This window comes from Janthinobacterium woesei, from assembly GCF_051380875.1.
Lineage (GTDB): Bacteria > Pseudomonadota > Gammaproteobacteria > Burkholderiales > Burkholderiaceae_D > Janthinobacterium.
In genome coordinates, this window is record NZ_JBNYXW010000007.1 from 227,802 (window position 1) to 283,530 (window position 55,729).

Below are 55,729 nucleotides of genomic sequence, written 5' to 3' on the forward strand. Positions count from 1 at the left end.
TGGATGCCTTCGGAGACGGCAATCACGCAGCGGCCGTATTTTTCATAGGTGGCTTTCACGTCGGCCAGGAAACTGTCAAGGACGAAGGCGCGTTCGGGCAGGTAGATCAGGTGCGGGCCGTCGTCCGGAAACTTCTTGCCCAGCGCCGAGGCGGCCGTCAGGAATCCCGCATGGCGCCCCATCACCACGCCCACATACACGCCGGGCAGGGCAGCGTTGTCGAGGTTGGCGCCGGCAAACGCTTGCGCGACGAAACGGGCGGCGGACGGAAAGCCGGGTGTGTGGTCGCTGCCCACCAGGTCGTTGTCGATGGTTTTCGGGATGTGGATGCAGCGCAGCGGATAGCCGGCCTTGTGCGCTTCCTCGCTGACGATGCGCACCGTGTCGGACGAGTCATTGCCGCCGATGTAAAAGAAGTGCTCGATTTCGTGCGCGCGCAGCACTTCGTAGATTTTCTGGCAATACGCAATATCTGGCTTGTCGCGCGTGGAACCCAGGGCGGAAGAGGGCGTGGCGGCCACCAGTTCCAGGTTGTGGCTGGTTTCTTGCGTCAGATCAACAAACTCTTCATTGACGATGCCGCGCACGCCATGTAGCGCGCCATACACGCGCGTGACGTGCTGGAAACGCCGCGATTCGAGCACTACGCCCACCAGCGACTGGTTGATGACGGCAGTGGGGCCGCCCCCTTGGGCGACAAGAATTTTTCCAGACGGCATGGGATTTCCTCGTAAGTGGAACGGCCCTCCAGCCTACTCCTTTTTGGCGGACGCGCTGTCTTTCCCGATATTTCTGTCGAGAAATTTCTCTACCCGCCCCCAGAAATCGATGCGGTTCTGCGGCAAGGTCCAGCCGTGTCCCTCTTCGTCGTACACTACCCATTCGACATCGCCGTTGTGCTGCTTGACGGCCGCATAGAACTGCTTGCCGTGGTACAGCGGCACCCGCATGTCGGCCGCGCCATACGCCAGCAGCAGGGGCTGGGTGATGCGCGCCGCCTGGGCGATGGGCGAGGTGGCCTGGAACTGGGCGGTGTTGGCTGCCCGGTCGCCGATCAGCTCCGGCATGCCGTACTGTTTCCAGTCATCACCCAGGTCCGACTTGAAACTCCAGTGGCCGCTGTACAGCAAGTTGATGTCGGTCACGCCCACCCAGTCGATGGCGCAGCGGTACAGGTCGGGATCGTTGACCAGGCCCATCAGGGCGGCATAGCCACCATAGCTGGCGCCGGCGATGCAGATGCGGCGCGGATCGGCGACCCCTTCGGCAATGGCCCAGCGCGCGCCGTCGGCGATGTCGTCCTGCATCTTCAAGCCCCATTGTTTCCAGCCGGCACGAAAATGCTTGCTGCCGAAGCCCGTGCTGCCGCGAAATTCCGGCTGCAGCACGGCATAGCCGCGCGAGGCGAGAAATTGCACCTGGGCATCCCATTGCCAGGAACTGCCTCGCACATACGGGCCGCCATGCACCAGCACCACCATCGGCAACTGCTTGCCAGTGCCATTCTTCGGTACGGTGAGCCAGGCTGGAATATTGAGGCCGTCGCGCGCCTTGTAGCGCAGCAGTTGTTGTTCGCTCATCTGCGCTGGCTGGATGTGCGGCTGCGTCTCGCCGATGATGCTCAACTGCCCCGTGTCGCTGTTAAACAGCAAGAATTTGCCCGGTTGCCGGTCGGAGTACGACGTCACCAGCATGAAGGGTGTGGCGGGGCGGGCCGCCAGCGAGACCAGGTTGATGGTGGATGGCAACAAGGCATCGATGCGTGCCTGGGTGGCTACCATGGCGGGGTCAAACCAGCGCGTGGCGAGCGCATCGCTCAGGTGGCGCACGCCCAGCAGCTTGTCTTGCCGCACAATCAGATTGCCGCTGAAGTCATAGCCGTCGAGCGAGATGATGGGCGTTGGCGCGATGCGCTTGCTGGCCAGGTCGTAGGCGTGCACGGACAGCGTATCGTTGCCAAGGCGGGCGCTCACGTACAAGGTGCCGTCCGGGCCGAAGGACAGGGGCGTGAAGGCGTCGGGGCCGCCAAAGTAGGCGTCGAACTGCGCCAGCTGGCGCCAGGCGCCGCCCTCTGGCTCCCGGTACAGCACGCTTTCGATATTGCGCTCACGGGTGACAGCCAGGCGCGGCTCGCCATGCTGGTCCAGCAGCCAGCGCTGCACCTTGCCCGGTGGCTTGACGCTCGTGCTGCGGCCGGTGAGCGTGTCAAGCTGGCGCAGGCTCTGGTACTCGGCCTCGCCCGTCGAGGCATACACGGTGCTGCGTACGTACACAGCATTGGAATTTTGCGCGCCGCGCTGGCCCGTCAGGTAGGTATGCCAGGGCAGCAGTCTGTAGATTGAGGTGGACAGGATGGGTTCGGCGCTGCGCGCAGCGAGCTGGCGAAAGGCGCTGCCGTCGCGGTTGACGGCAAACAGGCCAGGCCCGTAGCGCAGGTCGCCGGGCGCCGTCTGGCGGTCGCGCGTATTGAGTATCAGGCGCTCTTCGTTGACCCATTCGATGTCGCCCACGTCGACATCGCTGAATTGCGCCACGATCTTGATGCTGTTGTCGAGCAGGTTGACGACGGCCAGCCGCTCGCGCTTGTTCGCGCCGGCGACTTTCACGGCCAGGTAGCGCGCCTCAGGCGAGAGCAGGGCGCCGCTGAATTCAGGGTTGGCAAAGAAAGCGGCCAGCGGCGGGGGCGCCGGCTGGGCGTGCGCCAAGAGGGGCGCAAGGCAGGCGGCCACCAGGGCGGCGCGCAGGAGGCGAAAGCAGGTCATCAGGGGGTGCCGATATTTTTCAGTAAAAATTGCTCCACCCTGCTCCAGAAATCGTAGCGGGTGGACGGCAAGGCCCAGCCGTGGCCTTCCGTGGCGTATTCCACCCATTCCACCTGCGAGTTGGTCTTGCGGACGGCATCGTAGAACTTGCGGCCATGGGGCAGGGGCACGCGCTGGTCGGCGCTGCCGTAGGCCAGCAGCAGAGGCTGGGTGATGCGCGCGGCCTGCTGCAATGGTGAAGTGGCCTTGAACTGGGCCGCATCCTTGACAGGGTCGCCAATCAGCACGGGCATGCCGTATTGGCGGTAGTGCTCGGAGACGTCCGAGTAGCCGCCCCAGCTGCCGTTGCGCAGCAGTTCGATGTCGGTGACGCCGGCCCAATCGATGCCGCAGCGGTACAGGTCCGGGTCGTTGATCAGGCCCATCAAAGTGGCATAGCCGCCATAGCTGGCGCCGGCGATGCAGATGCGGCGCGGGTCGGCGATGCCTTCGGCAATCGCCCAGCGCGCGCCATCAGCGATATCGTCCTGCATTTTCAAGCCCCATTGCTTCCATCCGGCCTGGAAGTGATGCTGGCCGAAGCCCGTGCTGCCCCGGTATTCCGGTTCCAGCACCACATAGCCGCGCGAGGCCAGGAATTGGCTTTCGGCATTCCAGTTCCAGCTGCCGCGCACCCATGGGCCGCCATGCACGAGCACCACCATGGGGCGCATTTTTGCCCCTCCCTTGGGGATTGTCAGCCAGGCGGGAATGCTGAGGCCATCGCGGGCCTTGTAGTGGCGCAAGTCCTTATTTGCCATCTGTGATGACACGATGGCGGGGTGGGCGCTACCGAGCACGCTCAAACTGCCCGTCTCGCTATTGAACAGCTGATACATGACCGGCATGGTGTCAGAAACGCTGCGCACCAGGATGAAGGGCGTGGCCGAACGCCAGCCGGTGGACAGGCTGTTGATGCTCATGGGCAGCAAGGCATTCACCTGCTTTTGCATGGCTTGCATCTTTTCATCGAGCCATTGCGTGGTTTGTGCATCGGTTTCATAGCGCAGGCCCAGCAGGTGGCCGCTGCTGCTCAGCATTTCCGCTTGCACATCGAAGTCGGGCGAGGCGGCCAGGGGCGTGTCAGCGAGGCGGTTCTTTTCCAGGTCGTAGCGGTACAGCGCCAGCTTGTCGCGGCCATGCTGGGCATGCACGTACAGGCTGCCGTCGGGAGCGAAGAAGGCGGGCGTGAACGCGTCCTTGCCGCCGCTGTAGGCGTCGAAGCGGGCCAGCGTGCGCCACGGCGCATCGCTACTGTCGCGGTAATGGATTTCTTCCTGGGCGCCGTTGCGCACCTGCGCGATGCGCAATTGTCCCTGTTTGTCGAACAGCCAGTTGCGCGTGCCGGGCGGCTGCGCGATGGTCTTGGCGATGCCAGTACTGGTATTGAGGCGCAACAGGGCCAGGTCGTTGATCTCGCCGGGGCGGGTGAATTCCGGTTGGGCGACAAACACGTCGTCCGATTGCTGGTCGCCGATGCTTTGCAGCAGGAAGGTGTTCCACGGCAGCATCAATATGGCGCGCTTGTTTTGCCGGAAATCGGTGCGCGTGACCAGTTGCCGGTAATTGCTGCCGTCGGCGTTGACGGCGTACAGGCCGGGTCCGTAGCGTAATGCGCCCTGCGCCAGTTGCCGGTCAGCCAGGTCGAATACGACACGCTGGTCGTTGACCCAGCGGAAGTTATTCACATCGGCGTCGCTGAAGAACGCCACCACCTTGACTTGCATGCTCGCCAGTTCCAGCACGGCAAGGCGCACGCGCTGCCCGGCAGGCGCCACGCGCACGGCCAGACGGCGGCCATCGGGCGAGAGAATGGCGCCGCTGAAGGAGCTGCTTTCAAAAAAATTCTCGATGGGAATCAGCGCGCCTGGCCCGCTCACTACAGTGGCCGCCGCAGGTGCCGCGTCGAGCGCCCATGCGCCTGATGCGCTGGTCAATGTGCACAGGGACGCGAACAGCGCTGCGTAAAACTGTTTGCCAAACATGTTTTCCTTTTGATGGTAGCAATAATGAAACACAAGGGTGTTAGTGAAAATCAAGGTGGCCCGTTATAGCGTCGGAGGAACGTTTCCACGCGTTGCCAGAAGTCGATGCGGTTCTTCGGCAAGCGCCAGTCGTGGCCTTCGTCGTCATAGCGCAGCCACTGCGCATGCGGATTATTCTGCCGGATAGCCTGATACACATTTTCGGCATCGGACGACGGCAGTTGCTGATCGGCATCGCCATGCGCCATCAGCAGCGGCTGCGTGATGCGCGCGGCCAGGTAGCGGGGCGAGGTGGTGCGCCATTGCGCGGCATCGTGTTCCGCGTCGCCGATCAGGCTGCTGGCCGGATAGCGGTCATGGCGCGCATCGAGATTGGCGCCCACGCGTCAGCGGCCATCGGCCAGCGCCGCCAGGTCGGTGACGGCCGACCAGGCCACGCCGCAGCGGTATAGCTCGCCGTCCTTGGCCAGTCCCATCAGCGCCGCATAGCCCCCATAACCGCCGCCGACGATGCACACGCGTTGCGGATCGGCGATGCCCTGGGCGATGGCCCAGCGCGCGCCATCGCCCAAGTCGTCCTGCATGGCCTTATGGCGCGGTGGCGGTGGCTGGAGCCGGTGTTGCGCCCGCTGGTCCGATGCTGCGTGCCAGCAGCTTTTCGGCGCGGCTCCAGAAGTCGACATTGTTTTTCTGCAGCGCCCAGCCATGGCCTTCCTCGTTGTATAGCACCCACTCGACATTCGGGTTGGTCTTGCTGACGGCCTGGTAGAACAGGCGGCCCTGGTTGGCCGGTACGCGCTGATCCGCGCCGCCATAGCCGAGCAACAAAGGCTGCTTGATGCGGGCCGCCTGTTGCAGCGGCGACGTGGCCTTCAGTTGCGCTGCATCAAGAACGGCGTCGCCGACCATATCTTTCATGCCGCTTTTTTTATAGGAATCGGCCAGGTCGGAATCGCCGGTCCAGTGTCCATCGCGCATCATGTTGATGTCGGTGACGCCGACCCAGTTGATGCCGCATTTGAACAGGTCGGGATCGTTGAGCAAGCCCATCAGTGTGGAATAGCCGCCATAGCTGGCGCCGGCTATGCAGATGCGCTGCGGATCTGCATAGCCCTGGGCGATGGCCCAGCGGGCGCCGTCGGCGATATCGTCCTGCATCTTCAAGCCCCATTGCTTCCAGCCCGCCTTGTAGTGCGCCGCGCCATAGCCGGTGCTGCCGCGGTAGTCCGGTTCCAGCACGGCATAGCCGCGCGACGCCAGGAACTGGGTTTCGCGATTCCAGCTCCAGTGGCCGCCGCGTACCCAGGGGCCGCCATGCACCATCACCACCATGGGCAGGTTCTTGCCGCTGTGGCCCTTGGGCAGCGTCAGGTAGGCTGGAATGCTGAGGCCATCGCGCGCCGGGTAGCGCACCAGCGTCTTGTGCGACATTTTCAAGGGATCGATGGCCGGGTGGCTGCTGCCTACGGGCATGAGTTGACCCGTGTCGGTATTGAAGATGAGTACAGTTGCCGGCTGCACATCGGAACTGGCCGTGACCAGCACGAACGGCGTTGCCGGCCGTTTCGCCACGGAAATGGTATTCACGGTGGCGGGCAGCAGGGCATCGACCTTGGACTGGACGGCGTCGAGCGGCTTGTCGAACCAGATCGTGCCGGCGGCATCCGTTTCAAAGCGCATGCCCAGTAATTTATCGGCGCCCTGGATGGGGATGCCGGAAAAATCGTAGCCGGGCGTGTTGGCCAGCGGCGCACCCTCGATGGCGTCCTTCGCCAGGTCATAGCGGTAAACCGCCTGCGTACCCTTATATGGCGCATGCACATAGAAATTACCTTTGGCATCAAAGAAGGCCGGCGAAAAATCGCCGTCCTTGGCTTGATACACATCGCTTTCGCGCAGCTTGCGCCACGGCGATTGCGCATCGTCGCGGTAAAAAATGGAGCGCTTGTTTTCCTTGACCACCAGGGCGATGCGCACCTGGCCTTCCTGGTCCAGCAGCCAGCCCTGGGCATCGGCCAGCGTGGCGGCGACCTTGCTGATGCCCGTCACCGTATTCAAGCGCAGCAGTGCTTCCGAGGGAACGCCGGTGGTGCTGAAGCTCGTTTTCGTGACGTAGACGTCATCCGTGCTGTGATCGCCGCTGGCGCTGAGCAGCCGCGTATTCCAGCTTAGCATCTCACGCGTGCTGCTGGTTGTGGTCTTCGTGGAATAGGTGTTGCTGGCCAGCTGGCGGTAGCCGCTGCCGTCGATGTTGATGGCATACAAGCCCGGTCCGTACTGCACATCCCCTTGGGCAATATTGCGGTCAATCACGCTATACACGATGCGTTGCTCATTGACCCAGGCGATGCTGCTGATATCGGCATCTTCGAACGAGGTCAGGCCCGCGACCTTCATGCTGGGCAAATCGACAGTATATAGCTGGACCCGTCCCCCCTTGGCGCTGACCAGCACGGCGACATGGCGGCCATCGGGCGACAGCACGGCGCCGCTGAGCGCGGCATTGGCAAAGAAGTCGGCAATGGAGACCGCCGCGGCGGGCGCGCTCGCTGTGGCGGCATTCGCTGGCAGGCAGGCGATACTGGATAACACGGCACTCAGGGTGAGACAGGCAAGGCTGGACCGCATGGTTACTCCGGATTGAATTGCTAGATAGGGTATTCATTTGAATATTGTTTCCCCAAGGCTATCATTTACGGAGGGTTTTAGCGAGTCCAGCTCAGTGTTTTCCTGTAATTATTCCGGTGCCCGGATATGTTCGACCAGCCCCGTGCTGCGGCGTCCCGGCGCCGGCGTCAGCCAGCTGACCAGCACGGCGGCGGCCAGGCCAGCCGGTACGCCAAAGATGCCGGCGGAAATCGGTGCGATGTGAAACCATTGTCCAGCGGCATTGCCGCCCAGCATGGTGCTCGTGTGCAGCATGTAATACAGGCACACGCCAAACCCTGCGACCATGCCGGCCAGCGCCCCCTGGTGGTTGGCGCGCTTCCAGAATACGCCCAGCACCAGAGGCGGGAACAGGGTTGAGGCGGCCAGCGAAAAGGCGATACCGACCAGTGACAGGATATCGGCCGGCTTTTGCGAGGCAGCATAGGCGGCGATGAAGGCCACGGCCAGCAGCAGCAATTTCGAAATCGTCACGCGCTTCTGCGTCGAGGCGGTGGGATCGACCACCTTGTAATAAATGTCGTGCGAGAGGGCATTCGAAATGGCCAGCAACAAGCCGTCCGCCGTCGACAGGGCGGCGGCCAGGCCACCGGCCGCCACCAGGCCGGAAATGACATACGGCAAGCCGGCGATCTCGGGCGTGGCCAGCACCAGCACGTCGGCATCGATGGAAATTTCCGCCAGCTGCACGATGCCGTCGCGGTTGACGTCGACGATGCTGATCAAGGGACTGAGCTTGTCTACATTGGCCCAGTACGACACCCAGGTGGGCAGGTTGGCGTATTGCGTACCTACCAGGGAGGAATAAATATCGTATTTGACCAGCACGGCCAGCGCGGGAATCGTGAGATAGATCAACAGGATGAAGAATAAGGTCCAGAACACGGAGACGCGCGTGTCGTGCACGGAAGGCGTGGTGTAGGATCGCATGAGGATGTGCGGCAGGGCTGCCGTGCCCAGCATCATGCAAAACACCAGCGCCAGGAAATTGTTGCGCTTGATGTCGGACTGTTCCCGGTCGGCTGCGGGAAAGGGCAGCGCATGGGGTGTGAGCGGTTCGGCGCGTTTCTGGTTGGTCGCCTGCGCCGTCTGCCACAGCACGCGCGCTTCATCGGGACTCTTCGGATAAGCGATCAGGGTGCGCTCCGCATTGCGGATGTCGAACAACGAGGCATTGCGCTGGCGTAAGTTGTCGAGCTGGCGCTGGGCCGCCAGGTGGCCCTGTTCCCACGAGCCGGGCAAGCCGTCGATGCGCGCCTGGTAGCTTTGCGCGCGCTGGCGGAAGATGGCGCGCACCTCGTTTTCCTTCGGGTCGGCCTCCAGCACATGTTCGCGCGCGCTCAGTTGCGGCAGCACCTTGCCATACGCGATCTGCGGCACGGGATTGTCCGCATGCTTGACGGACAGCCACATGGCTGGGATCAGGAAGGCGATCAGGATGATGATGTATTGCGCCACCTGCGTCCAGGTGATGGCGCGCATGCCGCCAAGAAAGGAGCAGACCAGGATGCTGGCCAGTCCCAGGAAGATGCCGACAGAAAAATCCACGCCCGTGAAGCGCGAAGCGATCAGGCCGACGGCATAGATTTGCGCCACCACGTAGGTAAACGAGACGATGATGGTGGCGGCCACGGCCACCACGCGCACGGCCGCGCCGCGCCCGTCGGCGCCGCTGCCGTAGCGGGCGGCGAGAAAATCGGGGATCGTGTACTGGCCGAACTTGCGCAGGTAGGGCGCGATCAGGAGCGCCACCAGGCAATAGCCGCCTGTCCAGCCCATGATGAAGGCCAGGCCATCGAAGCCGTTCAGGTACAGGCCGCCAGCGAGGCTGATGAAGCTGGCGGCCGAGATCCAGTCGGCAGCCGTGGCCATGCCGTTGAACATGGCCGGCACGCGCCGCCCCGCCACATAGTATTCGGTGACGTTCGAGGTACGGCTGATGACGCCGATGGTGGCGTACAGGCTGATGGTGGCAAACATGAACAAGTAGCCGATCCACGCGCGCGGCATGCCTTCCTGCTCCAGCACCGCCAGGGCCAGCAGGAAAGCGGCAAAGCCGGCCGTAAACAGCAGATAGTAGTGGCACAGCCGGGCAAAAAAGGTGCGCTGGGGGGTCATGTGTTGTCTCCGGCATGGAAGGCGCGGTCGAGGCGCCGCATGCGCCAGGCGTAAAACGCGATGATGGCCAGGTACACCAGCGAGGCGCCCTGCGCCGCCATATAAAAGGGCAATGGCCAGCCGAATAGGTTCAAATGCAGCAGTTCGCGCGCATAAAACACGGTCAGGAAGCCCGTCAGCAGCCAGATCACCAGCAGGATGGCCGTCAGGCGCCGCGTCTTGTGCCAGTGGGCATCGAGGCGCTGCTGCAATTCGGGGTTGGGCGTGCGCGCTGGGCGCGCCGGCGCCGGGGGAGGGCTCGGCTTATCCATACGTGATGTCATCCTCTTGCGGGGCGTCCGGCAGCAGCAAGGCTATGCTCAGGCGCAACAGCGTGCCGGGCAATTTTGGCGAGGTAGTGTGCGGATTATTAAAAATATCGACTTCCGCGCCATGCTGCTGAGCAATTTCGCGCACGATGGCCAGCCCCAGGCCGCTGCCGTCGGCATTGCTGCCAAGAATGCGGTAAAAGCGTTCGAACACGTGCGCCCGCTCCGCCTGCGGGATGCCGGGGCCCGTATCTTCCACTTCCAGGATGGCTAGCTCCAGGGTGCTGCGCACGCGCACCGTGACGCTGCCGCCGGACGGCGTGTAGCGCAAGGCATTGTCGATCAGGTTACTCAGCAGTTCACGCAACATGATGGCATTGCCGGAAATCATGGTCGAATAGGCGGCTTGCTCGAAGCCCAAGTCGATGTGCTGGGCAAACGAGGCTTGCACCCAGTCCTGCACCACGCCGCGTGCCAGCTCGTTGAGCTCGATAGGCTCAAAGGCTGTGCCCGCCTGTGGCTGGTTTTCCGCACGCGCCAGGGCCAGCAACTGGTTCACCAGGCGCGTGGCCGCCTCCGAGCTTTTCGCCAGTTGCAACAGCGAGCGGTGAATCTCGTCGTGGTCGGTCTGGCGCAAGGCCAGTTCGGACTGCATGCGCATGCCCGCCAGCGGCGTCTTCATCTGGTGCGCCGCATCGGCGATGAAGCGCTTTTGCATGTCGATCGACAGCGACAGGCGCGACAGCATCTCGTTCAGCGAGCCCACCAGTGGTGTGATTTCCTCGGGTACCTGGCCCGAGTCGATGGGTGAGAGATCGTCAGGCGGCCGGGCGCGTATGCGTTCCTGCAATTGCGCCAGCGGCGACAGGCCACGCGCCAGGGCAAACCAGACCAGGGCCAGGATCACGGGCAAGATGATGAACTGCGGCAAAATCACGCCCTTGATGATTTCATTGGCCAATTGCGCGCGCTTTTCCAGGGTTTCGGCCACTTGCACCAGCGCGCGGCGCGCTTCGTCGTCGTTGCCGGAAGGGATGTCGAGATAGGTAAAGGCCACGCGCACGGGCGTGCCGTGGATGGTGTCGTTGCGGAACAGCACCGTGCCGCTGCTGTATTTGTCGGGGTCCTGCGGTGGCGGCAAGTCGCGGTCACCTTCCAGATATTCGCCGCGCGCGCCCACCACCAGGTAATACAGGGTGTCGACATCGTCGCCGCGCAGGAAGTCGCGGCGCTTGTTGTTGGCAGCTTTTTCCGCCACGCGGCGCAGCATCTCGCCGTCGGCCTGTTTGACCTGCTGCGCCAGCACGGTGACGCTGTCTTCCAGCGCATGGTCGAACGGCTGATTGGCAATGCCTTTTGCCACCAGGTAGGTGATGGCAATGCTCATCGGCCACAGCAGCAGCAAGGGCGCCAGCATCCAGTCGAGGATTTCGCCAAACAGCGAGTGCTGGATGGTGTCATCCTGCTCCGTGGTGGGCGGCTCGAACCAGTCGTCGTCGACGCTGTCGTCAGGCGGCGCCTCGCGCACCTTCACTTGCTGGTGGGAGCAGTGGGATCGGCTGCTTCGGCGTGCAGGCGCGCTTCCGAATATTTTTCCAGGCAGTAACCGAGGCCGCGTACGGTGGCGATGCGCACGCCGCCCACTTCGATTTTCTTGCGCAGGCGGTGCACATACACTTCGATGGCATTGTTCGACACTTCCTCGCCCCATTCGCACAGGTGGTCGACCAGTTGCTCTTTTGAAACGAGGCGGCCGATGCGGCCCAGCAGGATTTCCAGCAGGCCCAGTTCGCGCGCCGACAGGTCGAGCATCTGGTCGTTGATGTAGGCGCTGCGGCCCACCTGGTCATAGCTGAGCGGGCCGTGCTTGATGACGGTAGCGCCGCCGCCCGCGCCGCGCCGCGTCAGGGCGCGCACTCTTGCCTCCAGTTCCGACAGGGCGAACGGCTTGGCCATATAATCATCGGCGCCCAGGTCGAGGCCATTGACGCGTTGTTCGATGGAGTCGGCCGCCGTCAGTATCAGCACCGGCAGCAGGGAGGCGCGCGCGCGCAGGCGGCGCAGCACTTCCAGCCCGGACATCTTCGGCAAGCCCAGGTCGAGGATCAGCAAGTCGAATTCCTGGGTGGACAGGGCCGTATCGGCTTCTTGCCCGGTCTTGACGTAATCGATGGCATAACCGGATTGGCGCAGTGAGCGGGTCAGGCCATCGGCCAGTACGCTGTCATCTTCGGCAAGTAAAATACGCATGGTGGGAATTCCTGTGCTCGCGGCAATAGAAGCTTGTATTGTGTTTCATTTTCCGCAAGGTGGCGAGTTTTTGTGCAAAACAAGGTTTGTATTGATCTGTTTCAAAACAAATCCACGTTCCGCTTGCATTGATCACTGTTTTTTTATACAGTAGTGTCTGTAACGAATTTAACCCCGCGCTAATTTCAGGCTGAAAGAACATATGGACGATAAAAAAGCTGTAGTACCCGCATCGGAAAAAGCCAAGGCGCTCGCCGCCGCACTGGCGCAGATCGAGAAGCAGTTTGGCAAAGGTTCGGTCATGCGCATGGATGCCAGCGCCGTGATCGAAGAAGTGCAAGTCGTGTCGACCGGTTCGCTCGGCCTGGATATCGCGCTGGGCGTCGGCGGCTTGCCGCGCGGCCGCGTGGTGGAAATCTACGGTCCTGAATCGTCGGGTAAAACCACCTTGACCCTGCAAACCATTGCTGAAATGCAAAAATTGGGCGGTACGTGCGCCTTTATCGATGCCGAGCACGCGCTCGACGTCGGCTACGCGCAAAAGCTGGGCGTGAACCTGCATGAATTGCTGATCTCGCAACCGGATACGGGCGAACAGGCGCTGGAAATCTGCGACGCCCTCGTGCGTTCGGGCAGCGTCGACCTGGTCGTCATCGACTCCGTGGCCGCGCTCACGCCCCGCGCCGAGATCGAAGGCGACATGGGTGATTCCCTGCCAGGCCTGCAAGCGCGTTTGATGTCGCAAGCCCTGCGCAAGCTGACCGGCTCCATCAACCGCACGAATACCCTGGTCATCTTCATCAACCAGATCCGCATGAAGATCGGCGTGATGTTCGGTAGCCCTGAAACGACCACGGGTGGTAATGCGCTGAAATTCTACGCTTCCGTGCGCCTGGATATCCGCCGCACCGGCTCGATCAAATCGGGCGACGAAGTGATCGGTAACGAAACCAAGGTCAAGGTCGTCAAGAACAAGATCGCGCCGCCATTCAAGGAAGCGCATTTCGACATCCTGTACGGCGCCGGCACCTCGCGCGAAGGCGAAATCCTGGACCTGGGTTCGGATGCCAAGATCGTGGAGAAATCCGGTTCGTGGTACAGCTACAACGGCGAACGCATCGGCCAGGGCAAGGACAATGCCCGCGCCTTCCTGCAAGAGCGTCCGGCGCTGGCCCGCGAGATCGAAAACAAGGTTCGCGTCTCGCTGGGCGTGCGCGAACTGCCGCCGCTGGCTGCTGAAAAGCCAGACAAGGTGGATAATAAGGCCGACAAGGCTGACAAAGCCGCCAAGGCTGTGGAAGCGAAAGCAGCCGAGTAAGCTGTGCCAGGGCCAGCTGCGGCTGGCCGCCAGCGGAAGGCTGCGCTAGCTGGCCGGTAACGTCCTACAATTGATTGCCGCCTCGCGCCTGTGCGCCAGGCGGCAATTGTGTTTTTGACGGTGTGTGTTTTGTTGAAGTGATGACGATAGGGTGGAATGATGGCAGCGGTACAGTTGAGCCTGAAGGGCAGGGCGCTACGTTTTTTGTCGATGCGCGAACATAGCCGCATGGAATTGCGGCGCAAGCTGCAACGGCATGCGCAGGAAGGCGACGACGTGGAAGCCTTGCTCGACAGCCTGGAGCAGGCCAACTGGCTGTCGCAGGAACGTTTTTCCGAAGCGCTGATCCACCGCCGTTCGGCCCGCTTCGGCAACAGCCGCATCATGGCCGAGCTGCAAAGCCATGGCATCGGCAGCGAAGCGCTGAAGGAGCTCAAGGCGGGTCTGGCCGAAGGAGAAACGGAGCGTGCCTGTGAAGTGTGGCGCCGCAAGTTTGGCCAGGTGGCGCAGGATGCCGAGCAACGCAACAAGCAGATGCGTTTCTTGATGCAGCGTGGCTTTTCCCAGCGTGCCGTGCAGGTCGCCTTGAAAGGTTTGGAGCTTGACGAGGATTAGCCTGGCCGACGCGGCCCCGTTTGCCGCGCCTCGCGCTTATTTTCCCCCTGCCAGCTTGCTGGCTCAGGATGCACTGTGTTCCTTCTGCAACAGTCCCTGCCATGCCCCTGCCTTGCCGGCAAGGCGGCCTCGCCGCATAGCATTATCTTCTTTGTAATGTCATTTCCCGTGCCATCGCCTGGTTAAGCAGGGAACGTATTGTTGCGCTGTGCGTGGCCAGGCGTGGCAGCGCTACCGTGTTCCGTGGCAGACGTGAAAATTTGACGCGGCAGGTGGCAACAGCTGCACATATCAGTCATCAATTATCGTGATAACGGCGTAAATTTACATGCGTTTTCCGTATACTTTGAAATGCTTTTGCCAAAGCAATGAAAAATTATGTTGCGGCGCAACCTGCGTCCAATGTGCTACACTTTTAGGGTTTTTGCGGCGCCGCAGGTGCGGTTGCTGTTCGTAGAAGCTGCGAACAGCGTGCTTTATGCACATGGCTGCTTACTAAATTTTGGCCGCGCAAGCGGCATCGGTCTTATGCCCCTGTCAACTCCCGTATCCCGGCGCGCCTTACGGCACTCCCGCGTTATCGACGTCCAAGCGTATGTGCGCGAGGACGGCCTGTGGGATATTGACGCCCGTATTACCGATATCAAAAGCTACGACGCGATGCTGGCCTCCGGCCCCCGTCCCGCCGGTACCCCTCTGCATGACCTCCATTTACGCATTACCGTCGATCGCGAGCTGACCATCGTCGAGGCTGAAGCTGCCTCCGATTCCGTACCGTATCCCGGTTTTTGTAATACCATCGGTCCCGCCTACAAGCTGCTCATCGGCTTGAACCTGTTGAAAAATTTCCGTAGGGAATTGAAACAGCGCCTGGGCGGTATCGATGGCTGTACCCATTTGACTGAACTGGCCCAAGTCTTGCCGACCGCCACCGTCCAGGCGTTCGCCGGCGATGTGTGGTCGACGCGCGACGGCGCAAACGCCGACGTCTCGCAAGATAAGCCGTTCCAACTCGACAAATGCCACGCCTTGCGTACCGACGGTGCGGCAGTTGCACAGTATTACCCGCGCTGGGTAGCCAAAGCGCCAGCCTAGCGGTGGTTTTCGCTGTTTTTTTGCACCACTAACCGTATTTTTACACATCAGTATCAGAAGGGAAGCCAGCATGAAAATCCATGAGTATCAAGCCAAAGAAATCCTCCGGCAGTACGGAGTGACGGTACCACGCGGCATTCCGTGCATGTCCGTCGACGAAGCCGTCAAGGCTGCGGAAACCCTGGGTGGCCCGGTGTGGGTCGTCAAGGCACAGATCCACGCAGGTGGTCGCGGCAAGGGCGGCGGCGTGAAAGTGGCGAAATCGATTGAACAGGTTAAGCAATACGCCGACCAGATCATGGGCATGCAGCTGATCACGCATCAGACCAGCGCCGAAGGCCAGAAAGTCAACCGCCTGCTGGTGGAAGAAGGCGCCGACATCAAGCAAGAACTGTACGTGTCGCTGGTCACCGACCGCGTCACCCAGAAAATCGTCCTGATGGCATCGTCCGAAGGCGGCATGGACATCGAAGAAGTGGCAGAAAGCCATCCTGAAAAAATCCACCACGTCACCATCGATCCGAGCACCGGCCTGACCGATGCCGACGCCGATGCCATCGCCGCCAAGATCGGCGTGCCTGCCGGTTCGATCGCCGACGCCCGCGTCAACCTGCAAGGCCTGTACAAAGCGTACTGGGAAACCGATTGCTCGCTGGCCGAAATCAACCCGCTGATCGTCACCGGCAGCGGCAAGATCATCGCCCTGGACGCCAAGTTCAACTTTGACCCGAACGCGCTGTTCCGTCATCCAGAGATCGTCGCCCTGCGCGACCTGGACGAAGAAGATCCAGCTGAAGTCGAAGCGTCGAAATTCGACCTGGCCTACATCTCGCTCGATGGCAACATCGGCTGCCTGGTGAACGGCGCCGGCCTGGCCATGGCCACCATGGACACCATCAAGCTGTTCGGCGGCGAGCCTGCCAACTTCCTGGACGTCGGCGGCGGCGCCACGGCTGAGAAAGTGACCGAAGCCTTCAAGATTATGTTGAAAAACCCAGGCCTGAAAGCCATCCTGGTCAACATTTTCGGCGGCATCATGCGTTGCGACGTCATCGCCGAAGGCGTCATCGCCGCGGTGAAAGCCGTTTCGCTGAACGTACCGCTGGTGGTGCGCATGAAGGGCACCAACGAAGACCTGGGCAAAAAGATGCTGGCCGATTCCGGTCTGCCTATCATCGCAGCCGACACCATGGAAGATGCAGCCAAGAGCGTCGTTGCCGCTGCTGCCGGTCAAGCTTAATTAAGGAATCAACATGTCCATTCTGATCAATAAAGATACCAAAGTCGTTACCCAAGGGATTACCGGCAAGACCGGCCAATTCCACACCCGCGGTTGCCGCGACTACGCGAACGGCAAAGCTGCCTTCGTCGCAGGCGTGAACCCAAAGAAAGCCGGCGAAGACTTCGAAGGCATTCCTATTTTCGCTAGCGTTGCAGAAGCGAAAAAAGAAACCGGCGCCAACGTGTCGGTGATCTATGTGCCGCCAGCAGGCGCGGCCGCTGCGATCTGGGAAGCTGTCGAAGCTGAACTGGATCTGGCCATTTGCATCACCGAAGGCATTCCAGTACGTGACATGATGGCCTTGAAAGACCGCATGGCGAAATCGGGCAGCAAAACGCTGCTGCTGGGCCCTAACTGCCCAGGTCTGATCACCCCGGACGAAATCAAGATCGGCATCATGCCAGGCCATATCCACAAGCGCGGCCGTATCGGCGTAGTATCGCGTTCGGGCACCTTGACCTATGAAGCAGTGGGTCAATTGACCGCACTGGGCCTGGGCCAATCGTCGGCAGTCGGCATCGGCGGCGACCCGATCAACGGTCTGAAGCACATCGACATCATGAAGATGTTCAATGATGATCCAGATACCGACGCGGTCATCATGATCGGCGAAATCGGTGGTCCAGACGAAGCCAACGCGGCTTATTGGATCAAAGACAACATGAAAAAACCGGTCGTTGGCTTCATCGCTGGCGTGACCGCTCCTCCAGGCAAGCGCATGGGCCACGCCGGCGCGCTGATCTCGGGCGGCGCTGATACGGCACAAGCCAAGCTGGAAATCATGGAAGCTTGCGGCATCACCGTGACCAAAAACCCGTCGGAAATGGCGCGTCTGCTGAAAGCCATGCTGTAATTCCAGCCGGGTATTGATGCAGCACAAAAAAAGGAGCTTCGGCTCCTTTTTTTATGCGCCGGCCACTGCGCGTAACGGGGCAGGAGCCGACAAGACGCGTCCCTTGCGAGCGAATCGCGTCGCTTTTCTTGCCTCCCGGCTCCTGCTTGCCCGTGTGCTGCGCTGGCATGGCGCTTGCACCGTGCATGGCGTGACCAACTGCACCACGGGAGGATGCGATGCGCGGACAAAGCGGATTTACCCTGATAGAACTGATGATCGTGGTGGCCATCGCCGGCATCCTGGCGGCCGTGGCCATTCCCCAGTACGGCGACTACACCATGCGGGCCAAGATCAGCAACGTGCTGGCCGCTGCGGCGCCTTTGAAGACGGCCGTGGCCCTGTGCGTACAGGAAAATGGCGGCGAAGCTATCGCCTGCAGCACGCCAGTCGACAGCGCTCCCGGCCCCATCCCGGCCTTTACGCCTACGCGCGAAGTGGCCAGCGCCAAGGTTACTACCGGGGATATAGAACTGACACTGGCCGGTGACTTGGGCGCAGACGTGGCTGGCAAGATCGTGAAAATGACCTTGCAGCCGGGCACCAGCAGCCTGAACTGGTCAAATAGCACTACCGTCACGAATGCTGCGGCGATTGAGGCCATCCTGAAGAATAATCCGCCCAAGCCGGCGGCCACCCTCTGAGCGCCCATTGCCGCGCCGGTATCAGACGATCTTTTGCCGGTCCGCGATCAGCGCTTCATAGGTGAGGTTTTGCAGCATGGTGTAATGGGTCGGCTCCAGGTCGATGAATTGCACGCCATAGGTGTGGATTTCTGCCACTTCTGCGGCATGGCCATGCGAGGGCTTGCCCACGCTGACATTCTGGATGCGCGCACGCGTATTGAGGCGCATCTGGTGCTTGTGCGGTTGCACCAGCAGGGTGAAGCTGAGCGCCACGCCCTCCTCGTCGGGCGTGAGCATGCAGGGCGACTCGATCAGTGCGCCGGAAACGCTGAGGTTGACGATGAACACGGGCACGGCGGCCACGTCGAGGTAGCTCAGCTGTGCTGGAATCTCGACTTTCACCCGCATGGCCGTGCGCAGGCTGGTGCCCTGGATGGCGTCGGGAAAGCTCAGGTGGACATAATTGAGGGGACGGCCAAAAATGCGCAGCACGCTGCATGAAAACGAACACACGGTGACGCCGGAAAATACGCGGATGGTCAGCTTGTCACCCTCGTTGAGCATAATGGCGCTGCCATTTTCCAGGGGAATCTTGACGATGAGGTACTCGTCCTTCACATAGCCGATCAAGGCCGAGAAGTGCTGCACGGGTTTGATGCTGCGGTGCGTGATGAACTGGATGCGCCCACCCACCTGCAGATTCATCGCCTCGAATTCGAAGTCCTGGAGCGTGGTTTCCATGGCGGGCTTGGTACTTGTCATGCGATGCTCATCTTAATGTTGTCGAAGCGCAGTATGCATGATTTCTTGACGAAAAAGCATTTGCATCAAGAAAATTGGTATTGGCATCGAAAAATTCTGTGCGGCAGCGTCGGCACGCGTCTTACGCTTTACAGCCATCATCGTGTGGTGCCTGGCCAGCGCCGTATCCCGGTAAGGATTGTTTCAAGATCGCAGGCGTCGCCTGAGGTCATCCAGCAACCATCGCCCAGCATACCCGAGCGTGCGGCTACGCTGATGCGCCGCATAAATCGTCAGCCCCTCTCGGGGCGTTGGATCGTGCTCGATATGAAGTGCAACCAGGCTCCCCGTCGCAATCAATCCGGACACCAGGTGGTCGGGCATGCGGCACCATCCGAAACCACCGAGCAAGAAGTCCAGGCGCCGGCCGAGATCAACGAAGCGCCAAAGTCTTGCACTCGCAAGCCCAAAGTTTTCGCTGCCGGGATTGACAGGGTCTGACAGTACGAGCTGGACATAAGGTTCCAGATCGGTCTGCGTCGCCGGACGTCCGAGCGAAGCAAGTGGATGCCCTGACGCCACGACAGCCTGCATGCCGACACGCAGCAGCGGATAGGCAGCAATGTCGTCTGGAATAGAAGGAAGCAGCAGGCAGATCCCGATGGCGGCCGGGTCACTTCTCAGGCGTCTCAATGAACCGCCCAGACCTTCTGTCGAAAAGCGCACTGGCAGATTCGGAAACGTCAGGCTCAGTGCGGACAGGCTTTCAATGAATGGCGCGGTAGGCACCAGAGGATCGATCGCAATGACAAGCTCGGGTTCCAGGCCCGAGCGCGCTCCCATTGCCACTCCCTCGAAGCGGGCAGCGCTCGCCAAGACCAATCGCGCCTGCTCGACTAGAACCCGTCCAGTCTCGGTCAAGCTCGGGCGATGGCCGCTGCGGTCAAACAGCAACACGCCTTGCACGTCCTCAAGCGTCCCCACAGTCTGGCTGATGGCCGATTGCACGCGACCAAGTTTTCGACCGGCGGCAGAAAAGCTTCCCGTATCTGCGATCGTCACCAGAACACGTAACTGATCGAGCGTCAGACTTCCAATCAAAGTGTCTTCTCCATGGCTTGCTCCATCACAAATACCGATGGAATTTATCATATTTTAATCACTGCCGTAAATGAATTCCCGGCGATATATTGTAGGCATGCATCCAGTCTGATCGGCAAGCTTGCTTCAGGCTTTTCCCTCGGTGTTATTTTTTTAAGGAATATTGTCATGACCAAGCTTTTAGTAATCGAGGCCAGCCCTCGCGGTAAACACTCCGTGTCGCGCAACATGACGCGTCGCTTCGTGCAGGACTGGCTTGCCGCCCACGCAGATGGCGAAATCACCAGGCGCGACCTCATGGATGCCGGACTTCAGTTTGTGAACGCTGCCTGGTTGCAGGCTTACTTCACGCCTCCGGAACAGCATTCTCCCGAGATGGCGAACGTGTTGCGGCTCTCCGACGAACTCGTCGCGGAATTGCTCGCCGTCGATCACATTGTCATTGCAACGCCGGTCTACAACTACAATGTGCCAGCCGTGCTCAAGGCATGGATCGACCATGTCGTTCGCAAGGGATTGACGCTGGGCTTCGATGGGCGCGGACTTGTGACTGGCAAGAAAGCAACCGTATTGATCGCATCGGGCGGTATCTATACCGAAGGATCGCCCATTCAGGAGCGCGACATCGCAACCCAATATCTGCGCCTCATACTCGGCGTGATCGGGATCAGCGATGTGACATTCGTTGCCGGCGGTGGGGCCAAGGCGGTTGATTTAGGTGAGGAAACCATGGAACGCTTTGTGGAAAAGCTCGGCGCGGATATTGAATTGGCCGCGAGCGTTTAACAAACGACGAGGCCGCCAGCCTTTGCTGGAGAATCGGTCATGCTCAGCAAGCGCGCGCAACTGGTGCTCTGGCCCTGGTTGCCAAGAATACGCGCGGCCTTTGAGGGAGTGTTTGTGTCAGTCTTAAAAAACAAGAGCTTACAACGCCGCCGTCCAATCCCCCGACTTGCCGCCATGCTTTTCCAGCACGCGCACATTCGTCATGACCATGCCCCGGTCGACGGCCTTGCACATGTCGTAGATGGTCAATAAACCGATTTGCACGGACGTTAGCGCTTCCATTTCCACGCCGGTCTTGCCGGTGGTGTCGACTTGGGCACGGCAGTGGACGCTGTTGGCGGTCTCGTCGATTTCAAAGTCCACCGTCACGCGCGTGAGCGCCAGCGGGTGGCACAGGGGGATCAGGTCGCTGGTGCGCTTGGCGCCCATGATGGCGGCGATGCGGGCGATGCCCAGCACGTCGCCCTTCTTGGCGTTGCCCGAGATAATCAGGGCCAGGGTGGCGCTCTGCATGCGGATGGTGCCGGCGGCCACGGCGCTGCGGCGCGTGTCTTCCTTGCTGCCCACGTCGACCATATGGGCTTGGCCCGTGGCATCGAAATGGGTCAGTTCTCCGGCGGGGGCTTGCTGGTCTGCTGTTGTCATGGCATCAAAATAGGTCAGAATTAAGGGTGCGGCACACTTGCTCATCCACTTATGCAACAAGCATATCGCGTGCCTGTTGCGTGGCGATGGGCACCGCGAACAAGGTATGATAGCACCCGTGAATTCAAAAACTATCCTTCGGGCAGCACTCGAAAACGCCAGCGCGGCCTTGCCGTTTTTGCGCCCGTCACGACGCGTGCCGGCACTGGCGGCGCTATGGCTGGCCGCGCCGTTTGCGCTGGCGCAAACTTACACCTCCGCAGCGGTGCCAGCCGCCAATGCCCCGGCCAAGCCGGCCAGCAGCTGGACGCAGCTGGCCGTGCCGCCGGCGCCAAACCTGCCGAACCTGGGCGATACGTCGCGCGAAGACCTGTCACCGGCGATGGAGCGCAAGATCGGCGAGGAAATCATGCGCGGCATTCGCGGCGACCGCGATTATCTCGATGACGCGCCCCTGCTGGAATACCTGAATACCTTCGGCAACGCTCTCGTGGCGGCGCGGCCCAGCGTGCGCGGCGAAACGAATTACGATTATTTCTTCTTTGCCGTGCGCGATCCGCAATTGAACGCGTTCGCCTTGCCCGGCGGCTTCATCGGCGTGCACTCGGCCTTGCTGCTGGCGGCGCAAACGGAGGCCGAACTGGCTTCCGTGCTGTCGCACGAGATCGGCCACGTGGCGCAGCGCCATATTGCGCGCATGCTGGGCCAGCAGCGCCAGGATGCCCTGATGCCGCTGGCAGCCATGCTGCTGGCGGCGCTGGCCTCGCGCGCGGGCGGCGATGTGGCCATGGGCGTGTTTGCCGCCGGGCAAGGCCTGGCCATCCAGCGCCAGCTCAATTTCGGCCGCGACGCCGAGCGCGAGGCGGACCGCATCGGCTTCCAGATCATGGGCGAAGCGGGTTTCGATACCACCGGCATGGTGGCCTTCTTTGGCCGCATGCAGGCGGCCAGCCGTTCGTACAGCGATTTGATGCCCGCGTATCTGCAAACCCATCCGTTGACCACCGAGCGCATCGCCGACATTGCCGCGCGTATCCGCGAGCAGCCCTACAAGCAGCGTCCGGACAGCCTGAATTTTCACTTGGCGCGGGCGCGCGCCCGCGTGCTGCAGGATGAAAGCGTGCAAGGTTTGCTCAATGCCAGGGCGCTCTTCAAGACGCAGCTGGAGCAGCAAAGCCGCTTCCAGGTGACGGCAGCCCATTACGGCCTGGCGTTCGTGGCCATCAAGCAGGGCAAGCCGTTGGATGCGCAGGCAGAACTCGACGCAGCCAATGCCGCGCTGCACCAGCCGATTGGCGCGAACGTGTTTAGCTCGGATGGCACGCAGGGCCCCAATTCGCTGCTGGCGGCGATGAGCCTGGAAGTGCTGTTGATGCCGGCGCAAAAAGCCGAAGTGGCGCAGGAAGCCCTGAAGGCGGCGGAGGCGGCGCGGCAACAGTTTCCCTTGTCGCGTGGTATTGCCCGCCAGTATGCGCAAGCGCTGATGGCGGCCGGCAAGCTGGAGCAGGCCACCCTGTACCTGCGCGATCAGGTGCAGTTGTACAAGGAAGAGCCGGAACTGTATGACTTGCTGGCGAAAGCCTATGCGGACCAGGGCAAGATGACCTTGCAGCACATGGCCCTGGCCGAATCTTATGTGTTGCAGGGCGCTACCATGGCCGCGCTGGACCAGCTGACGATTGCCCGCAAGTCGACTGACGCTACCTTTTATGAGCAGGCCGTGATCGATGCGCGCGAGCGCGAATTGCAGGAAAAGCGCCGCGAACAGCTGAAGGATCAGAAAAGCTAGTGCTTACTCGGCTTGCGGCGTCCGCTGAAAACCGAAGGTCTGCGGCACGCTAGCATGGGCCAGCGGCTGCACGGTGTATTCCTTGCCGCCATGCAGCAAGGTCAAGTTGCCAACGCCCGCTTCCAGCCAGGCCAGCAAGGCCTCGTCGCTCGCCGCCTGGCCATCGAGGCGCAGCGCGGCCAGCACCTGCGCCATGTCGCGGTCGTCCACCTGCGCCACGATGTGCTTGTTGCGCAAAATCAGGGCGCCGTTGTCGCACAAATACGCTTGCTCGATTTGCTCCAGCGGCACGCCCGTTTGCAAGACAAAACCGTGCTGCGGATCGCTGCGGGCGATATACGGCGTCGCTTCCAGGTTCAGGTAGACGCGCTGCGGACCGTTCTGGAAAAACCAGCAACCCCGTTCGTCCTGCGCGTAATTGCGGTTGATAAAGCCCAACAAGGCCACGTGGGCGATCTTGTCGCCCGGCAGTTGCTGTTGCTGCGCCTGCTGGTCGCGCATGCGCCAGTTGCCGCGCGCGTCCAGGCCCAGCCAGCCGTAGCAATGGGGTACGTTCGGCCATTTGGCCAGGGCCTGCTTGACGAGATCATCCATGTAAGGCGTTTTCTGTTGAAGTGCGCAAGCCGCCAGCGTGACAGCTTTGCGCGGAAGACGGCGCCGCGCTGCCATCTTCAAAAAAGGATATCAGCCGCTGCGGCAGCCATTCTATGCTTCCAGGCAATTTTCCGCCGGCAAAGCCGACATGGCCGCCGTGGCGAGGATAGTCGAGCTCGACCTTTGGCGCGGCGCTGCGCGGCAGGAAGCGCCCGGGCAGGAAAGGGTCGTTCCGGGCATTCAGCACCAGGGTCGGTACGGTGATGTCGTGCAAGACATGCTTGGCGCTGGCGCGGTGCCAGTAATCGTCGGCGTCGCGATAGCCGTGCAGCGGCGCCGTGACGACATTGTCAAAGGCGTGCAGGTCGCGCGCGGCCAGCATGGCCTCGCGCGCAAACAGGCCGGGAAACTGCTCCAGCTTGGCCAGGCATTTCGGTTTCAGGGTGTTCAGGAACATGCGCGTGTAGAGCCGGTTGGCGCCCGAGGACAGGGCCTTGCCGCCTTGTGCCAGGTCCAGCGGCGCCGACACGGCAGCGGCGGCATCGACAAAGTCCGCCTGGTGCTGCGACTGGCCCAGCCAGCACAGCAGGGCGTTGCCGCCCAGCGAGACGCCGGCCGCGTAAAACTTGCCGGTGGCGCGCGGGCGCAGGCGGCGCAGCACCCAGTCCACTTCCTGCGCATCGCCTGAATGGTAGAAGCGTGGCGCCAGGTTAGGCTCGCCCGAGCAGCCGCGAAAGTGCGGCACGGCGCCGGACCAGCCGCGCGCGGCCACCTCGCTCATCAAGGCGCGTGCGTAATGGCTGTTGGACGAGCCTTCCAGGCCGTGGAACAGCACCACGAAGGGCTGGCCGGGCTGGCCATCGACCAGGTCGACGTCGACGAAGTCGCCATCGGGCGCTTGCCAGCGCTCGCGGCGGAAGGCGACGGCCGGCTTGCTGATGCACAGGGCCGGATAAATCGTCTGCAAATGGCCGCCAGGCAACCAGAATGGAGCGCTGTAAGGAGGAGGAAAAGACATCAGTGCAGGATCTGCGTCCCCGGATTGTCCGCCGGCGCGCCACCAGGGGCGATGGAGGCGTGGTGCAGCACGATGCGCCAGCCGCGCGGGCTTTTCACATACACATTCGTGGCCAGCAGATGTGCCGGTCCGTCGTCGCCGGCAGTGATGCCTTCGATGACCGTGTGCACCGAACTCATCAGATTGTGCGTTTCATGCAGTTGCACCGGGACGATATGCAGGCCGCTACCGGCCAAAATGGTTTCCCACGAGGAACGGATGGCGGCATGGCCGATCAGGCGCGCGCCGCCCGGGTGGATGCAGACGATCTCTTCATCATCGGCCCACAGCGCCATCAGCGCTTCGAGGTCGGCGCGGTGCAGCGCATCGTAGAACGCCGCTTCGACTTCCGCGGCGCTGCCATTGAGTTCCTTCAGACGTTTCATGACGACTCCGGGCTGGATACGTACAAGTAAATGGCTGCAAATGAAAACGGCGCGCTGGTGGCGCGCCGCTGGGCAGTTTAATGGTGGCCGGCGCTGGCGCCTTCCTTCAGGGTGTAGGCCGTGCCGCAGTACGGGCACTTGGCGATGCCGTTTTTGTCAAATTCCAGATACACACGCGGATGCGACGACCACAGCGGCATGGCCGGGTTAGGGCAGTGGGCTGGCAAGTCTTTACTGTCGAGTTCGACCGCTGGCTGGGTGGTATTTGTCATCTTGTCATGCTCCGTGAGGCTGTATGGATGGAAGTCGGCTGCTGCCAAAAGCACGATTTTAACGGATTCAGGCAGACAGCAAAAATCATGGCTAAAATGGCGCCTTTATATTCTTTGGCTGCAGCGCGGGTTTTTGCGCAAACACGGCAGCTGCGGCACCACACTGACTGGCCTGCCTTGCCGGTATCACCGTTGCGTTTCGTATCAATATGAGTCTTGCGTGCATCATTGTTGTGCAGTTACCACAGTCCGCTTGCCGGAGCGCCGCTTGAGCGCCGTCATGGCCGCCAAGGAGGATGGCGTCTTGAAAGACGCCTGGCGTGCCGGCCTGAAACTGGGCGCACCCAGCCTGTTGGGCATTGCCGCCTGGGGCATGGTGGTGGGCGTGGCCATGGTGAAAGGCGGCTTGACGGTAGCGCAGGCGGGGGCCATGACCCTGTTGGTCTTTGCCGGCTCGGCCCAGCTCGCTTCCTTGCCCTTGCTGGCCGCACAGGCGCCCGTGTGGGTTATTTTCGCCACGGCGCTGGTGGTCAATTTGCGATTTGTCATCTTTTCCGTGCTGCTAGCCCCCCATTTCGCCCATTTGCCGTGGCGCCAGCGCTTTGCGCTCGGCTATGTCGCTGGCGATATCACGGTAGGCCTGTTCCTGCAGCGCTACACGGACGAGACGCCGGACCCGGCCAAGCTGCCCTTCCTGAAGGGCCTGATCTATCCCAACTGGCTGGCCTGGCAAACCGGTTCCCTCGCCGGCATCATGCTGGGCGCCGTCGTGCCGGCCGAATGGGGGCTGGGCTTCGCGGGCACGCTGGCGATACTCTGCGTCACCGTGCCCCTGATCCTCAGCCGCGCCGCCCTGTGCGGCGTACTGGTGGCGGGCACGGTGGCCGTGCTGGCGTTCAGCCTGCCCTATAAGCTGGGTTTGCTGGTGGCCGTGGTGGTGGGCATGGCCAGCGCCATGGCCGTGGAAGAATTGACAGAAAAATGGACAAAACGCCATGTTTGACGCGATTGACTGGGGCCGGACCGACATATGGATTGCCATCGCCGTGCTGGCGGTGGCCACGGCCGCCACGCGCAGCACCTTCTGGCTGATCGGCCATCACATCAGCATTCCGCGCCGGGTGGGCGAGATGCTGCGCTATGCGCCAGCGTGCGCGCTGGCGGCCATCATCGCGCCTGACATGCTGATGGAGGGGCAGCAGGTGCACCTGGAATTGTCTAACTTGAAACTCTTGTCCGGCATTGCCGCGACCATCTTTTTCCTGATTCGCCGCAATATGCTGCAAACCATCGTCTTTGGCATGCTGGTTTTTACGGGATTGCGACTGTTGCATGTTTTTCATTGACATACTCCCCCACCTCAGCCTTGCGGCTGCCGCTTCGGCGGAAAGGAAGGGGATTCCTCCTGCGAGACGCGCATGTCCGCGCGCGAGAATGATATTTGCCGAGTTGACGTCGCGGTCATGCACTGCACCGCAGTTCGAGCAGCTCCATTCTCTTATTCCAAGACCTTGCAGCCCTCTCGGGCCGCTGCGTGCGTCGCAGGCAGAACAGGTTTGGGTTGAATAAGCTTCGTTGACTTCCTCGAACCACACGCCAGCGTCATCGCTTTTGTAATGCAGCATGGTTCGGAACATCGACCAACTGGCGTCGAGCACGGATTTTGCCATCCGTGTCTTGGCCAGGCCGCTTGCGTTCACGTCGCCAACGAAGATAGCCCCGTGCTCGGCGACGAGTCGGGTGCTGAGTTTGTGCAGGAAGTCCTTCCTGCGGTTGCCGATTTTGGCGTGTATCGCCCGTGCGCGGTCCGTCTTGCCTGCGCGCTGGGCCAGCGCGAGCGCCGGTTCAAGGTCCCGGTAGAACTGCTGGGCGGCAATCTTGACGCCGCCGGAGGTGGCCGCGAAGTCTTTCAGGCCCAGGTCGATGCCGACGGCGGCGCGGCCCGTGGAGCGCGGCGCCTTCTGGGTCTTGACCGTGATATTGATGTACCAGCATCCGCGCGCGTCCTCGCTGAGGTTGCCGGCGCCGAGCTGGTAGGCCGACAGGCCGTAGCTGTCCCATAGGCACAGTGGCGTGCCCAGTCCGGACAGCAGCAATTGCCCGTTACGGTAGCGCAGCGCAGAGGCCTTGAAGGGAATCCAGCCCAGGCTGCGCCGGCTGCCGCGCGAAACGCGCCAGCGCAGCTTGACCTTCTTGAACTGGCGGCGCCGCGTAACGAGTTCTTTCGAAATCGCCTGGACCGTGGTCGAGTGCAGGTTCAGCCCTTCCTTGGTCGCGCCGGCGGTGTACGTGTCGATGTCGTATTCACTCAGGAACCGGCGCTCGCGCTGCCAGACCTTGAAAGACAGGTCGTTGGCGTAGTTCCAAACGAAGTTGACGTCCCGTGCCATCGCCGACAGCGCCGCGGCGTGCTTGTCCTTGAGGCGAAGCCTCAGGACGCGCGTCGAGTGCGTAAGCGATTTTTTAAAGGGCATAGACGTTTGACTTGCGCGATATCTGATTGGTTCAGGGCCGCACGAAAACTTAATCAGAGCAAGGCGGCCTTTCGGCCGCCGCGCTATCCATCCCCGACCGGAAGGACGGGGCTTTTCGCGCAATTCGGGTAAAGCAGGACAAATCGGCGATTTGGTCTGGTCATTGCGGTAAAATAGCGCACTTCCTTCCACTCGTCATCTGGATCGCCATGTCAGCTGTTCTCAAGTTCATCCGTCTGCAAGATTTGATCGCCCAAAATGCACTGCAAGGCAAGCGCGTGTTTATCCGCGCCGACCTGAACGTCCCGCAAGATGACACTGGCAAGATCACCGAAGACACGCGCATCCGCGCTTCGGTGCCGGCCATCCGCGCTGCCCTCGACGCAGGCGCTGCCGTCATGGTGACGTCGCACCTGGGCCGTCCGACGGAAGGCGAATTCAAGCCGGCCGACAGCCTGGCGCCCGTGGCCGCGCGTTTGTCGGAGCTGCTGGGTCAAGAAGTTGCATTAAAGCAAAATTGGCTCGATGGCGCTGGCCTGGAAAACCTGGCCGCCGGACAAGTGGTCTTGCTGGAAAACGTGCGCGTCAACAAGGGCGAAAAGAAAAACAGCGATGAACTGGCGCAAAAAATGGCCGCATTGTGTGATATCTACGTCAATGATGCGTTCGGCACGGCGCACCGCGCCGAAGCGTCCACGCACGGCATCGCCAAGTTCGCGCCTGTCGCCTGCGCCGGCCCGCTGCTGGCCGCCGAACTTGATGCACTGGGGAAGGCTTTGCACGCCCCGGCCCGTCCGCTGCTGGCCATTGTTGCTGGATCGAAAGTATCGAGCAAGCTGACCATCCTGAAAGCCCTGTCCGACAAGGTCGATAATCTGATCGTCGGCGGTGGCATCGCCAACACCTTCATGAAGGCTGTTGGCTTGAATATCGGCAAATCGCTGGTGGAAGCGGAACTGGTCGAGGAAGCCCGTGCCATCATCGAGATCATGGCCAAGCGCGGCGCGCAAGTGCCGATTCCCGTCGATGTCGTGTGCGCCAAGGAATTCTCGCCGACGGCTGTGGCCACCGTCAAGGACGTGGCCGATGTGGCTGACGATGACATGATTCTCGATATCGGCCCGAAAACGGCCGCCATGCTGGCTGAGCAAATTGCCGCCGCCGGCACCATCGTCTGGAACGGCCCCGTCGGCGTGTTCGAGTTCGACCAGTTCGGCAACGGCACCAGGACGCTGGCGCTGGCCATTGCTGAATCGAAAGCTTTCTCCATCGCGGGCGGTGGCGACACCCTGGCGGCGATTGCAAAATACGACATTACCGATAAAATCAGCTATATCTCGACCGGTGGCGGCGCTTTCCTGGAGTTCCTGGAAGGCAAAACCCTGCCAGCAGTAGAGATCCTGATGCAACGCGCCGCTTAAAGCGCGGCACGCAGCAGTTCAGTACCAAGCGCAGCCTGATCGCTGCGCTTTTACCTTGCCGGGCGACTCAGCAGCCGGGCCTTGCTTAGCCAGCGCCTTGCCGGCGCATAAGGAATCCTATGCCACGTGGTACAAAAATCGTAGCAACAATCGGCCCCGCCTCCACCGACTTCGATATCCTGGTGAAGATGATACGCGCGGGCGTCGACGTGGTGCGCTTGAATTTTTCCCATGGCAAGGCGCAAGACCATATCGACCGCGCGGCGCTGGTACGCCTGGCCGCTGCCGAGTGCGGCCGCGAAGTGGCCATCATGGCCGACATGCAAGGGCCGAAGATTCGTGTCGGCAAGTTTGAAAACACCCGTATCCAGCTGGAACAGGGCGACAGGTTCATCCTCGACGCCAAGTGGGGCGAAAACGGCGAGCTGGGCAACCAAGAAAGAGTCGGTCTCGACTACAAGGCCCTGCCGCGCGACTTGCACAAGGACGACGTGCTGCTGCTCAACGATGGCCTCATCGTGCTGGTCGTCGAGCGCATCCACGGCAGCGAGATCCACACGACAGTCAAAATCGGCGGCGAGTTGTCGAACAACAAGGGCATCAACCGCCAGGGCGGCGGCCTGTCCGCGCCCGCACTGACGGCCAAGGATATGGAAGATATCAAGACGGCCATGAGTTTCCAGGCCGACTATCTGGCCATTTCCTTTCCGAAATGCGCCACCGACATGGAAATGGCGCGCCAGCTGGCCAATATCGCCGGCGAGCCGTACCACCACAAGCCGATGATGATCGCCAAGATCGAGCGCGCGGAAGCCATTCCTGCGCTGCAAGAGATTCTCGACGCCTCCGACGGCATCATGGTCGCGCGCGGCGACCTGGCCGTGGAAGTGGGCAACGCGGCCGTGCCGGCCTTGCAGAAACGCATGATCAAGATGGCGCGCGCCTCGAACAAGCTGGCCATTACAGCCACGCAGATGATGGAATCGATGATCGTCAACGCCGTGCCGACGCGCGCAGAGGTATCCGACGTGGCCAATGCCGTGCTCGATGGCACGGATGCGGTCATGACGTCGGCCGAGACGGCCTCGGGCAAGTACCCGATCGAGACGGTGGAAATGATGGCCGCCATCTGCGTCGAAGCGGAGCAGTCCGAATATAACAAGCTCGATGCCGATTTCCTCAACGTCACGTTTACCCGCATAGACCAGTCGATCGCGTATGGCGCCCTGTTTACGGCCCATCACTTGCGCGTAAAAGCCATCGTGGCCCTGACGGAATCGGGCTCCACCGCCTTGTGGATGAGCCGCCACAGTATCGACACGCCGATCTACGCATTGACGCCAAGTGTGACAACTTTGCGCAAAGCCGCGCTGTACCGCAATGTACGCGCGTATCATCTGATGCAGAACGCCCCCAGCGCGCAAGTGCTGAAGCAGGCGGAAGACTTGCTGGTAGTGCAAGGCATCGTCAAAAAGGGCGACATGATCGTCGTCACTTGGGGCGAGCCGATGGGGCAGGTGGGTGGCACGAATGCGCTTAAAATTGTCAAAGTCGGCGAGTTCGAGTAAGAACGCCGAACAAACAGCCAAGGGCGGTGTTGCATTGCCTCGTCGTACTAGTTGTACTGCCTTCGGCAATGCGCCTGGCCCTGAACAGTTTGTTGAACGTTCTGTTGTAGAGTGAAGAATTCAGGCGCCGGCGCGGCCATCAGCCGCGAAGCGCCGCAACGGTTTCTATTGTTATCTGGAGTATTACCATGTCTCTCGTATCCATGCGTCAATTGCTGGACCACGCCGCCGAAAACGGTTATGGCATTCCTGCTTTCAACGTCAATAACCTGGAGCAAGTGCAGGCCATCATGGCTGCCGCCGATGCGCTCAACAGCCCGGTGATCATGCAGGCGTCCGCTGGCGCGCGCAAGTACGCTGGCGAAGCCTTCCTGCGCCACCTGATCGACGCCGCCGTCGAAGCGTATCCGCACATCCCCGTCGTCATGCACCAGGATCACGGTCAGTCGCCGGCCGTCTGCATGGCCGCCATCCGCTCGGGCTTCACGTCCGTGATGATGGACGGTTCGCTGGAAGCGGACGGCAAGTCGGTTGCTTCGTATGAATACAACGTGGAAGTGTCGCGTGAAGTCGTGAAATTCTCGCACGCCATCGGCGTGACGGTGGAAGCGGAGCTGGGCGTGCTCGGTTCGCTCGAAACCATGAAGGGCGACAAGGAAGACGGCCACGGCGCCGACGGCCTGATGACGCGCGAACAACTGTTGACGGACGTGGCGCAAGCGGCCGACTTCGTGCAGCGCACCCAGTGCGACGCCCTGGCCATTGCGATTGGTACGTCCCATGGCGCCTACAAGTTCACGCGCAAGCCTACGGGCGACATCCTGGCCATCGACCGCATCAAGGAAATCCACGCGCGCATCCCGAACACCCATCTGGTGATGCACGGTTCGTCGTCGGTGCCGCAGGAATTGCTGGCCATCATCCGCGAATTTGGCGGCGACATGAAGGAAACCTACGGCGTGCCTGTCGAGGAAATCCAGGAAGGCATCCGTCACGGCGTGCGCAAGATCAACATCGACACGGATATCCGTCTGGCGATGACGGCGGCGATCCGCAAGTACCTGTTTGAAAATCCCTCGAAATTCGACCCGCGCGACTACCTGAAGCCAGCCCGTCTGGCCGCCGAGCAGATCGTGCGCGCGCGCATGCAGGCGTTCGGCTGCGAAGGCCAGGCGTCGAAAATCAAGGTCATCACGATGGAAAAAATGGCTGAGCGCTACAAGGCCGGCGAGCTGTCGCAGATTGTGAAGTAAAATTCTGTCTGGAACGGGCAGGAGGCATCCGCATACAGCGTATCCTTGTGCCCGATTTTCTCGACCGGCAGGCATCGACTGCCTGCCGGTTTCGTTTCATCCAACTATTCCCCCGCTATGAACAGCCTCTATCAGACTTCCATCCACTCCCTGCCATTGCTGGGCCACGGCAAGGTCCGCGACAATTATGCCGTTGGCGACGACAAGATCCTGATCGTCACCACCGATCGCCTGTCGGCCTTCGATGTCGTCATGAACGAGCCTATCCCCGGCAAGGGCAAGGTACTCAACCAGATGACTGACTTCTGGTTCGAGAAACTGGGCCACATCGTGCCGAATCACCTGACCGGCATTGCGCCAGAGTCGGTGGTGGCAGCCGATGAAGTGGAGCAAGTGCAGGGCCGTGCCGTCGTGGCCAAGCGCTTGAAGCCCATCATGGTCGAGGCGGTCGTGCGCGGCTACATCATCGGCTCGGGCTGGAAGGATTACCAGGAGTCGGGCAGCATTTGCGGCATCAAGTTGCCAGCGGGCCTGCAACAGGCGGAAAAACTGCCAGAGCCGATCTTCACGCCAGCGGCCAAGGCCGAGCTGGGCGAGCATGACGAAAACATCAGCTTTGCTGAAATGGAAGAGCGCATCGGTGCCGAACTGGCCGCCAAGATGCGCGACGTGGCCATTGCGCTGTACAAGGCTGCCGCCGATTACGCGGCCACGCGCGGCATCATCATCGCCGACACCAAGTTTGAATTCGGCCTGGACGACAACGGCGTCATGCATTTGATGGATGAAGTGCTGACGGCCGATTCCTCGCGCTTCTGGCCAGCGGACTCGTACCAGCCCGGCATCTCGCCACCGTCGTTCGACAAGCAATTCGTGCGCGACTACCTGGAAACATTGACCTGGGGCAAAACCGCACCGGCGCCAAAGCTGCCGGCGGACGTCATCGAAAAAACTCAGGCCAAGTACTTCGAAGCCATCGAGCGCCTGACGGGCGAAAAGTTGAAGGCCTAAGATGAGCGCTCCTCAGTTGAACCCCACGCCGCTGGTCGGCGTCATCATGGGCTCGTCCTCGGACTGGGACGTGATGCAGAACGCAGTTGCCATCCTGAAACAGTTTGGCGTGCCGTTTGAAGCGCAAGTCATTTCCGCGCACCGCATGCCCGACGAGATGTACGCGTATGCGAAAAGCGCGCGTGCGCGCGGCTTGCGCGCCATCATCGCCGGTGCCGGCGGTGCGGCCCACCTGCCTGGCATGGTGGCCGCGATGACCATCGTGCCGGTGCTGGGCGTGCCCGTGCCATCGAAATACCTGCGTGGCGAGGATTCCATGCTGTCGATCCTGCAGATGCCCAAGGGCGTGCCGGTGGCAACCTTCGCCATCGGTGAAGCGGGTGCGGCGAATGCGGCGCTGACGGCGGTGGCGATGCTCGCCGCCAATGACGACGCCCTGGCCGATCAGCTGGAAGCGTTCCGCGTCACGCAGACAGCCGCCGCCAAGGCCATGGTATTGCCGCTAGACTAATGTGCCTGAAAAATAATGAATAGTAAATTGACTTCCCCATTGTTGCCCGCCGCCAATCCACCGGCGTGGCTGGGCGTGATGGGCGGCGGCCAGCTGGGCCGCATGTTCGCCCAGGCCGCACAAGGCATGGGCTACCAGGTAGCCGTGCTGGAACCATCGGACGCCTGCCCTGCGGGGCAGGTGGCGCAGCGCCTGATCAACGCCGGCTATGACGACGTGGCCGGCCTCGACGCCCTGGCCGCCCAGTGCCTGGCCGTTACCACCGAATTCGAGAACGTGCCGGCCGGCAGCCTGTCGCGCCTGGCCAGCCACGTGTTCGTGGCGCCCGACGCGCATGGCGTTTCCGTAGCGCAAGACCGCATCGCCGAAAAACGTTTCTTTGTCGACTGCGCGGATAAGTCGGGCGTGCTGCCGGCGCCGCATATGGTCATTGCCACGCAGCAAGATATCGACAGCATCGGCGACGATTTGCTGCCCGGCATCCTGAAAACCGTGCGCATGGGCTATGACGGCAAGGGCCAGTTCCGCGTGCACACGCGCGACGACGTGCGCGCCGCCTTCGCCGAAATGGGCCAGGTGACTTGCCTGTTGGAAAAAATGCTGCCGCTGGCATATGAAGTGTCCGTGCTGACGGCGCGCGGCGTCGACGGCGCCTCGGTCGTGTATCCGATCGCCGAAAACGTGCACCGCGACGGCGTGTTGTTTACTACCACCGTGCCGGGTCCGAACGTGTCCGACGAAAGCGCTGCCAGGGCGCAGCGGGCGGCACAAGCCTTGGTCGCCGAACTGGGCTATGTTGGCGTGCTGTGCATCGAATTTTTCGTCTTGACCGATGGCAGCCTGGTGGTCAATGAAATGGCGCCGCGTCCGCATAACAGCGGCCACTACACGATGGACGCCTGCGTCACCAGCCAGTTTGCGCAGCAGGTGCGGGCCATGGCGCGCTTGCCACTGGGCGACGTGCGCCAGCATTCGCCGGCCGTGATGCTCAATATCCTGGGCGATGCCTGGTTTGCCGGCGATAGCGATGTTGCCTGCGAACCGGCCTGGGAGCGCATCCTGGCCCTGCCAGGCGCCTGTTTGCACCTGTATGGCAAGGACGATGCGCGCCGTGGCCGCAAGATGGGCCATCTGACCCTGGTGGCTGCCACCTTGCCGGAGGCGCAGCAGCGCCTGCACGACGCTTGCCTGATCCTGGGAATCGCACCGTGATTTCACCGCAACACAAGCCGGGCCTGGACTTGGCCGCCATCGCGGCGGCCGCCGCCGTGCTGGAAGCGGGCGGCCTCGTCGCTTTCCCCACGGAAACTGTGTACGGCCTGGGCGCCGATGCGGAAAATCCGGCCGCCGTGGCGCGCATCTATGAAGCCAAGGGCCGCCCGTCCGACCACCCCGTGATCGTGCATGTGGCGCCGGGTGCCGACCTGGCGCACTGGTCCGACGACATACCGGCCGAGGCAGAACAGCTGGTGGCGGCCTTCTGGCCCGGCCCGCTGACCCTGATCGTCAAGCGCGCCGCGCATATTCCCGACGCCGTGTCCGGCGGCCAGGATACGGTGGGGCTGCGTTGTCCGTCGCATCCGGTGGCTATCGCATTGCTAGGCACGTTCAAGGGTGGCAAGGGCGGCCTGGCGGCGCCATCGGCGAATAAATTCGGCAATGTCAGCCCGACCACGGCGCAGCACGTGCGCGATGAGTTTGACGCCGAGCTGGGCAGCGGTTTGCTGGGCGCGGTACTCGATGGCGGGCAGAGCGATGTCGGCATCGAGTCGACCATCGTCGACTTGTCGCGCCTGGCCACGCACGGCCCCGTGTTGTTGCGTCCTGGCCATATCAGCAGCGAACAAATCGCCGCCGTCATCGGGCGCGCACCAGCTGTCGCCGATGCGGCCGCGCCGCGCGCCTCGGGCACCCTGGAATCGCACTATGCGCCACACACGCCTGTTGCGATGCAGCACAGCGACGCCGTGGGCGAAACCTTGAACCGCTTGCTTAATGACGGACGCCGCGTGGCCCTGATCCATTACTCGGACATGCCGCCGGCCAGTGCCAGCGTGCGGCTCGATGCCGACCCGCACAGCTACGCACATGCGCTGTACGCCTCGCTGCGCACGATGGACCAGGTCGGTGCCGAGCTGATCCTCGTCGAAGCGCCGCCCACCGGCCCCGAGTGGCTGGGCATCAATGACCGTTTGCGGCGTGCCGCGTTCGGCTCAAGTGGTATCTTGCAGCAATTTCTGTCCGCATGAAAAGAGCCCCGCAAGGGGCTTTTTCTTGATGCAGCGCAATAGCGATGCTTGCCACGAAACATCTTTCATACCGCATAATCAGTGCATCCCTTCCATTGCGGTGGGCTGCCGGCGGTGTTGTAATTTAGCTGTTTTTTAAAACATAATTTCTATACAAGCCCAAGGAACGATGGCATATTGGTGGGGTAGCGAATAGCACGCCCGTTCGTTTAGAAACCAGAAAAAGACCCAAGGAGACAAAATGCATCAAACAAAATTCGCGCTGGCCGTGCTGGCAGCGGCTGTCCTGGCCGGTTGCGGCGGCGCCACTGGCGGCGATCAAACCCTGAAAGTCAAATACTCGGCACAGGTGTCGTTCGGCGACAGCCTGTCCGACGTCGGCTCATATGCCGTCGGCACCGTGGCCAAGCTCGGTGGCGGCAAGTTCACCATCAATGGCGACAATACCAAGATCAATCCTGAACTGACGGGTAAGAACTGGACCGAGCACCTGGCCGCGCAATTTAGCCTGGCCGTGCCGTGCGCTGCAGAGACGGGCCTGGACGGCGATGCCGCGCAAGGCTTCTCCGTTGCCCGCGTCAAGCATGCCGGCTGCTTCGGCTACGCCATGGGCGGTTCGCGCGTGACCAATCCGGTCGGCCCGAACAACAAGCTGACGGGCAGTGCGCTGGGCGCCCTGACCGTGCCGGTGGTGACACAGATTGCGAATCACCTGGCCGTCTCCGGTGGCAAGTTCAGCGGCACGGAAGCCGTCTTCGTGATGGCCGGCGGTAACGACGTGCTGTACCAGCTGGGCGCATTGCAAGCGGGTGCGACCGCTGCTGGGCAGGCTGCCGGCGCGAAAGCGGGTGCCGATGCGGGCGCGAAAGCCTTTGCCACGAATCTGGTCGCGGCCCTGGCTGCGAGCGCCACCAATCCTGCTACGGCGGCGCAAGCCATCGGTGCGGCCGTAGCGGCCGCCAGTGCGGCGCCTGGCGCCACATCGACGACGATCGTGACGGCCGCCGTTGGCACCGCCGCTGTCCAGCCGGGCAACTCCGCCGTGGCTGCTCCTGCCGTATATGGTCCGCTGGTCGCCAAGGCCCAGGCCGACGCCACCGTCACGGGCAACGCTGCCGGTGCCGCTGCCGGCGCCAAGGCCGGTGCCGACTACGCTGCGGCGAATGGCCCTGCATTGGTTGTTTCCATGAAACAGGCAGGCATCGAACTGGTGGCGCTGGTGAAGGATCAGATCATTGCCAAGGGTGCCAACTATGTGGTGGTCAACAATCTGCCGGACGTGGCCGGTACGCCATCGGGCCTGAGCAAGGATGCCAATACGAAGGCCCTCATCAATGCCATGGTCAGCGCCTACAACGGTGAACTGAGCGGTGGTTTGAGCGGCAATGCGAAAGTCTTGCTGGTCGACGTGTTTGCCGTCAGCCACGACCAGGGCGTCAATCCGGGTCCGTATGGCTTGACGAATGTCACGGAGACGGCGTGCGACCTGACGCTGGCGAAAAATCCACTGGCCAGCTCGCTGGTATGCAATGGCACGAACCTGAAAGCCGGTGACGTCAGCCACTATGCGTATGCCGACGATGTGCATCCGACGCCGTTCAACAACCTGCTGCTGGCCCGCTATGTGGCCAAGGAAATGGTCGTGCGCGGCTGGCTGTAAGGGATGGCCGCAGCGGCTGCGCCATGGAGGCGTGGCCGTTGCTGGCAGCGACAAGACTGGATAGCTGAACTATCCGCACATAATGAATCAGGAGACAAGATGAAGAATCGTTTGAATACCGCTGTGCGCGTGCTGGCCGCTGCTGCCGCGATGGCTGTGGCGACGGGCGCCGCGGCGCAAAGCGCAGGTACCTGGACGGCCAAGGTCGGCATCAACAAGATCACGCCGCATGTGGACAGTGGCGACATTTCGGCGCCGGCCTTGCCGGGCACCAAGGCAGACGTCAAGGCGGACACCAAACCCATCCTGACCTTCGCCTACATGGTCACGGACAATATTTCTGCCGAGCTCGACTTGGGTGTTCCCTACAAGCATGAACTGGTCGGCGATGGCGCCATCAAGGGCACGGGCAAGCTGGGCACGGCGGAAGCATTGCCGCCGACGGCCTTCATCCAGTATCGTTTCTTCCAGGCAAATGCGATGATCCGTCCCTACGTGGGTGCCGGCCTGACGTATGCTTATTTCCAGAAGGAAACGGGTTCGGGCCAGATGACGGCCTTGCTCGATCCGGGTGGATCGCCAGTCACGTACCGCTTGAAGAATAAAATTGCGGCCAGCCTGCAAATCGGCAGCACCCTGGCCTTCAACGAGCGCTGGTTTGCCGACGTCGCCGTAGTCAAGAACTTCCTGAAAACCAAGGCGACCTTCTCGACGGGCCAGACGCAGGACATCAAGCTCGACCCGATCGCCGTCAGTATCGGCATCGGCTACAAGTTCTGATCTTGCCCTGTTGCAAAAAAATCCGCCTCGGCGGATTTTTTTTTGTTCCCGCTCAGGCTGGCGGTGTATTGAACTTGCCGTTGTGGAAGATCAAGGGCGGTTGGGAGGCAAACGCGCATTGTTCCACTTCGCCCACGAAAATGACATGGTCGCCTTCCGGGTAGCGGCTGCGGTTGTGGCATTCGAACCAGGCCGATGCACCTTTCAGGATGGGCTGGCCCGTGCGCGACAGTTCGTACTCGACGTCGTCAAACGGATTGGGTGTGCGGCGCGCAAAGCGCTGTGCCAGTTCCGCCTGGTCGGCGCCCAGCACATTGATGACGTAATGCGAGTTGCCGCTGAAGATGGGCATGCTGTTGGCCACCGATCCCAGGCTCCACAGTACCAGCGGCGGCGACAGCGAGACGGAATTGAAGGAACTGGCCGTGAGGCCGCGGAAACTGCCGTCGGCCAGGCGCGTGGTAATGACCGTCACGCCGGTGGCAAACTGCGACAGTGCCTGACGGAAATGTGGCGTATCGAATGCTTGCGCTGGCGCGCGGGGAGAGCGTGTGTTCATGGGAGACCTGTCTATTTGCTGCCATTATGCCAAAAATCGGCCATGCCAGCGCAATTCTGGCCGGCTTGCCCGTATGTGCGCTGCGCCACGCGGCGTTTCAAGCGGCCCTGCACGCCATGCCGCTTTGCGTTACAGTGATGCAAGAGGCAAGTATTTCCTGCTTTTCTGGGCCGGCAGCGGCCTGCGATTGCACACACGCTGGAGGGCATCATGAATGGACAAACGGACATCGCGGTATTGGGCGGCGGTTGCTTTTGGTGCCTGGAAGCCGTGTATCTGGAAGCGCGCGGCGTCACGCGCGTCGAGGCTGGCTATACGGGCGGTGGCATGCCCCATCCTACGTATGAGCAGGTTTGCACGGGGGACACGGGCCACGCGGAAGTGGTGCGCCTCGAATTCGATCCCGCCAGCATCAGCTACCATGACATATTGGAAATATTTTTCACGATCCACGATCCTACCACCCTGAATCGGCAGGGCAATGATGTAGGCACGCAATATCGCTCCGTCATTTATTACCAGTCGGACGAGCAGGAAAAAGTGGCGCGCAAGGTGATTGCCGAGATGGCCGGCGTGTGGGATGCGCCCATCGTTACGCAACTGGCGCCGGCGCAAGCTTATTACAAGGCCGAGGAGTACCACCAGAATTATGTCGAGCAGCACCCGTTCCAGCGCTATTGCGCCTGTGTCGTCGCGCCCAAGGTGGAGACATTCCGCGCCATGTATGCGCATCGCGTGAAGTGAGGTGACATGCTGGCCAAGGGTGTGGCCGATACAGCGGCCGGTGCAGCGGCCGCGCCCCGGGACGTTCAGCTGCTCAATGCCGGCGCCGGCTGGCGGACTTGCTCATACATATAGTTGCGCGACCACGGCAGGGTGGATGAGCGCCGTCCCGCTTTCACGCAGACGATCTGGTACAGGCTGATCAGATCTTGCTCGAAAGCATAGGCGCAGCCGGCCAGGTAGACATGCCAGATGCGGAAGCGCCGCTCGCCTGCCAGGGGGCGGATCTGCTCGGCATGGGCTTCGAAATTTTCCGTCCACAGGGCGCAGGTGCGCGCGTAGTGGCGGCGCAGGTTTTCCACGTCCAGCACTTCCAGCCCCCCTTGCTGCATGGTTTTCAGCACATTGCCGATATGCGCCAGTTCGCCGTGCGGAAATACATACTTTTCGATGAATTCGCCGCCGCCATATGGCGTTTCACCATTGTCCGGGTCGGTGGAAGTGATGCCGTGGTTCATCGCCATGCCGTCCGGCGCCAGCAGTTTATTGATGATGGCGAAATACTCGGGCAAGTGTTTCAGGCCCACATGTTCGAACATGCCCACGCTGGTGATGCGGTCGAACTGGCCCGTCACGTCGCGGTAGTCTTGCAGGCGGATCTCGATCAGGTGTTCGAGCCCGGCGGCCGCCACGCGCTCGCGCGCCAGCGCAAACTGGTTTTCCGACAGGGTCACGCCCACGCAGCGGGCGCCGTATTGCTGCGCGGCACGGATGACCAGCGCGCCCCAGCCGCAACCGATGTCGAGCAAGCTCTGGCCTGGCTGCAACTGGATTTTCTTCAGGATATGGTCGATCTTCTTGACCTGCGCCTGCTCCAGGGTTTCATCGCCGTTTTCAAAGTAGGCGCAGGAATACACGAGGGCGGGGTCAAGAAACTGCTCGTAGAACGCATTCGACACATCGTAGTGGTAGCGGATGGCCTCGGCGTCCTTGCTCTTGTCGTGCGTAAAGCTGCGCACGATGCGGGCCAGCTTGCCTTCCGGCTTGAGCGTGTTGCGCGCCAGCGCATTGCAGATGGCAATCATGTCCATCGCCGTGCCCTTGACCTCGATATTGCCTTCCACATAGGCCGAGCCGAGATTGGCCAGCGAAGGGTTCAGCAGATAGCGGGCCGAAGCGGCGGTCGGCAGGCGGATGGTGACCCTGGGCGTTTCGCTGGACAGGTCGACATGCTGGCCGTTCCACAATTCTATGCGCAGCGGCAAGGCGGCTTTGCTGCGCATACCGGCGATCCAGGACTTAAGTTGATTTTGTACAAACAAAATGGCCTCCAATGAAGCGGCCGCTGCTCGCTACCGCAAATTGAGAAACAATAATCCAAGCACTACACCTCATAGCCTACACCTATATTGCCGGGCTTGCTGTGCGTGGCGTGTTCAGGGCTGCAAGCGTTGCATGCTCCATTGCCCGTCTGCACCACGCGTGTAGACGATGCGGTCATGGAAACGCGAGCGGCGCCCCTGCCAGAATTCGATGCGTTCCGGCTGCAGGCAGTAACCGCCCCAGTGGGCCGGGCGCGGTGGCTGGGCGTCGCCGAGGGCGGCGGCCACGGCGGCGTAATTGCTTTCCAGCGCGGCGCGGTTGGCAATCGGCGAGCTTTGCTGTGAGGCAATGGCCGACAAACGGCTTTGCAGGGGGCGCACATTGAAATACTCGTCGCTTTCGGCTGCCGTGGTTTTCACGACCGTGCCCTCGATGCGCACTTGCCGCTCCAGTTCGCGCCAGAAAAACAGCAGGGCCGCGTGCGGGTTGTGCTCCAGCTGCTGGCCCTTGTCACTGTGGTAATTCGTGTACCAGGTAAAGCCCCGTTCATCGAATTGCTTGATCAGCACGATGCGCGAGCTGGGCTTGCCCTCAAGACTGACGCTGGCCAGGCTCATGGCGTTCGGTTCGATCACCTGGGCGTTGACGGCTTCGGCGAACCATTTCTGGAACTGGGCGACGGGATCGGCCAGCACGTCGCTCTCGCTCAGGCTGGACTGCGCGTAGTCGGTGCGCATGGCTGCCAGCGTGGCGGCAGGGTCGGGCTGGGCCGGCAGCTCGGGGGCGATGCCGCGGCGGCGCTGCATGGCCGTGCCCAGCTGCTCCATCTGCTGCGCGCTGAACAGGCGCTTGGCCATGGGCGCCAGCTGCCCTTCTTCCTTGGCCATGTGCGCCTGGTAGGCGGCAACGTAGTCGCGCACGCCATCGGCGCACAGCTGCGTGCCCGTGCCGGCCGCGATGGCGTCCAGTTCCGGGCGCAGGGCCAGCCAAGCCTGGTCCATGCGCTGGTGGTCGGCCAGGATTTCCGGCACCAGCGTCGCCAGCAGGGCCGCATCGTCGCCCGTGGCGCTCGCTTGCAGCATGGGCATCAGGTCTTGCTCTTCATCATCATGGTGCAGATGGGCGGCTTTATTGAAGTATTGCAACACTGCCTTGGCCGCCTGCTGCGCGTCTGCCGTGTTGCCGTGCTGCCCCAGGTGGCCCAGCATGTTTTGCAGGGTGGTCAATTGCTTGCGGATCTTGTCGTGGCAATGCTTGAGCACGGCGATTGGCTGGTCAAAGCCTGGAACGGAGTCGAACAGAGGGAGTGTCATGGCGTGTTCTCATGGTGGGCAGTGTTGGGGCGCGGCGACAATCGAGCCTTGTCGCTGTGCCTATTCGGCTATTTTAGAATATCCGCCAGCGCAGTGTCCGTTAAAATGGCGCCATGCATACCTCCACTAATGAACTAATTTCCACGGACTTGACCGAGATCGATTTTGAGCGGCGTTTCGGCGGCATTGCCCGCCTGTACGGCGCCCCCGCCTTGGCGCGTTTCCGCGCGGCCCATGTATGTGTGATCGGCGTGGGCGGCGTCGGTTCCTGGATCGTCGAAGCGCTGGCGCGCAGCGCCGTTGGCCACCTGACCCTGATCGACCTGGATAATGTTGCCGAATCGAATATCAATCGCCAGATCCAGGCCATGAGCGACACCATCGGCCAGGCCAAGATCACGGCCCTGGCCGAACGCATCGAACTGATCAATCCGTTTTGCCAGGTCACGCAGATCGAAGATTTTATTGCCCCCGATAACCTGGAGCAATTGCTGGGCGGGCGCGAGTTCGACTATCTGATCGACGCCATCGACAATGCCAAGGCAAAAGCGGCCGTGATCGCGTATTGCCGCGCACGCAGTATTCCCATGCTGACCATCGGTAGCGCGGGCGGCCAGACGGACCCGACCCTGATCGCCGTGCGCGATTTGTCGAAAACGGAGCAGGAACCGCTGCTCAAGCGCGTGCGCAAGCTGTTGCGTACCGAATATGGCTTTCCCCGTGGCGTGAAAAACAAGTTCAATGTCGACGCCGTGTTTTCCATGGAACCGTTGAGCACGCCCGAGAGCGCGGAAGCGTGCGCCATTGACGGCACTGCGGCCGGCGTGACGGGCTTGAATTGCGCCGGTTTCGGCTCCAGCGTAGTGGTCACGGCCAGCTTCGGCATGGTGGCGGCCGCACATGCGCTAAAAAGCTTGCGCCAGGACAAACTCGCTGCCGTGCCGGACGCCGTTTAAATCAGTGTGCGGTGCGCCAGGATGCGGTAGTCGCCGGTGCTTTTCAGCGATTCCACCAGCACCAGTTCGCTTGCCTGCCACAGCACGGGGGCAGGGTGCAGCGCCGGTGGTGGTGGCGCCTGGCGCGCCAGGGTCACGTGTGGCGTAAAACGGTCGTGCTCGAAGCGCGGTGACAGCGCCTGCGCGGCCAGCTGCCGCATGCAGGCAGTGCGCAAGTCCAGCAGGGCGGGCGAGGTCTGGCGCAGGCCGGCCCAGGCGATGGCGAGCCGGGGAAAATGGCTGACGTGATCCAACTCCAGGGGCATGGCGCGCGCCGGCAGGTTGTCGAGCAGCGCCAGCAGGGCAGGCAACTCGCTGGCCGGACGCTGTCCCAGGAAGGCCAGGGTCAGGTGCAGCTTGTCAGGGCGTGTGGGCTTGCCTTTCAAACTGGCTTGCCAGGCAGCCAGGGCCGTGCGCGTGGCGGCATCGGGCCACAGGGCATACAACAGACGGGGAAAGTGTGAATCGGGTGACAGGTTTTTCATATCGTTGCGGCGGTTTGCTATCATTGGCATTCTCTGCACGCCTGATACTGCAGGGATCTCACCGAAACTCAATGAAAGAATACATCATGACGCGTAGCTCCGTTTTGTTTGCCCTGATCTGCTCCGTCGCCGCGTCGCTGGCGCAGGCACAGGCGCCAGCACCCGCACCTGTTCCCGCCTCCGCCGTATCGATGAGCCCGGGCCCTGTCGCCGACAAGCTGATCATCATCGACAACAAGATTGGCACGGGCAAGGAAGCCAATGCCGGCAATACCGTGGTCGTGCACTACACGGGCTGGCTGTACCGTCCACTGGCGAAAAATTCGCGCGGCAAGCAGTTTGACAGCTCCGTGGGCCGTGGCCCCTTCGATTTCCAGCTGGGCAAGGGCATGGTCATCAAGGGCTGGGACCAGGGCGTGGCCGGCATGAAAGTGGGCGGCAAGCGCACCCTGATCATTCCTGGCGAACTGGCCTACGGCCCCCGTGGCGCCGGCAATGGCGACATTCCGCCGAACTCGGCATTGATCTTCGACGTGGAATTGCTGGACGTTAAATAATTAAGTAATTAAGTAATTAAGTAATTAAGTAATTAAGTAATTGTCCATTTTCGGCGGCGCACCACGTGCGCTGCCGCGCTAAAAAGCGGTAGACTGGGGTTTCCTGAAATAGCCGAGACTCCTCCCATGAAAATCGCCAACGACGTCACTGAACTGATCGGCAACACGCCCCTGGTGCGCATCAACCGCATCGCTGCCGGCAGCGTGGCCACCATCCTGGCCAAGCTCGAATTCTACAATCCCGCGCATAGCGTCAAAGACCGCATCGGCCTGTCCATGGTGGCAGCGGCCGAAAGCGCTGGCCTGATCCATCCCGATACCGTCATCGTCGAGCCCACCAGCGGCAACACGGGCATCGCGCTGGCCATGGTGTGCGCCGCGCGCGGCTACCGCTGCACCCTCGTCATGCCCGACACCATGAGCCGCGAGCGGCGCATCCTGCTGCGCGCGTATGGCGCCGAACTGGTGCTCACGCCCGGCAGCGAAGGCATGCTGGGCGCCATCCGCCGTGCCGAAGAGCTGGTGGCGGCCGACCCGCGCTATTTGATGCTGCAGCAATTCAATAACCCGGCCAATCCCGCCATCCACCGCCAGACGACGGCCGAGGAAATCTGGCGCGATACCGATGGGCAAGTCGATATTGTCATCGCCGGCGTGGGCACGGGCGGCACCATCACCGGCATCGGTGAAGTGCTGAAAGAACGTAAACCTGGCCTGCAATGCATCGCCGTGGAGCCGGAAGCGTCACCGATGCTGTCGAAAGGCACGAAAGGACCGCACCCGATCCAGGGCATCGGCGCCGGTTTCGTGCCGCAGATCCTGAATACGGCCATCTACGACGAAATCATTTGCGTCAAGAACGACGACGCCTTTGCCACCGCGCGCCTGGCCGCCAGCGATGAAGGCTTGCTGGTCGGCATTTCTTCGGGCGCCGCCCTGTGGGCTGCCTTGCAGGTGGCGCGCCGCCCCGAAAACGCAGGCAAGACCATCGTCACCATCATCCCCTCGTTTGGCGAGCGCTACCTGAGCACTGCCCTGTACGCGGGGCTGGGCGATGCTTAACGCTTGAGCGCCGGCAACAGCAGTGCCAGGTCGATCGCCTCGGCCAGCGCCCGGTTGCCGGCGTCGCCAGGGTGCAGGTGGTCGCCCGAGTCATACGCGGGCAGCAGGCGCAGCGGATGCGCCGGATCGCGCGTCCAGGCGTCGAAGTCCAGCACCGCATCAAAGCTGCCGCTATCGCGTATCCACGCATTGAGTTGCTGGCGCAGCGCATCTTTTTCCGGCTGATAATAGTCGTCTAGGGGCGTGCCGGGCAGGGCGCCTTCGAATGGCGTGAGGGTGGCGCCGATCACCCGCACGCCGCGGCTGCGCGCCTGCGCAATCAGCCGGGCGTAGCCCTTGCTTAATTCTTCCAGGGTGGGACGCTGTTGCTGCGGGGCAAATGCCGTGCCGGGCCAGCTGATGTCATTGATGCCGATCAGGACGACGACTGCGCGCACGCCAGGTTGACTCAGCACGTCGCGCTCGAAGCGCGCCAGCGCATTTTCTCCCATGCCATCGCTCAGCAGGCGAGCGCCGGAAATACCCGCGTTGATCACGGCCACGCCATGCGGCGCCAGGCGTTCGGCCAGCACGTCCGGCCAGCGCGCATCGAGGCCCAGGCTGGCGCTGGCGCCATCGGTGATCGAATCGCCGAGGATGGCCACCGCTTGTGCTTGAGTGGCCTGCGCCGCCTCCACCTGTATGCCGGCGAGCAATATCCGCGCCGTGGTGCTCTGCACGCCGGCTTGCGCCGCGTCGATGTGGGCGGCGCGGCTCTGGTCGTGCGGGGCGATCCACGCCGTCTCGCGCCCGTCCCAATGAAAGGTGGAGGCGGCACTTGCCTGCGGCAGGTGCAGGCTCACCGTCAGGCGGGCCAGGTCCGGCACGGCGAGTTCGACCGGATCGCTGACGAGGGGCGCACCCGGCGCCAGGGTGGCCGATGGCTGGCCGGCAAAGGTGAGCATGCGCAGGCTGTGCGGACGGATCGCCGAGCCGTTGTCCGCCAGCGCCACGCTGGCCGCGCCGATGTGCAGCGGCACATGGCCATAGGCATTCGACAGCACGATGCGCACGCGCTGGCCGCCCACGCTCACGCGCGCCACCTGGCGCACGGTCTGCCCGTGCAGCACGGCTGGAACATTGGTGGGGAACAGGAAGTGCGCTCCCCACACGGCTTGCGGACTGGCCGTCCAGCTGGCCACCCAGTTGGGAGCAGCTTCGGGCTCGGCCGCATGTACGGGGGCGGTCAGGGCCAGGGCCAGCAGGGCGGTGGCGGGGAGGGCGTGCAAGGGTTTCATGGTGGTTTGCTCATCGAAAGGGGATGCGCCATGATGCTGTCCCCGTCGTTTATGTACTAGACTGTCATAACGAAGAACATTTATGAGTTCAATTCACAATGGGAAGAGTCGACGTCAACCGTTCCGGCGAACTGGAAATTTTTGTCAGGGTCATCGAACTGGGCGGCTTTTCTGCCGCCGCGCGCGCCTGCGGCATGACGCCGTCGGCTGTCAGCAAGCTTGTATCGCGCCTGGAGCAGCGCCTGGGCGCACGCCTGCTGAATCGTTCCACGCGCCAACTTCAGCTGACGGCCGAAGGCTGCGGCCTGTACGAACGGGGCGTGCGCGTGCTGGCGGCCCTCGATGAAGCCGAGCGCTGCGCCGGCATCCAGAGTACGCCGCGCGGCAAGGTGCGCGTCAACGCCAACGTGCCGTTCGGCCAGCATTTCCTGTTGCCGCTGGCGCCCATGTTTCTTGAACGCCATCCCGACGTAACGCTCGATATCGTGCTGACCGACGAGGTGGTCGATATCCTCGAGCAGCGCACGGACGTGGCCGTGCGGGCCGGCCCCTTGAAAAGTTCGACCCTGATGGCGCGCAAGCTGGGCCAGACGCACATGCTGATCGTGGCGGCGCCATCATACCTGGCGCGGCGCGGCATGCCGCTGGCGCCGGCCGACTTGGCGGCGCACAACTGTCTCGATGCCAACTATGCGCGCGCCCGCTCCGGCTGGCCGTTGCGCTTGCCCGAGGGCGACATCGTGGTGCCGGCCGCCGGCAATGCCCAGGCCAGCGACGGTGAAGCCTTGCGGCAACTGGCGCTGGCCGGCCTGGGGTTGGCGCGCCTGGCTGCCTTCCAGGTACGCGAGGATATCGCGGCCGGCCGTTTGCAGGCCGTGCTGGAAGGCTTTAATCCGGGCGACAGCGAGGAAGTGCATGCCGTGTATGTGGGGCAAGGCGGCCATCTGCCGCTGCGCGTGCGCGCCTTCCTCGATTTCCTGGCCGAGCAGGTGCGTCTGGACTGAACTTGCTCTGACGAAATATGCGCCAGGCGGGCACGGCAGGCGCAGTACAATACCGCAATACATAAATACGGGGCCGCAATGGTTCGGCCCGTATCGTGCCTTTGAATGGAAATATGTTCCTGGTAAAACCTGAACGCCGCCGCCTGTTGCAGCTAGCTGCCACCGTGCTCGTCATCGCGCTGGGCCTGGCCTCGCGTGCCTTTCCCCAGTGGCTACCCGAGGTGCTCGGCAAATATCCTGGTGATGCCCTGTGGGCCATGATGATCGTCTTTGCACTGGGCGCCATCGCCACGCGCATGCGCACGTGGCAGCTGGCATTGACGGCCTTGCTGATCTGCTTTGCCGTCGAATTTGGCCAGTTGCTCCAGGCGCCGTGGATCAACGCTATCCGCGCCCATCCGCTGGGGCACCTGCTGCTGGGTAGCTACTTCGGCTGGGTCGACCTGGTCGCCTACACGGCAGGCGTGGCGATTGCCGCGCTGGTGGATAAAGCGGCGCTGTTCAAGCGCCGCTAATCGAACTACTTGACGTTACCCTCAGCATCGCGCAATTCCACGGGCGCCAGTTTGAGCCTGGACAATTGCGGCGCGATCTTCGCCTTGTCGCCCACGCCGATGACGATCAGCTTTTCCGGTTGCAGGTACTTCTTCGCCACTTGCTGCACCTGCTTGTCCGTCACGCCGGCAAAGCGCTGCGGCAAGGTCGCATAGTAGTCGAGGCCCAAGCCGTAGATATACGTGTTGGCCATGCTGGCGCTGATGCTGGCATTCGTCTCGAACTGGCCCGGCAGCGACAATACCTGCGAATTGCGCGCATTCGACAGTTCCTTGGCCGTCAACGGCTTGGCGATCATGGCGCGGATTTCCTTGAAGGTTTCCGCCACGGCCAGCCCCGTCACGTCGGTGCGCACGCCGGTGGCGATCGAGAACGGCCCTGGCTGGCGGCGGTACTGGAATTGCGAACGCACGCCATAGGTGTAGCCCTTTTCTTCACGCAGATTATTACTCAGGCGACTCGTAAACAAGCCACCCAGGGCCGCGTTCATCACTTGCAGCGGCGCATAATCGGGCGTCGTGCGGGCCACGGCGATGGTCGACAGGCGCACGGCCGTTTGCGGCGCGCCCGGCTTGTCGACCAAAATCAGCCTGGCCTTGCTTGTTTGCGGCGTAGCTACCACGGCCGGCGTGACGCTGCCCGGCTTCCAGGCGCCGAACTTGGCTTCGGCCAGCGCCTTCAATTGCGCTTCACTGATATCGCCCGAGACGATCAGCGCCGCATTGTTGGGCAAGTAGTGCTGTTGCCAGAAATTGTGCAGGTCGGCGCGGCTGGTGGCTTTCAGTGCCGCCTCCGTGCCCAGTTGGATAGTGCCGTATGGATGTTGCGGGCCGTACAGGGCCGCCGCTTCCACGCGGGCCGCCACGGCACCCGCGTTTTCGCGCTGCTGCGCCAGTTCGCCGATGCGGCTGGCGCGCTGGCGTTCCACCTCGGCTTGCGGGAATTGCGGGTGCTGCACCACGTCGGCCAGCACGTCCAGCGCTTGCGGGAAGGTCGATTTGAGCGACGTCAGCTGGGCGAACGAAGCATCCACGCCGGAGCCGGTGCCGAGGATGGCGCCCAGTTGCGCCACGTCATCGGCGATCTGCGGCGCGCTGCGCGTGGCTGTTCCTTCCTGCAACAATTGCGCCGTAAAGCCCGACAAGCCCGGCTGCGCCAACGGATTGGCGCCCGAGCCACTTTTCACCACCAGCTGGCTAGCCACCAGCGGCACGGCCGGATTGTAGTTGTAGATCACGGTCAGGCCATTGGCCAGGGTAAATGATTTGGCTTGCGGCAGAACAATCTTCGGTGCGGGGCCGGCGGGCGGCACCTGATTGCGCCACGGCTCGTCCGCATTGATGGCCGTGCCTGGCGCGGCCTTGATCTTGCCCGGCGCCGGCGTCGCCACTTCCGCTCCCAGGTCCGGCGTGCCGGGCACGCCATACACGACGACGCGCGACTGCGTCTTCAGGTATTGCTCCACGGCACGCTGCACGCCGGCCGCCGTTACCTTGCGGTAGCGCTCGATATCCTTGCCCAGGTAGCCGGGGTCGCCCAGGTACTGGTTGTATTGGTTCATCAGGTTGGCGTTGCCGCCGACTTTTTCCACCTGGCTCAGCATGCTCGTCTCGATGCTGTTGCGGGCCCGTTCCAGTTCTTTCCCGGTGGGGCCGTTGGCGCGCAATTGTTCCAGTTCGGCATTCAGGGCTTGCTCGATTTCCTCGGGCTTGTGGCCCGGGCGCGCCGTCACGTCCACGCTAAACACGGAGGTGAGGGCGTTCGAGCCCTGGTTGGCGCCCACGTCCTGCGCGATCTGCTTGTCGTAGACCAGCGACTTATACAGGCGGCTGGACTTGCCGCCGGCCAGGATTTGCGCGGCCATCGTCAGTTCCGCATCGTCCTTGGCGTAGGCGGACGGCGTCAGCCAGGCCATGAAGACGCGCGGCAACTCGACCCTATCTTGTACCACCAGGCGGCGCTCCTGCGTGATGGGCGGCGTCACGACATCGGGCTTGGCCACGGCGGGGCCGCTCTTGAAGCTGCCGAAGTACTTGTTGACCAGTTCCTTGGTCTTCGCCTTGTCGATATCGCCGGCGATCACCAGGCTGGCATTGTTGGGGCCATAGTATTTGGTAAAGAATTCCTTGATGTCGGCCAGTTTTGCGTTCTGGATGTCCGCGTGCGAACCGATGACGCTGGCGTAATACGGGTGGTTCTTGGGAAACAGCTGGTGGTACAGGGCTTCTTGCACGATGCCGTACGGCGCGTTTTCCACGCTCTGGCGGCGCTCGTTGCGCACCACGTCTTGCTGGTTCGTCAGGGCCGTCTGGTCGAGTACGTCAAGCAAGTAGCCCATGCGGTCGGAATGGGCCCACAGGGCCAGTTCCAGCTGGTTCGACGGCACCGTGTCGAAATAATTGGTGCGGTCGAAATCGGTGCTGCCGTTCGAATCGGTGGCGCCCGCGCCTTCCAGCAACTGGTCGGCCATGCCGCGCGGCACGTGCTTGGTGGCGGCAAACATCATGTGTTCGAACAAATGCGCAAAACCCGTCAGCCCCGGCGCTTCGTTGGCCGGCCCCACGTGGTACCAGATATTGACGGCCGTGACGGGCAATTTATGGTCTTCCACCAAGATTACGTCCAGGCCGTTCGGCAAGGTATATTTCTCGTAGGCGATATTGGGCACGGCCGTGGCGCCCGTCGTGACGGCGGCGTCGGCAGCATGGCTGTGGGTCAGCGGGGCGCCGTACAGCGACAGCATCAGGGCGGGAATGGCCAGCAGTTTGATCGGTTTCATGCACGCTTCCAAAGAGTGGTTGCTCAGGGGCTACGGCCGGCTCGTGGCTGGCGTAGAAGTTACTGATGGTACATTTTTATACAGCAATGTTATACAGCAATGCCGCGCCGCCCAGCACCAGCAGGGCGCAGGCGAGGGAGACCACGGCGGCCGCGCCCAGCAAGCGCCATTCGCGCGGCGAAAACCAGACGGCTGGCGCTGCTGCAGTAGCGCCCGCGTCTGGCGCACTGGCAACGGGGTCCGCTGGCAGCGGCGGCAAGCCGCCCGCCGCGCGCGCCTGCGCCGCCAGCGCCTGCGTGGCCGCGTCGAGCAGGGCCAGCTGGCGCTCGACGGTGTCGGCCAGCACCGCTTCATTCAGCGCCACCAGGGCGAATATCGGGTCGTCAACGTCGATCCTGATGCCCGTCTTGTCGAATACGTGCGTGCGCAGTTTGTGCTGGTCCATCTACCATTGCACCTTGTCGAGTTGTTCGAAGATATCGCGGTAGACGACCTTGATGCGCTGCTTTTCCATGATGTTGAACTTGTCGTTCTGCAGCACTTCCTGCATCGTCAGGCGCGCCGTGTTCATTTTTTTCACGTCTGCGCCGAAGGTGTCGGGATTGCGCTGGCTCAAGGTAATGCTGCCTTTCACGCGCGCGCGGTTGTCGGCATACGATTGCGATTCGACAAACTGCTTGCCGGACGCCGATTGCAGCAGGCCGAAGTGTTCGTTTTGCCACAGCACCAGCGGCACCTTGGTCGATTGCGCCGTGGCAACAAAACCCGTGGCCGTGTCGTGCAAGGTGTCGCCGCCGCCGACGATGGTGTGGATATACACCTTGCGGCCCGATTCTTCCAGCAGCGAAAAACAGTCGTTTTCCAGCAGATAGCCCATCAGCGGCGAAAAGGTGTTGGCGCCATTGTCGACCACGCAGTTGCCATCTTCTTCGAGGATATCGATCATCAGCGCGTCGAAGCGTTTCGGGTCGATGTTGCGCGCATCCGTCATGACGGGCACGTGCTTGACGTGCATCGCCTTGTAGCGCGAAAAAGTGGCGTTTTCCTGATCGGTGTCATAGCAGCGCAGGGGCGTGCCGTCCTTGCCGCCTATCCATTGCGCCAGCAGGGTCGAGACCAGGGTCTTGCCGATGCCGCCCTTGCCCTGCAAGATGAAATGTACCGTGTTTTGCATTGCGACTACTCCAAGTTGTTGCGTCAGTGACTATCAAAGATCCGTGACAGCGGCGATTGCGCCCGGCCAGGCCACGACTGGCATTTTTACCACAATCGTTTGCAAATTTGCCATGCGGGACAGCGAATCTGGTTATGATGTTGATCAGGATACCATTGATGCAGAGCAATTTTTGTGTGAAAAATCCACCCCAGAGTGTGAACGAGGACGCAGTGCCGATCTCCAGTCTCGATAAAGCCGACATAGACCGCCTCAATCAGCAGGCGCTGTCTTGCCTGGTCGGCAACCGCCGCCAGGCGCGGCATCTGGCGCACATGGCGCTGGCGGTGGCGCAGCGCCAGCAGTATGCGCGCGGCACTGCGTATGCCGAACTCAATCATTGCTGGCTGGCATATTACGCGGGCGAGACCGAACCGTCGTGCGAACGCTTGCGCGAGCATTTCCAGCAGACGGGCGACCTTGAAGGCGGCATGGAAGTGTCAGCCCTGCAGGGCGCCTATGCGAGCCGGCGTGGCGAGTTTGCCGATGCCGAGCAGCATTTCCTGCAGGCCCGCAGCCAGGCCGCGCAGATTCCCGATTCCTTGCATAAATTCATGTTGTACGCGCGCCTGGGCGTCGATGCCCTGAACCGTGGCGACACGCAGGACGGCCCGCGCAATTTTTTACTGGCGCTCGACATCGCCGAGCGCTTTGGCAGCCTCGCGCACCGCGTCAACAGCCTGTCGAACCTGGCCTCGTCGCAGCACGACCTGGGCAATGATGAAGACGCCATTCCGCTGCTGGTGGAGGCGCTCGATATCATCGGCACGCAAAAGCTGAAATACCAGCAAACCATCGTCTCGGCCAACCTGGCCATGTGTTTGCTGGCCACGGGCAAGCCGGCCGAGGCGCTGGCGCTGGTCGAACCGTTTTACGAGTGGCCGGAAGAAGACCTGGCCATCCGCGCCTTTCTGTTCTGCATCGCCGCCCATGCCGCCATCCTGCTGCAGCAGCCCGCCAGCGCCCTGCAGTTGCTGCTGCGCGCCGAGGACTACGCGCGCCGGGGCCAGGACCTGGAAGAGCAGATGCACGCCTGGCTGGTGCGCGGCAAGCTCGACTTGCATGCGGGCCAGACGGCGCAGGCGCTGGCTTCGCTGACGCAGGCGCACAGCCTGCTGAGCTGGACGCGCAATCCGTTCCACCGGCAGCAGATCTTGCGCGGCTTGTCCGATATCAATGCCCAGCTGGGCGAGTGGCAAACCGCGTATGGTTTCCTGCAGCAATACCAGGCCGCGTTCGAGGCCAGCAGCAAGTCGGCGCGCGCCTCGCGCAGCCTGATGCGCAACCTGGAAAAGGAAATGCAGGGCCTGAAGGCAGAGCGCGACAAGGCGCTGGAGCTGCAGGCGGCGCGCGAGTCGGAAAACGTCAAGCTCGAGCACCTGAACCGCGAGCTGGCGCACCAGATCCTGCATGTCAATTCGCTGCAGGACAGCCTGAAGGAGCAGGCCATGCGCGACCATCTGACGGGCCTGTACAACCGCCGCCATTTCGAAACCTGTCTGAACGCCATCTTGCACGATGCCGCTGCCGATGCCCCCGTGGCCATCGCCATCATCGACCTGGATTTCTTCAAGCGCGTCAACGATACGTATGGGCACAACTTTGGCGATGAGGTGCTGATCCAGTTCGCGCGCCTGGTGGAAAGCCAGCTGCGCGGCAGCGACATGCTGTGCCGCTATGGCGGCGAGGAATTCTGCCTGCTGTTGCGCGAAGCCGACAGCGCCATCGCGGCGCACAAGATCGACGACATCGCTGCGCGCTACCGCCAGTTGCTGATCCGCCAGGCGCCGCACAGCCTGACGGGCTGCACCTTTTCGGCCGGCATCGCCGAATATCCGCGCCACGGCGCCGGCCGCCACGAATTGCTGATGCGCGCCGACAGCGCCCTGTATGCGGCGAAACAGGCGGGCCGCGACCGCGCCTGCATCGCCGACGCTATTTAATAAAAAGCAACAGCCCCTGCAAGGCGTGCGCCACCGCCTGCTCGCGCACGGCCTGGCGGTCGCCGGCAAATACCAGCCGCTGCGTGAGGACGCGCTCGCCCATGGCCCAGCCGAAGCAGACGGTGCCGACGGGCTTGCCGGGCACGCCGCCCGTGGGACCGGCGATGCCCGTGGTCGAGATGGCCACTTGGGCCGCGCTGTGGGCCAGCGTGCCTTGCGCCATGGCGGCGGCCACTTCTTCGCTGACGGCGCCATGTGCGGTGATCAAGGTGGCCGGCACGCCCAGCATGCTGCTCTTGGCGGCGTTCGAATAGGTGACGAAGCCGCACTCGAACCAGGCGCTTGAACCGTTGACTTCCGTGACGGCCTGCGCCACGCCGCCGCCCGTGCACGATTCTGCCGTGGCCAGCAGCAGGCCGCGTGCCCGCAAGGCCTGGCCCACTGCGGTGGAGAGAGTGAAGAGTGCCTTGCTCATCGTTGATTCCTGCGTGCATGGGGGAAGAGGCGTGACTGTAGCATGGCCTGGGGCAAAAGAAACTTTCCCCGCTAGCAGCGAAAATGCGTACACTCGTTTATACATTTGCTACTAATATGGAGCGGCAGGTGCTCTGCCGCTGCGCCAAACTTGCTGGCATCGTCCGAATAGCGGCGCGGCATGGCGCCACGCCTTCGCATGCATCATCTTTACTCGGTTGCCATGGCACTTCTGAACTGGACCTGGCGGCGGCAGCAGCATGGCCCGCTGCGTAGCTCCTTGCGTGGTGCCAGCGGCAGCCCCATCCGCTGGGGCTGGCTATTGCTGCTCCTGAGCGTGCTGTATGCCGGTGCGCAGGCGCAGGTGCCGGAGGACCTGGAGCGCCAGGTGAAGGCCGCCTATCTGTACAAGTTTGCCGGGTATGTCGAGTGGCCTGACGGCAGCTTTGGCCGTCCCGACGCACCACTGGTGATCGGCGTGGCCGGCGCCGATGCGCTGGCCGAGCAGCTCGAACTGAGCGTGGCCGGCCGTAGCGTCAACGGGCGCAGCGTGCAGGTCAGGAAAGTGCGGCGCGGCGAGCCGCTGGCCGGCTTGCACGTGCTGTACCTGGGTGCGCTGGACAAGCCGGCCCTGCAGGAAATGCTGGCCGCCAGCCGCGGCCTGGCGCTGCTGACGGTATCCGATTCGGATGAGGTCTACGCGATGGGCAGCATGATCAATTTTGTGATGGCCGACGACAAGGTGCGCTTCGACGTGGCCTTGAAACCCGTGGCGCAGGCGCATATCCGCATCAGTGCGCGCATGCTGCTGGCCGCCTACCGCGTGCAGACGGGCGGCGCATGATCAGACTGCGTTCCATCCGCCGCAAGCTCATGTCGGTTGTCTTGCTGACCACCCTGGTGGCGCTCGTCATCTCGCTGGGCACCATCGTCGTGTACGACTTGCGCAGCTACCACCGCAACCTGGTGGCCGATATCAGCACCCAGGCCGAGTTGCTGGGGCACATGAGTTCGGCCGCGCTGGCCTTCGACGATGAACGCTTGGCGCTGGAAAACCTCAATCTGCTGCGCATCCGCCCGCGCGTGACGGCCGGTGCCCTGTACAAGGCCGACGGCAGCCTGTTTGCCAGCTACCGCGCGAACGCGCAGACGGGGCCGCTGCCGGCGCAGGCCGGCAAGGAAGGCGAAAGCATCGCGGGCAAATCGGTCGAA

Annotated in this window: 52 protein-coding genes and 2 pseudogenes (2 of these 54 only partly in view); 28 read left to right on the plus strand and 26 right to left on the minus strand. The window is 62.2% G+C overall.

Going from position 1 to position 55,729, the window contains the following annotated elements; translation table 11 throughout:
• The 9 genes and pseudogenes from ACQ4W6_RS10015 to ACQ4W6_RS10055 all read right to left on the minus strand — a co-directional run.
• Positions 1-719 carry the 5' portion of a 6-phosphofructokinase gene (locus ACQ4W6_RS10015; protein ID WP_436567037.1) on the minus strand. 508 nt of this gene lie to the left of the window's left edge, so the window shows 719 of its 1,227 coding nt (coding positions 1-719); it begins with the start codon at positions 717-719; its stop codon lies off the left edge, out of view.
• Positions 720-752: 33 nt separating this feature from the next.
• Entirely contained in the window at positions 753-2,762 is a 2,010-nt protein-coding gene (locus tag ACQ4W6_RS10020; protein ID WP_436567038.1) for a S9 family peptidase, read from the minus strand.
• Positions 2,762-4,786 (minus strand): alpha/beta hydrolase family protein, encoded by a 2,025-nt coding sequence (locus tag ACQ4W6_RS10025; RefSeq protein ID WP_436567039.1) that lies wholly within the window; start codon positions 4,784-4,786, stop codon positions 2,762-2,764. The genes ACQ4W6_RS10020 and ACQ4W6_RS10025 overlap by 1 nt, the downstream gene beginning before the upstream one ends.
• A 50-nt stretch (positions 4,787-4,836) precedes the next feature.
• A pseudogene (locus tag ACQ4W6_RS10030) lies at positions 4,837-5,493 on the minus strand (alpha/beta hydrolase family protein).
• Positions 5,375-7,414 (minus strand): S9 family peptidase, encoded by a 2,040-nt coding sequence (locus tag ACQ4W6_RS10035; protein WP_436567040.1) that lies wholly within the window; start codon positions 7,412-7,414, stop codon positions 5,375-5,377. The pseudogene ACQ4W6_RS10030 and the gene ACQ4W6_RS10035 overlap by 119 nt, the downstream one beginning before the upstream one ends.
• 108 nt (positions 7,415-7,522) lie before the next feature.
• Positions 7,523-9,571, minus strand: coding sequence for a sodium:solute symporter family protein (locus ACQ4W6_RS10040; RefSeq protein WP_436567041.1), 2,049 nt, complete (start codon positions 9,569-9,571; stop codon positions 7,523-7,525).
• Positions 9,568-9,882: a DUF4212 domain-containing protein gene (locus ACQ4W6_RS10045; protein WP_436567042.1), complete on the minus strand. Its 315-nt coding sequence runs from the start codon at positions 9,880-9,882 to the stop codon at positions 9,568-9,570. Before ACQ4W6_RS10045 ends, ACQ4W6_RS10040 begins: the two co-directional genes overlap by 4 nt.
• Entirely contained in the window at positions 9,875-11,413 is a 1,539-nt protein-coding gene (locus tag ACQ4W6_RS10050) for a sensor histidine kinase (protein ID WP_436567043.1), read from the minus strand. Before ACQ4W6_RS10050 ends, ACQ4W6_RS10045 begins: the two co-directional genes overlap by 8 nt.
• Positions 11,410-12,129, minus strand: coding sequence for a response regulator (locus ACQ4W6_RS10055; protein ID WP_436567044.1), 720 nt, complete (start codon positions 12,127-12,129; stop codon positions 11,410-11,412). The genes ACQ4W6_RS10050 and ACQ4W6_RS10055 overlap by 4 nt, the downstream gene beginning before the upstream one ends.
• A gap of 202 nt (positions 12,130-12,331) precedes the next feature.
• Here ACQ4W6_RS10055 and recA point away from each other — a divergent pair, with 202 nt between their 5' ends.
• The 6 genes from recA to ACQ4W6_RS10085 all read left to right on the plus strand — a co-directional run bounded on the left by recA (position 12,332) and on the right by ACQ4W6_RS10085 (position 17,975).
• Positions 12,332-13,447 (plus strand): recombinase RecA, encoded by a 1,116-nt coding sequence (gene recA / locus ACQ4W6_RS10060; protein WP_436567045.1) that lies wholly within the window; start codon positions 12,332-12,334, stop codon positions 13,445-13,447.
• A gap of 159 nt (positions 13,448-13,606) precedes the next feature.
• Positions 13,607-14,062, plus strand: coding sequence for a recombination regulator RecX (gene recX, locus ACQ4W6_RS10065; protein ID WP_436567098.1), 456 nt, complete (start codon positions 13,607-13,609; stop codon positions 14,060-14,062).
• A 528-nt stretch (positions 14,063-14,590) separates the two neighbouring features.
• The gene (locus ACQ4W6_RS10070; protein WP_436567046.1) at positions 14,591-15,157 is read left to right on the plus strand and encodes a DUF2889 domain-containing protein; all 567 of its coding nucleotides are present in this window, start codon (positions 14,591-14,593) and stop codon (positions 15,155-15,157) included.
• Between the two features lie 70 nt (positions 15,158-15,227).
• Positions 15,228-16,397: an ADP-forming succinate--CoA ligase subunit beta gene (gene sucC, locus ACQ4W6_RS10075; RefSeq protein WP_436567047.1), complete on the plus strand. Its 1,170-nt coding sequence runs from the start codon at positions 15,228-15,230 to the stop codon at positions 16,395-16,397.
• Between the two features lie 13 nt (positions 16,398-16,410).
• On the plus strand, positions 16,411-17,292 hold the full coding sequence (gene sucD, locus ACQ4W6_RS10080; protein WP_436567048.1) for a succinate--CoA ligase subunit alpha: 882 nt from the start codon (positions 16,411-16,413) through the stop codon (positions 17,290-17,292).
• Positions 17,293-17,510: 218 nt separating this feature from the next.
• Positions 17,511-17,975, plus strand: coding sequence for a pilin (locus ACQ4W6_RS10085; protein ID WP_436567049.1), 465 nt, complete (start codon positions 17,511-17,513; stop codon positions 17,973-17,975).
• A 21-nt stretch (positions 17,976-17,996) separates the two neighbouring features.
• Here the strand turns inward: ACQ4W6_RS10085 and ACQ4W6_RS10090 are convergent, their stop codons facing one another.
• A complete protein-coding gene (locus ACQ4W6_RS10090; protein ID WP_436567050.1) occupies positions 17,997-18,719 on the minus strand; it encodes a flagellar brake protein in 723 nt (240 codons plus the stop codon).
• Positions 18,720-18,902: 183 nt separating this feature from the next.
• On the minus strand, positions 18,903-19,850 hold the full coding sequence (locus ACQ4W6_RS10095; protein WP_436567051.1) for a LysR family transcriptional regulator: 948 nt from the start codon (positions 19,848-19,850) through the stop codon (positions 18,903-18,905).
• Between the two features lie 117 nt (positions 19,851-19,967).
• On the opposite strand from ACQ4W6_RS10095, the gene ACQ4W6_RS10100 reads away from it, so the two are divergent.
• On the plus strand, positions 19,968-20,585 hold the full coding sequence (locus ACQ4W6_RS10100) for an FMN-dependent NADH-azoreductase (protein WP_436567052.1): 618 nt from the start codon (positions 19,968-19,970) through the stop codon (positions 20,583-20,585).
• Positions 20,586-20,723: 138 nt separating this feature from the next.
• Here the strand turns inward: ACQ4W6_RS10100 and moaC are convergent, their stop codons facing one another.
• The gene (moaC, locus tag ACQ4W6_RS10105) at positions 20,724-21,230 is read right to left on the minus strand and encodes a cyclic pyranopterin monophosphate synthase MoaC (protein WP_436567053.1); all 507 of its coding nucleotides are present in this window, start codon (positions 21,228-21,230) and stop codon (positions 20,724-20,726) included.
• A 265-nt stretch (positions 21,231-21,495) separates the two neighbouring features.
• Between moaC and ACQ4W6_RS10110 the strand changes: the two genes are divergently transcribed.
• The gene (locus ACQ4W6_RS10110) at positions 21,496-23,019 is read left to right on the plus strand and encodes a M48 family metalloprotease (protein WP_495542721.1); all 1,524 of its coding nucleotides are present in this window, start codon (positions 21,496-21,498) and stop codon (positions 23,017-23,019) included.
• 3 nt (positions 23,020-23,022) lie between these two features.
• Here ACQ4W6_RS10110 and ACQ4W6_RS10115 read toward each other — a convergent pair whose 3' ends face one another.
• The 4 genes from ACQ4W6_RS10115 to ACQ4W6_RS10130 form a co-directional block, all read right to left on the minus strand.
• Positions 23,023-23,613 (minus strand): DUF2946 family protein, encoded by a 591-nt coding sequence (locus ACQ4W6_RS10115; protein ID WP_436567054.1) that lies wholly within the window; start codon positions 23,611-23,613, stop codon positions 23,023-23,025.
• A complete protein-coding gene (locus ACQ4W6_RS10120) occupies positions 23,606-24,631 on the minus strand; it encodes a YheT family hydrolase (RefSeq protein WP_436567055.1) in 1,026 nt (341 codons plus the stop codon). The genes ACQ4W6_RS10115 and ACQ4W6_RS10120 overlap by 8 nt, the downstream gene beginning before the upstream one ends.
• Positions 24,631-25,056 (minus strand): YybH family protein, encoded by a 426-nt coding sequence (locus ACQ4W6_RS10125; RefSeq protein ID WP_436567056.1) that lies wholly within the window; start codon positions 25,054-25,056, stop codon positions 24,631-24,633. The genes ACQ4W6_RS10120 and ACQ4W6_RS10125 overlap by 1 nt, the downstream gene beginning before the upstream one ends.
• Before the next feature lie 77 nt (positions 25,057-25,133).
• Entirely contained in the window at positions 25,134-25,328 is a 195-nt protein-coding gene (locus ACQ4W6_RS10130) for a zinc-finger domain-containing protein (protein ID WP_436567057.1), read from the minus strand.
• A gap of 280 nt (positions 25,329-25,608) precedes the next feature.
• Here ACQ4W6_RS10130 and ACQ4W6_RS10135 point away from each other — a divergent pair, with 280 nt between their 5' ends.
• Positions 25,609-26,331: an AzlC family ABC transporter permease gene (locus ACQ4W6_RS10135; RefSeq protein WP_436567100.1), complete on the plus strand. Its 723-nt coding sequence runs from the start codon at positions 25,609-25,611 to the stop codon at positions 26,329-26,331.
• Positions 26,324-26,674: an AzlD domain-containing protein gene (locus ACQ4W6_RS10140; RefSeq protein ID WP_436567101.1), complete on the plus strand. Its 351-nt coding sequence runs from the start codon at positions 26,324-26,326 to the stop codon at positions 26,672-26,674. The genes ACQ4W6_RS10135 and ACQ4W6_RS10140 overlap by 8 nt, the downstream gene beginning before the upstream one ends.
• Before the next feature lie 90 nt (positions 26,675-26,764).
• Here the strand turns inward: ACQ4W6_RS10140 and ACQ4W6_RS10145 are convergent.
• Positions 26,765-27,802: pseudogene (locus ACQ4W6_RS10145) on the minus strand (RNA-guided endonuclease InsQ/TnpB family protein); the annotation flags it as partial.
• Positions 27,803-28,011: 209 nt separating this feature from the next.
• Between ACQ4W6_RS10145 and ACQ4W6_RS10150 the strand changes: the two are divergent.
• From ACQ4W6_RS10150 to ACQ4W6_RS10190, 9 genes are all read left to right on the plus strand, one after another.
• Complete coding sequence (locus ACQ4W6_RS10150; RefSeq protein ID WP_436567058.1) at positions 28,012-29,223, plus strand: phosphoglycerate kinase; 1,212 nt, start codon at positions 28,012-28,014, stop codon at positions 29,221-29,223.
• 119 nt (positions 29,224-29,342) lie between these two features.
• Entirely contained in the window at positions 29,343-30,791 is a 1,449-nt protein-coding gene (gene pyk, locus ACQ4W6_RS10155; RefSeq protein WP_436567059.1) for a pyruvate kinase, read from the plus strand.
• 188 nt (positions 30,792-30,979) lie between these two features.
• Positions 30,980-32,044 carry a class II fructose-bisphosphate aldolase gene (gene fba / locus ACQ4W6_RS10160; RefSeq protein WP_436567060.1) on the plus strand — a complete coding sequence of 355 codons (1,065 nt, stop codon included), beginning with the start codon at positions 30,980-30,982 and terminating at the stop codon, positions 32,042-32,044.
• A gap of 117 nt (positions 32,045-32,161) precedes the next feature.
• The gene (locus ACQ4W6_RS10165; RefSeq protein WP_436567061.1) at positions 32,162-33,055 is read left to right on the plus strand and encodes a phosphoribosylaminoimidazolesuccinocarboxamide synthase; all 894 of its coding nucleotides are present in this window, start codon (positions 32,162-32,164) and stop codon (positions 33,053-33,055) included.
• A 1-nt stretch (position 33,056) separates the two neighbouring features.
• Positions 33,057-33,566: a 5-(carboxyamino)imidazole ribonucleotide mutase gene (gene purE, locus ACQ4W6_RS10170; RefSeq protein ID WP_436567062.1), complete on the plus strand. Its 510-nt coding sequence runs from the start codon at positions 33,057-33,059 to the stop codon at positions 33,564-33,566.
• Positions 33,567-33,581: 15 nt separating this feature from the next.
• The gene (locus ACQ4W6_RS10175) at positions 33,582-34,778 is read left to right on the plus strand and encodes a 5-(carboxyamino)imidazole ribonucleotide synthase (protein ID WP_436567063.1); all 1,197 of its coding nucleotides are present in this window, start codon (positions 33,582-33,584) and stop codon (positions 34,776-34,778) included.
• Complete coding sequence (locus ACQ4W6_RS10180) at positions 34,778-35,815, plus strand: L-threonylcarbamoyladenylate synthase (RefSeq protein ID WP_436567102.1); 1,038 nt, start codon at positions 34,778-34,780, stop codon at positions 35,813-35,815. Before ACQ4W6_RS10175 ends, ACQ4W6_RS10180 begins: the two co-directional genes overlap by 1 nt.
• A 241-nt stretch (positions 35,816-36,056) precedes the next feature.
• Entirely contained in the window at positions 36,057-37,475 is a 1,419-nt protein-coding gene (locus ACQ4W6_RS10185; protein ID WP_436567064.1) for an SGNH/GDSL hydrolase family protein, read from the plus strand.
• A 99-nt stretch (positions 37,476-37,574) separates the two neighbouring features.
• Positions 37,575-38,255: an OmpW/AlkL family protein gene (locus ACQ4W6_RS10190; protein WP_436567065.1), complete on the plus strand. Its 681-nt coding sequence runs from the start codon at positions 37,575-37,577 to the stop codon at positions 38,253-38,255.
• A gap of 52 nt (positions 38,256-38,307) precedes the next feature.
• Here the strand turns inward: ACQ4W6_RS10190 and ACQ4W6_RS10195 are convergent, their stop codons facing one another.
• Positions 38,308-38,814 (minus strand): flavin reductase family protein, encoded by a 507-nt coding sequence (locus ACQ4W6_RS10195; protein WP_436567066.1) that lies wholly within the window; start codon positions 38,812-38,814, stop codon positions 38,308-38,310.
• 210 nt (positions 38,815-39,024) lie between these two features.
• On the opposite strand from ACQ4W6_RS10195, the gene msrA reads away from it, so the two are divergent.
• A complete protein-coding gene (gene msrA, locus ACQ4W6_RS10200; protein WP_436567067.1) occupies positions 39,025-39,558 on the plus strand; it encodes a peptide-methionine (S)-S-oxide reductase MsrA in 534 nt (177 codons plus the stop codon).
• 65 nt (positions 39,559-39,623) lie between these two features.
• Here msrA and ACQ4W6_RS10205 read toward each other — a convergent pair whose 3' ends face one another.
• Both ACQ4W6_RS10205 and pdxH read right to left on the minus strand, forming a co-directional pair.
• On the minus strand, positions 39,624-40,820 hold the full coding sequence (locus tag ACQ4W6_RS10205) for a class I SAM-dependent methyltransferase (protein ID WP_436567068.1): 1,197 nt from the start codon (positions 40,818-40,820) through the stop codon (positions 39,624-39,626).
• 153 nt (positions 40,821-40,973) lie between these two features.
• Positions 40,974-42,173: a pyridoxamine 5'-phosphate oxidase gene (pdxH, locus tag ACQ4W6_RS10210; RefSeq protein ID WP_436567069.1), complete on the minus strand. Its 1,200-nt coding sequence runs from the start codon at positions 42,171-42,173 to the stop codon at positions 40,974-40,976.
• 113 nt (positions 42,174-42,286) lie between these two features.
• Between pdxH and tcdA the strand changes: the two genes are divergently transcribed.
• The gene (gene tcdA / locus ACQ4W6_RS10215) at positions 42,287-43,129 is read left to right on the plus strand and encodes a tRNA cyclic N6-threonylcarbamoyladenosine(37) synthase TcdA (protein ID WP_436567070.1); all 843 of its coding nucleotides are present in this window, start codon (positions 42,287-42,289) and stop codon (positions 43,127-43,129) included.
• On the opposite strand, the gene thpR is transcribed toward tcdA, so the two are convergent.
• The gene (gene thpR, locus ACQ4W6_RS10220) at positions 43,126-43,683 is read right to left on the minus strand and encodes an RNA 2',3'-cyclic phosphodiesterase (RefSeq protein WP_436567071.1); all 558 of its coding nucleotides are present in this window, start codon (positions 43,681-43,683) and stop codon (positions 43,126-43,128) included. The genes tcdA and thpR overlap by 4 nt on opposite strands.
• A gap of 56 nt (positions 43,684-43,739) precedes the next feature.
• Between thpR and ACQ4W6_RS10225 the strand changes: the two genes are divergently transcribed.
• Entirely contained in the window at positions 43,740-44,210 is a 471-nt protein-coding gene (locus tag ACQ4W6_RS10225; RefSeq protein ID WP_436567072.1) for an FKBP-type peptidyl-prolyl cis-trans isomerase, read from the plus strand.
• A gap of 126 nt (positions 44,211-44,336) precedes the next feature.
• Positions 44,337-45,272, plus strand: coding sequence for a cysteine synthase A (gene cysK / locus ACQ4W6_RS10230; RefSeq protein ID WP_436567073.1), 936 nt, complete (start codon positions 44,337-44,339; stop codon positions 45,270-45,272).
• Here the strand turns inward: cysK and ACQ4W6_RS10235 are convergent.
• Complete coding sequence (locus tag ACQ4W6_RS10235) at positions 45,269-46,549, minus strand: SGNH/GDSL hydrolase family protein (protein WP_436567074.1); 1,281 nt, start codon at positions 46,547-46,549, stop codon at positions 45,269-45,271. The two genes, cysK and ACQ4W6_RS10235, sit on opposite strands and share 4 nt — an antisense overlap.
• 98 nt (positions 46,550-46,647) lie before the next feature.
• Between ACQ4W6_RS10235 and ACQ4W6_RS10240 the strand changes: the two genes are divergently transcribed.
• A complete protein-coding gene (locus ACQ4W6_RS10240; protein WP_436567075.1) occupies positions 46,648-47,553 on the plus strand; it encodes a LysR family transcriptional regulator in 906 nt (301 codons plus the stop codon).
• A 113-nt stretch (positions 47,554-47,666) separates the two neighbouring features.
• A complete protein-coding gene (locus ACQ4W6_RS10245; RefSeq protein WP_436567076.1) occupies positions 47,667-48,068 on the plus strand; it encodes a ribosomal maturation YjgA family protein in 402 nt (133 codons plus the stop codon).
• A 5-nt stretch (positions 48,069-48,073) separates the two neighbouring features.
• Here ACQ4W6_RS10245 and ACQ4W6_RS10250 read toward each other — a convergent pair whose 3' ends face one another.
• The 3 genes from ACQ4W6_RS10250 to ACQ4W6_RS10260 all read right to left on the minus strand — a co-directional run bounded on the left by ACQ4W6_RS10250 (position 48,074) and on the right by ACQ4W6_RS10260 (position 52,061).
• Positions 48,074-50,887, minus strand: coding sequence for a M16 family metallopeptidase (locus ACQ4W6_RS10250; RefSeq protein ID WP_436567077.1), 2,814 nt, complete (start codon positions 50,885-50,887; stop codon positions 48,074-48,076).
• A 76-nt stretch (positions 50,888-50,963) separates the two neighbouring features.
• Entirely contained in the window at positions 50,964-51,332 is a 369-nt protein-coding gene (traM, locus tag ACQ4W6_RS10255; RefSeq protein ID WP_436567078.1) for a conjugal transfer transcriptional regulator TraM, read from the minus strand.
• Positions 51,333-52,061, minus strand: a complete 729-nt coding sequence (locus tag ACQ4W6_RS10260; RefSeq protein ID WP_436567079.1) for a P-loop NTPase family protein — start codon at positions 52,059-52,061, stop codon at positions 51,333-51,335. It abuts the gene before it with no gap.
• Between the two features lie 212 nt (positions 52,062-52,273).
• On the opposite strand from ACQ4W6_RS10260, the gene ACQ4W6_RS10265 reads away from it, so the two are divergent.
• A complete protein-coding gene (locus tag ACQ4W6_RS10265) occupies positions 52,274-54,043 on the plus strand; it encodes a GGDEF domain-containing protein (RefSeq protein ID WP_436567080.1) in 1,770 nt (589 codons plus the stop codon).
• Here the strand turns inward: ACQ4W6_RS10265 and ACQ4W6_RS10270 are convergent.
• Positions 54,036-54,518, minus strand: a complete 483-nt coding sequence (locus ACQ4W6_RS10270; RefSeq protein ID WP_436567081.1) for a CinA family protein — start codon at positions 54,516-54,518, stop codon at positions 54,036-54,038. The two genes, ACQ4W6_RS10265 and ACQ4W6_RS10270, sit on opposite strands and share 8 nt — an antisense overlap.
• A gap of 222 nt (positions 54,519-54,740) precedes the next feature.
• On the opposite strand from ACQ4W6_RS10270, the gene ACQ4W6_RS10275 reads away from it, so the two are divergent.
• Positions 54,741-55,361: a TOL_0243 family YfiR-like periplasmic protein gene (locus ACQ4W6_RS10275; RefSeq protein WP_436567082.1), complete on the plus strand. Its 621-nt coding sequence runs from the start codon at positions 54,741-54,743 to the stop codon at positions 55,359-55,361.
• Positions 55,358-55,729: the beginning of a sensor histidine kinase, YfiR-like protein-associated gene (locus ACQ4W6_RS10280; protein ID WP_436567083.1), read on the plus strand. Its footprint extends 1,659 nt past the window's final position; 372 of the gene's 2,031 nt are visible here — the first part of the coding sequence; the start codon lies at positions 55,358-55,360; its stop codon lies off the right edge, out of view. Before ACQ4W6_RS10275 ends, ACQ4W6_RS10280 begins: the two co-directional genes overlap by 4 nt.

Coding starts and splice junctions, on each gene's coding strand:
- ACQ4W6_RS10020 (WP_436567038.1), bottom strand. CDS start 2,762: ATGACCTGCTTTCGCCTCCTGCGCGCCGCCCTGGTGGCCGCCTGCCTT.
- ACQ4W6_RS10025 (WP_436567039.1), bottom strand. CDS start 4,786: ATGTTTGGCAAACAGTTTTACGCAGCGCTGTTCGCGTCCCTGTGCACA.
- ACQ4W6_RS10035 (WP_436567040.1), bottom strand. CDS start 7,414: ATGCGGTCCAGCCTTGCCTGTCTCACCCTGAGTGCCGTGTTATCCAGT.
- ACQ4W6_RS10040 (WP_436567041.1), bottom strand. CDS start 9,571: ATGACCCCCCAGCGCACCTTTTTTGCCCGGCTGTGCCACTACTATCTG.
- ACQ4W6_RS10045 (WP_436567042.1), bottom strand. CDS start 9,882: ATGGATAAGCCGAGCCCTCCCCCGGCGCCGGCGCGCCCAGCGCGCACG.
- ACQ4W6_RS10055 (WP_436567044.1), bottom strand. CDS start 12,129: ATGCGTATTTTACTTGCCGAAGATGACAGCGTACTGGCCGATGGCCTG.
- recA (WP_436567045.1), top strand. CDS start 12,332: ATGGACGATAAAAAAGCTGTAGTACCCGCATCGGAAAAAGCCAAGGCG.
- recX (WP_436567098.1), top strand. CDS start 13,607: ATGGCAGCGGTACAGTTGAGCCTGAAGGGCAGGGCGCTACGTTTTTTG.
- ACQ4W6_RS10070 (WP_436567046.1), top strand. CDS start 14,591: ATGCCCCTGTCAACTCCCGTATCCCGGCGCGCCTTACGGCACTCCCGC.
- sucC (WP_436567047.1), top strand. CDS start 15,228: ATGAAAATCCATGAGTATCAAGCCAAAGAAATCCTCCGGCAGTACGGA.
- sucD (WP_436567048.1), top strand. CDS start 16,411: ATGTCCATTCTGATCAATAAAGATACCAAAGTCGTTACCCAAGGGATT.
- ACQ4W6_RS10085 (WP_436567049.1), top strand. CDS start 17,511: ATGCGCGGACAAAGCGGATTTACCCTGATAGAACTGATGATCGTGGTG.
- ACQ4W6_RS10090 (WP_436567050.1), bottom strand. CDS start 18,719: ATGACAAGTACCAAGCCCGCCATGGAAACCACGCTCCAGGACTTCGAA.
- ACQ4W6_RS10095 (WP_436567051.1), bottom strand. CDS start 19,850: ATGATAAATTCCATCGGTATTTGTGATGGAGCAAGCCATGGAGAAGAC.
- ACQ4W6_RS10100 (WP_436567052.1), top strand. CDS start 19,968: ATGACCAAGCTTTTAGTAATCGAGGCCAGCCCTCGCGGTAAACACTCC.
- moaC (WP_436567053.1), bottom strand. CDS start 21,230: ATGACAACAGCAGACCAGCAAGCCCCCGCCGGAGAACTGACCCATTTC.
- ACQ4W6_RS10115 (WP_436567054.1), bottom strand. CDS start 23,613: ATGGATGATCTCGTCAAGCAGGCCCTGGCCAAATGGCCGAACGTACCC.
- ACQ4W6_RS10120 (WP_436567055.1), bottom strand. CDS start 24,631: ATGTCTTTTCCTCCTCCTTACAGCGCTCCATTCTGGTTGCCTGGCGGC.
- ACQ4W6_RS10125 (WP_436567056.1), bottom strand. CDS start 25,056: ATGAAACGTCTGAAGGAACTCAATGGCAGCGCCGCGGAAGTCGAAGCG.
- ACQ4W6_RS10130 (WP_436567057.1), bottom strand. CDS start 25,328: ATGACAAATACCACCCAGCCAGCGGTCGAACTCGACAGTAAAGACTTG.
- ACQ4W6_RS10135 (WP_436567100.1), top strand. CDS start 25,609: ATGGCCGCCAAGGAGGATGGCGTCTTGAAAGACGCCTGGCGTGCCGGC.
- ACQ4W6_RS10140 (WP_436567101.1), top strand. CDS start 26,324: ATGTTTGACGCGATTGACTGGGGCCGGACCGACATATGGATTGCCATC.
- ACQ4W6_RS10150 (WP_436567058.1), top strand. CDS start 28,012: ATGTCAGCTGTTCTCAAGTTCATCCGTCTGCAAGATTTGATCGCCCAA.
- pyk (WP_436567059.1), top strand. CDS start 29,343: ATGCCACGTGGTACAAAAATCGTAGCAACAATCGGCCCCGCCTCCACC.
- fba (WP_436567060.1), top strand. CDS start 30,980: ATGTCTCTCGTATCCATGCGTCAATTGCTGGACCACGCCGCCGAAAAC.
- ACQ4W6_RS10165 (WP_436567061.1), top strand. CDS start 32,162: ATGAACAGCCTCTATCAGACTTCCATCCACTCCCTGCCATTGCTGGGC.
- purE (WP_436567062.1), top strand. CDS start 33,057: ATGAGCGCTCCTCAGTTGAACCCCACGCCGCTGGTCGGCGTCATCATG.
- ACQ4W6_RS10175 (WP_436567063.1), top strand. CDS start 33,582: ATGAATAGTAAATTGACTTCCCCATTGTTGCCCGCCGCCAATCCACCG.
- ACQ4W6_RS10185 (WP_436567064.1), top strand. CDS start 36,057: ATGCATCAAACAAAATTCGCGCTGGCCGTGCTGGCAGCGGCTGTCCTG.
- ACQ4W6_RS10190 (WP_436567065.1), top strand. CDS start 37,575: ATGAAGAATCGTTTGAATACCGCTGTGCGCGTGCTGGCCGCTGCTGCC.
- ACQ4W6_RS10195 (WP_436567066.1), bottom strand. CDS start 38,814: ATGAACACACGCTCTCCCCGCGCGCCAGCGCAAGCATTCGATACGCCA.
- msrA (WP_436567067.1), top strand. CDS start 39,025: ATGAATGGACAAACGGACATCGCGGTATTGGGCGGCGGTTGCTTTTGG.
- ACQ4W6_RS10205 (WP_436567068.1), bottom strand. CDS start 40,820: ATGCGCAGCAAAGCCGCCTTGCCGCTGCGCATAGAATTGTGGAACGGC.
- pdxH (WP_436567069.1), bottom strand. CDS start 42,173: ATGACACTCCCTCTGTTCGACTCCGTTCCAGGCTTTGACCAGCCAATC.
- tcdA (WP_436567070.1), top strand. CDS start 42,287: ATGCATACCTCCACTAATGAACTAATTTCCACGGACTTGACCGAGATC.
- thpR (WP_436567071.1), bottom strand. CDS start 43,683: ATGCCAATGATAGCAAACCGCCGCAACGATATGAAAAACCTGTCACCC.
- ACQ4W6_RS10225 (WP_436567072.1), top strand. CDS start 43,740: ATGACGCGTAGCTCCGTTTTGTTTGCCCTGATCTGCTCCGTCGCCGCG.
- cysK (WP_436567073.1), top strand. CDS start 44,337: ATGAAAATCGCCAACGACGTCACTGAACTGATCGGCAACACGCCCCTG.
- ACQ4W6_RS10235 (WP_436567074.1), bottom strand. CDS start 46,549: ATGAAACCCTTGCACGCCCTCCCCGCCACCGCCCTGCTGGCCCTGGCC.
- ACQ4W6_RS10240 (WP_436567075.1), top strand. CDS start 46,648: ATGGGAAGAGTCGACGTCAACCGTTCCGGCGAACTGGAAATTTTTGTC.
- ACQ4W6_RS10245 (WP_436567076.1), top strand. CDS start 47,667: ATGTTCCTGGTAAAACCTGAACGCCGCCGCCTGTTGCAGCTAGCTGCC.
- ACQ4W6_RS10250 (WP_436567077.1), bottom strand. CDS start 50,887: ATGAAACCGATCAAACTGCTGGCCATTCCCGCCCTGATGCTGTCGCTG.
- traM (WP_436567078.1), bottom strand. CDS start 51,332: ATGGACCAGCACAAACTGCGCACGCACGTATTCGACAAGACGGGCATC.
- ACQ4W6_RS10260 (WP_436567079.1), bottom strand. CDS start 52,061: ATGCAAAACACGGTACATTTCATCTTGCAGGGCAAGGGCGGCATCGGC.
- ACQ4W6_RS10270 (WP_436567081.1), bottom strand. CDS start 54,518: ATGAGCAAGGCACTCTTCACTCTCTCCACCGCAGTGGGCCAGGCCTTG.
- ACQ4W6_RS10275 (WP_436567082.1), top strand. CDS start 54,741: ATGGCACTTCTGAACTGGACCTGGCGGCGGCAGCAGCATGGCCCGCTG.